Source organism: Bacteroides galacturonicus (assembly GCF_003096855.1).
Classification (GTDB): domain Bacteria; phylum Bacillota; class Clostridia; order Lachnospirales; family Lachnospiraceae; genus Lachnospira; species Lachnospira rogosae.
Genome location: NZ_QEOA01000002.1, coordinates 461,372 through 519,042, shown reverse-complemented (window position 1 = coordinate 519,042; position 57,671 = coordinate 461,372). Strand labels below are relative to the sequence as shown.

The window sequence follows — 57,671 nt, the reverse complement described above, 5'->3', positions numbered from 1 at the left end:
GATGCAACCGGTTCTATTGTAAGCAATTTATGTATTCCAGATTTAAAAGAGATAATTATACCTGTTATTGAGAGTGGACAAGAAGATGTTGCACGATTACTTGAGATAATTAACAAAAAGCAGCTTATAAATAATGCGATAAACGATAATTTAGAGCAGCAAGCTAAGCTTATTTACGACTACTGGTTCACACAATTTGATTTTCCGGATGAAAATGGAAAGCCATACTGCTCATCTGGCGGTAAGATGGTTTGGAATGAACAACTAAAGCGTAATATCCCGGAAAACTGGAAAGTGGCACAGCTTAAAGATATATTTAACGTGTCTGGAAAGCCTATCAGCCGAGATGATTGTCAAACAGACGCATACTATACACCTATTGATGTTATCCCAAAACGAACGATGACATTCGCAGGCGGTTTATCCGCAGCAGAAGCCAATTCAAGTCTCCAAGTATATGAAGAAAACAATATTTTATTAGGAGCAATGCGTGTTTATTTCCATCGTGTTTGTATTTCGGCACAATCGGGAATTACAAGAACTACTACATTAGTTTTAAAACCAAAGGTGGATGAGTATCTCGGATATGCATATCAAGTCTTAAACGATGACAATGCGATTCTGTACGCCACACAGCACTCAAGTGGAACACAACAACCATACATAAAATGGAATGATGTTCTTGAAAACTATCGCTTCGCTATGCCGAGCAATCCCAAATTGCTTTATGAATATTCTAAAATTTCAGAACCGTTAATTACTAAGGCAAAAAATTGTGCTCGTGAAACAGAACAATTAAGAAAACTTCGTGACTGGCTTTTGCCTATGTTAATGAACGGTCAAGCCACTATCAGCGACTGATATGGTAAATTATCGTTTAACAACATCCCATAACTCTTGTGGGTGGCGAGAGTTAAATCAGGGGACTACCCACTCCGTAGTCGTTCTCTAAGTTAGATAAAAGGAGAATTGACTAATGAAACAAAATTTAATTACAAATGTTGTTCAGGCTATGTTACCTTTCTTGAATAACGCACAGACAGAACGCTTGCAAGAGGTATTGCAACATACACTTTTTGATTATGAGGTAACAAAAATTGAAAATGAAAAAGAAATCTCGGAGCAGAACTATATGGAACTGTTCCTATCAGCAAAGCGAATCGAGGGCTGTTCCGAGAAATCTCTTAAATACTACAAAGCAACTATCGAAATGATGATTGCGACCATCGGCAAAAGTGTTAAGCACATTGACACCAACGACATAAGGCGATACCTGACCGAGTATCAGGAAAAGAAGAAATCAAGCAAGGTTACGATTGATAATATCCGCCGCATTCTTTCAAGCTTTTTTTCGTGGCTTGAGGATGAGGACTATATACTGAAAAGTCCTGTTAGGCGAATACACAAGGTCAAAACCGGCACAAACATTAAAGACACATACTCCGATGAAGCGTTGGAGCTTATGAGGGACAACTGCACCGAGCCGAGAGATTTGGCAATGATTGATATGCTGGCTTCAACGGGTATGCGTGTCGGCGAAATGGTGTTGCTTAACAGAAATGATATTGATTTTAACGAGCGAGAATGTATCGTGTTCGGTAAAGGAAACAAGGAACGAGTGGTCTATTTTGACGCAAGGACAAAGATACATTTGCAAAATTACTTAAACAGCAGAACCGACGACAACTTGGCACTTTTTGTATCGCTGAAAGCACCGCACGAAAGGCTGAAAATTGGCGGTATAGAAACAAGACTCAGAGAATTTGGAAAGCAATTAGGGCTGCACAAGGTACATCCGCACAAGTTTAGGCGTACTCTTGCAACTATGGCAATAGACAAAGGAATGCCCATTGAGCAACTACAACAGCTCTTGGGGCATAGAAAGATAGATACGACCTTGCAGTATGCAATGGTAAAACAAAGCAATGTTAAAATTGCACATAGGAAATATATCGGATAAGGAGAAAAGGATGGAGACTAAGAAACTGATAGATTGTTGTGAATTTATTTCTGATGGCGACCATTTACCACCACCTAAAAGTGATAGTGGCGTTCCTTTTATTACAATATCTAATATTACGGGACAAAACAAACTTTCTTTTGAAGACACAATGTTTGTGCCTGAAAGTTACTATAACGGATTGAATGAAAATAAGAAGGCACAAAAGGGCGATATTTTGTATTCGGTTGTTGGCTCTTTTGGTAAACCGGTATATGTAGATTTTGATAAACAAATGGTTTTTCAACGACATATTGCTATCTTGCGACCAAAAAGAAATGTTAATGCAAGATTTATTTACTATACAATGCTAAACCCGCAATTTTATAAGTTGGTTGATAAACTTGCTATTGGCTGTTCTCAAAGAACGGTAACATTAGATACTTTGCGAAATATAGAAGTAAATTTACCAGATAAAGATATTCAAGACAAAATGGTCGGGATTTTATCATTGATTGATGAGAAAATAGACATCAATAATAATGTAAACGATAATTTACCGTATCAGTCATTGATGGTAGCCTGACCGTTCATTAGCATAGGCAAAAGCCAATCACGCAATGACTGTAAATGCTGATTTTCTACATGATTTTTAGTAATAGTTGAAAAAATAGGGCTTACTATTTCCGTATAGTTCTCAATTTTCTTATAATCCAAATCGGTTATAGGTAAACTAGATATATGACTTGGATATATATGAGGTTGAGCAGAGCCAGTTTGAATATTATAAATATTGTTTTGATGCCTTTTTAAATATGCATACCAGAAATAAACATATCGACTCATTTCTGAATCTATATATGACGAATCAGATGACCATACTGGTACACCCCAAATATTTACAAACCCGGCATTTGCCCCAGAACTTGAAATTGTTACAACGGGAGCAATGGTATTTGCTACATTGTGGTAAATTGAAGGCTCCAAACCTCCAGCAATGACCGGAACATTTCCATGGACGGCATTTTTAGATAAAAGTGATTTTCCACGTTTAGGAATAATAAAGTCTCCCATGTGTTTATTCCCGGCACAAACATCAGGAAATAGATAATCAAATATCAACTGTATTTGCTGCTCTAAATTATCGTTTACAGTAGAAGGAGAACCTATATGATGAGTGTTTCAGATTGGATAAGTATTATTTGTGCGGGAGTTGCTTTAATAGTCACGGTTATTATTGCAGTCCTGCAAATAAGACAAAGCAACCGTATGGAGAGGTTTGAAAAAAGGCAGGACAAGCGTGATGAGCAACGTCATCAAGAAAGTGTAAAAGCACAAGCAGTATCATTCATTTCTAAATATTATAAGGACAGAGGGCTTATTCCGTTATGTGCAATAGCCACGATGTATAATGATTTGTTTTATTACAATAGAGAGATGTATAGAGAATTTTGCTGTTGTACTAAAGAGGTTCAAAATAGAATTTTGGAATATTGTGATTTGGATTTACGAGTCAGTGAGTACAATATTTATGAAAAGTGTTTGGTTGCAATAGAAAGTGTGCTAAATAAACGCTTCCCTGATGATAAAAGTGTTTTTTACGATGGAGGGAAGTATTTTACTCGTAGCTTAGAATACTATGCTGATAAACCAATTCCACATCAAGAGTTTGAATATCAAAATCATATTACAGATGTTTTGGCTAATGCGTTTAACAGCAATGACAAAAAGGAAACACCAATTCAGCAGTTGTCGGTGGAATATAGTTTTGGAAGTTGCAAAGAAATAGAGGCGTGCCAGTTGGTTACTGTTATAGCAGAGTTTGCAGCAATCTATGGGAATAAAAATAAAAACATTGATAAATCATACGGTTCTCCGGGAGGATACGATGGAGAAGTTATAGAAACAATGGAAGATTTATTCCTTTTAGCCTTATTTGAAATATATACAAATTGTGTTTTATAAATTGAATTATAAGGTAAGTAAAAATGATTTTTCGGAGAGGATAAACGAATGGCATTTGATTTTAAGAAAGAATACAAAGAGTTCTATATGCCAAAGAACAAGCCACAGATTGTGACAATTCCAAAGGCAAATTATATAGCCGTAAGAGGTAAAGGCAATCCGAATGAAGAAGGCGTGGAATATAAAGCTGCCATTGGCGTTTTGTATGCGGTTGCCTATACTCTCAAAATGAGCTATAAGACAGATTACAAAATAGAAGGCTTTTTTGAATATGTTGTACCGCCACTTGAGGGCTTTTGGTGGCAGGATAATGTTGAGGGTGTAGATTATACCGATAAATCAGCTTTCAACTGGATTTCTGTTATTCGTTTGCCTGATTTTATTACAAAGAAGGATTTTGACTGGGCGGTGGAAACTGCTTCAAAAAAGAAAAAGATTGACTGCTCTGTTGCTGAGTTCTTAAGCATTGACGAAGGCTTGTGCGTACAGATAATGCATATAGGTGCTTTTGATGATGAGCCAGAAACAGTGGCAGTAATGGATAAATATCTTGAAGAAAATGGCTATGTAAATGATTTTACTGATGAACGGCTTCATCACGAAATTTATTTATCAGACCCAAGAAAAACTGCAACAGAAAAATGTAAAACGGTAATAAGACACCCGATAAAGAAAGCATAAGCTGCTTGGAAATGAGTTATAATAATGAATGTGAAATTTGGATTTTTGTATATAGGTTTAATATTTTTATTGATGTTAATGCTGCCCAGTATTGTATGGAATACACTTAAATCATAAAAAAGAAATAGAAGACAAATACTATTGATGAGTGATGTATAAAAATTATGGAAAAAACTACGAAGCGAGGTAGTGGATATGGAAAAAGACCCATTTAAAGAATATTTGAGAGAGTCTGAACCAGATAAAGTGCATAAGGGCTATGTCTGGAGTACGGCAATCGGACTACAGGCAGTGGATGGACTTAAACCATCTAAATATCTGGTTGATACTGCTATTCAGAATATTGAAGGCAAAATTACAATGAAAGAGGCTCAAAGTCTTATTGACAGCTACTATAAAGAAAGACCAGTTCATTTATCAGATGATGAGCGTACTGAAGAAGCGGATAAGGTTTCTTCACGTATTGCGGAAATTCTTTCTGAAACAGCTTTTACATTTTCTCCGAATGAATATATCGCTATACATCGTAAACTCTTTCAGGGAATTTACAAATATGCTGGAAAGATTAGAGATTACAATATTACAAAGAATGAATGGGTACTTGACGGGGCAACGGTTATGTATGGTAGTGCCTCTGAACTGAGAGCAACGCTTGAGTATGACTTCTCGCAGGAGAAAGATTTTAGTTATAAGGGTCTTTCGATGGATGAGATTATTCATCATCTTGCGGTATTTATTTCAAGGTTATGGCAAATTCATATTTTTGGTGAAGGCAATACAAGAACAACGGCAGTATTTTTTATTAAGTATTTGAGGACACTTGGTTTTTCTGCAACGAATGATATTTTTGCGGAAAATGCGTGGTATTTCAGAAATGCTCTTGTCCGTGCTAATTATACAAATCTTCAAAAAGGTATTCACGAAACAACAGAATATCTTGAAGCGTTCTTAAGGAATCTGCTTTTGAATGAGAAAAATGAACTCCATAATAGAAATCTTCATATAAGTGGACTTTTGAATAATGAAAAAGTGGATATTGAAAGTGAAAAAGTGGACATTGAGAATAAAAAAGTGGACATTGAAAGTCTGCTCTCAGGAAAAATAGGTAAATTTTCTGTAAAAACGACAGTCCATATTTACAGACTTTTTGAGAAGTATGGCTTTGATGAAGTGTTTGGCAGAAGTGCAGTTATGGAACTTCTTGAGCTGAAAGGTTCAGGTGCTTCTAAGCTTCTTTCAAATCTGGTTCAGGCAGATATTATTGAACCAGTATCTGGTTATGGAAAAGGAAAATATAAATTTAAAAGGTAATAAAAGAAAATTCTAAAGAACTGACTTAGCGATATGGAAAAGGATATGACAGAAGTAATCTATATTATTGTCGGAGGTTTTATAAAACTTTTCCTAAGATTGTCGACACAGCGTGTCAACAATCAGATATTTTGCTGTCGTGGTCACATTATAGAACTTTATTACAAGTCAAAGACCAAGAACCCCGTGCGTTTTAATTATAGGACGATATACAACAATAATAAAATAGTTATCCATAAGGGACAGTCGAGGAAGTCGGCTGTCCTTTCTTGTTAGTCAGAATTTTCGAGTTAGATTACAATTTTTCCTGAATTGTGACAAGGCTTGCTATTTTTCCTGCACAGTAGTGTGAAATGCCTACCTGTTTCCGCTTGCATAATAATGCGTGGCGGTATAATATTAGATTAAGTTAATTGTATGGCGTATTTACGGTGATATCGTGTATTATTTGGATAATAAGGTGTTTAGTTGTAAAAGTTTGCAGGACAGCACATTGTATTAAGAATTGTATGTAAAATATGGTATTTGTGTTAGTTTGTTAAAGAAATAACCTTTGTTGTCAATTATTAATGGTAATGTTACACTATAGTAGTTTAGATATTGAAGAAAGCTGCAATGATGATATCAGATTATATATTGGTGTCGGATTGCAGATTGAAAGTAGTAATATTATATAGAAAGTGAGGTCTATTTATTAGTGAGTAGATTAACGATATTAACTAAAGATAAGGCTCAGGTTACAATGGAGTCTTTGTATCAGGATCTTGAAAGACGAATTGTAGCCAGTCCTCCTGGGCTTTGTCCGGTTGACCTTACAAGGTCATTTATAAAAATGTGTCTTGCACAGTCGTGTGGTAAATGTGTTCCCTGCCGTGTAGGATTAAGACAGCTTGCAAGACTTTTTGATAATGTTCTTGATGGTGAGGCAAATGAGGAGACAGTAGAGAATATTAAGCTTACAGCAGAAGGTATATATTATTCAGCAGACTGTGCAATTGGATATGAAGCTGCAAAGCTTGCATTAAAGTCAGTTGATGGCTGTATAGATGATTTTGAATCACATATACATAATGGTTTCTGTTCATGCAACAGTAACCAGCCGGTTGCTTGTGTTAAGTCATGTCCTGCAGGTGTTGATATTCCAGGTTACATAGCACTTGTACAGCAGGGAAGATATGCTGATGCGGTAAGACTTATAAGAAGGGATAACCCAATGCCAACAACCTGTGCTTATATATGTGAGCACCCTTGTGAGAACAGATGTAAAAGAACAATTATAGATGCACCTGTTAATATCCGTGGACTTAAGAAAATGGCTGTTGATAATTCAGGTATTGTTCCTGTTCCAGAATGTGAAGCACCGACAGGTAAGAAGGTTGCTATTATCGGTGGTGGACCGGGTGGTCTTAGTGCGGCTTATTATCTTGCACTTATGGGACATAAGGTTACTATATTTGAGCAGAGAAAGCAGCTTGGCGGAATGTTAAGATATGGTATTCCTAATTATAGATTTCCAAGAAAGAAGCTTGACGAGGAAATTGACTCAATACTTTCAACAGGAATAGAAGTTAAGAAGAATATAAGCGTAGGAAAGGATATATCATTTGATGATATAACCAAAGAATACGATGCTACATACATATCAATTGGAGCACACGCTGATAAAAAGATTGGTATAGAAGGCGAGGATGCCAAGAGCGGCATTACATCTGCTGTAGAGATGCTTCGTGCTATCGGTGATGGAGATATGCCAGATTATACAGGCAAGAAGGTTATCGTTATCGGTGGTGGTAACGTGGCAATGGACGTTGCACGTTCTTCAATAAGACTTGGTGCGAGCAAGGTAAGCATTGTATACAGAAGACGTAAAGCAGATATGACTGCCCTTGAAGAAGAAGTTGAGGGTGCAGAGGCGGAAGGCTGTGATGTTCTTGAACTTATGTCACCAGTGCGTATTAAGCAGGACGAAGAAGGTAATGCTATAGGACTTATTGTAAAGCCACAGATGATATCAAGGGTTTCACACGGACGACCAGCTCCTAAGGCAGCGGCTAAAGATGAGGTTTTATTAGAAAGTGACCTTATAGTTGTTGCTATCGGACAAGGTATAGAGACTAAGAGCTTCGAGGAACATGGTATTAAGGTTCAGAGAGGTGTTATATCAGCACTTAATACAGGTAATATTACACCACAGGACGGAGAAATGTCTGAGGGTGTCTTTGCAGGTGGTGACTGTGTAACTGGACCAGCGACAGTTATTAAGGCTATTGCGGCAGGTAAAGTTGCGGCGGCTAATATAGATGAATATTTAGGATTTAACCACGAGATTACATGTGATGTTGAAATTCCGTATGCAAGCAATGAAGATAAGGTTGCCTGTGGAAGAGTTGAGGTTGCGTTAAGAGATGCGGCAGAAAGAAAGAATGATTTTGAGCCAATCGAATATGGATTTTCTTGTGAGGAAGCGTGTCAGGAGGCTGGACGCTGTCTAAGATGTGACCATTTTGGATTTGGAGCATTCAGAGGAGGCAGAGAAGAACAATGGTAAATGCAACAATTAATGGTATAGCTATATCAGTAGAAGATGGTACAACTATCCTTGAAGCTGCAAGAAAAGTAGGCGTTGAGATACCTACACTCTGCTATCTTAAGGAAGTTAATGAAATAGGTGCGTGTCGTGTGTGCGTTGTTGAGGTTGAGGGACAGGACAGATGTGTTACGGCGTGCAATAATGTTGTTCAGGAAGGTATGGTTATCCGTACTAACACAAGAAAGGTACGTACAACAAGAAAGACTAATGTTAAGTTTATACTTTCACAGCACGATTATGAATGTGCTTCCTGTGTAAGAAGCGGTAACTGTACATTACAGTCACTTGCCAATGAACTTAATATATCTGAGATGCCTTATGACTCTATTCTTGAAAAGAATAAATGGGATAAGACATTTCCACTTATAAGAGAGAATAACAAATGTATTAAATGTATGCGTTGTGTGCAGATATGTGATAATGTTCAGGGTATGCACGTATGGGACGTAGTTAATACAGGTTCAAGAACAACTGTGAATGTGGCTAAGAACAGACTTATTCAGGAGACTAACTGTACTCTTTGTGGACAGTGCGTTGTGAACTGTCCAGTAGGTGCATTAAGGGAAAGAGATGATGTAGGCCGTGTTCTTGATGCAGTTGAAGATGAGAATATTATAACAGTCGTTCAGATAGCCCCAGCTGTAAGAACAGCGTGGGGTGAAGGCTTTGGACTTTCTAAAGATTTCGCAACAGCCAAAAGACTTGTTGCAGGACTTAGAAGGATTGGCTTTGATTACATATTTGATACAACATTTTCAGCAGATCTTACTATTATGGAGGAGGGAAGCGAACTTCTTGAAAGACTTCCAGAGATTAAGGAGTCAGGACTTCCAATGTTTACATCGTGCTGTCCGGGCTGGGTCAACTTTATAAAGAAGGAATATCCTCAGTATGTGGACAGGCTTTCAACAGCAAAGTCACCACAGCAGATGTTTGGAGCGGTGACTAAGTCATATTATGCAGAAAAGCTGGGCGTAGAGCCTGAAAGAATATTCTGTGTATCACTTATGCCTTGTCTTGCCAAGAAAGATGAATGTACATGGGATAATGGTAAAGATGTTGATGCGGTTCTTACTACAAGAGAAGTGGAACGTATGTTAAAGTCTTTCTTTATAAAAGTTCAGGAACTTGAGGAAGAAGAATTTGACGACCCATTAGGTGTAGGAAGCGGAGCAGGTGTTATATTTGGTGCTACAGGCGGAGTTATGGAAGCCGCACTTAGAAGTGCTTATTACCTTGTTAATAAGACTAATCCAGAACCTGATGCTTTCCAGTGTGTAAGAGGTCTTGACGGCTGGAAGGAAGCTAAGTTTACAATTAATGGCAATATACTTAAGGTTGCGGTTGCAAGCAGTCTTTCTAATGCAAGAAAGCTTATGGAAGCTATTGCAACAGGCAAGGCACATTATGATTTTGTTGAAGTTATGGCTTGTCCTGGTGGATGTATTAATGGTGGTGGACAGCCTATTAAAGATGATGATAACAAAGTTGCCAATAGAAGCAAGGTGCTTTATGGACTTGATAAAGTGAATAATCTCAGATTTTCACACGAAAATCCATCAGTAATGCAGTGCTACAAAGATTATTTTGGTGAGCCATTATCACACAAGGCACACGAATTATTACATATCAGCCATTAGGTAAAGTGACACTACCTGTGTATTTGTATAATATGTTATACGAATTATTGATATACAATGTTAGTATGAATAAGATAATTAAGTATAAAATAAGATAAAGCCCTGCTATGCAGGGCAGATTGGAGGCAATATGGCAGTTATTAAAGCATTTGAGTGTATAAGACCTGATGAAAAGGTTGCAGACAGAGTGGCGGCACTTCCTTATGATGTATACAACAGAGAGGAAGCGTTAAAGGAAGTAGAACGTGAGCCATTGTCATTTCTTGCGATAGACAGGGCTGAGACACAGTTTGACAGCAGTGTAGATACATATGCAGACTGTGTGTATGACAAGGCAAGGGAGCTTTTGGATAGCAGAATTGCAGATGGTACATTTATTACTGATACAGATAAGGCATATTATGTGTATGAGCTTACAATGAATGGCAGAACACAGACAGGAATAGCTGCCTGTGCTTCCATAGATGATTATAATAACAATATTATTAAAAAGCACGAGAATACAAGGGCTGATAAGGAACAGGACAGAATTAACCACGTTGACAGATGTTCTGCACAGACAGGACCTATATTCCTTGCTTACAGGGCTGATGAGGTTATAAGAAACGAAGTAGCCAAAGCCAAGGAAACAAAGCCGCTCTACAGTTTTACCTCACCAGACGGCATAAGACATCAGGTGTATAAGATTTCAAATGCACAGTCAGTAGAAAATATTGAGAAAGCATTTGCAGGAATAGATGATATTTACATAGCAGATGGACATCACAGGGCGGCATCAGCAGTTAAGGTCGGTTTAAAGAGAAGGAAAGAACACCCTGATTATACAGGTGAGGAGGAATTTAATTATTTCCTTTCAGTTCTTTTCCCAGATGAAGAACTTATGATAATGCCTTATAACAGAGTTGTAAAAGACCTTAATGGTTACAGTAAAGAAGAATTTATTAAGAAGATAGAAGAAAAGTTTGAAATAGAAGAAAGTGCTGCAGCAGTAGAACCGGCTTATAAGGCGGAATTTGGAATGTATCTTGATGAGAAGTGGTATAAGCTTAAGGCTAAGAAGGATATATTATCAGATGATCCTGTAGATGGGCTTGATGTTGCAATACTTCAGAATAACCTGTTAGAGCCTGTACTTGGTATACATGACCCTAAGACGGACAAGAGAATTGATTTTGTTGGCGGAATAAGAGGACTTTTGGAGCTTGAGAAAAGATGTCATACTGATTGCGTGCTGGCATTTTCAATGTATCCAACTTCCATAGCAGAGCTTTTTGCAGTAGCCGATGCTGGCAGGCTTATGCCACCAAAGTCTACATGGTTTGAGCCTAAGTTAAGAAGTGGATTGTTTATACATAAGATTGAAGAATAAGTATATGGTTCAAAATAGATGTAAAGAATATAGAATGGAAAAGAGGATTATTATGTTACATAAAGTATACGATATTGAACTTCCATATGAGGAACTTGGGTTAAAGACACCGGATAAAAAAGCAACAATAACAACATATATTAAAGAAATGTACCCGGATTATCAGGACCCATTTAACAGACCACTTGTTATAATATGTCCAGGTGGTGGATATGACCATCATTCACCAAGAGAAGGCGAGTCTATGGCTATTAAAATGCTGGATCTTGGGTATAATGCGGTAGTATTAAGATACAGCCTTGCACCATATGTATATCCGACACAGGTATATGAAGCGGCTTATACAGTTAAGTGGGTAAGGGATCACGCTAAGGAATGGGATGTTAATCCTGACAGAATTATACTTGCAGGCTTCTCAGCCGGAGGACATCTTGCGGCATGTCTTGGTACTATGTGGAGTGGTGATATGGTTGCATCATTTGCAAAAAAATACCTGGGATGTGATAAGGAATATGTAAGACCGGATGGACTTCTTTTAGGTTATCCTGTAATAACAGCTGGGGAAAATTCACATAGGGGTTCGTTTGTAAAGCTGCTTGGTGAAAACTATGATAAATATATAGATGATATATCATTAGAGAATAAGGTGTCTAAAGATACACCGGAAAGCTTTGTATGGCATACATTTGATGATAATTCTGTTCCATTAGAGAATTCACTTTTGTTTGTAGAAGCATTAAGAAAGAATAATGTTAAGTTTGAATATCACGTATTTCCAGATGGCTGTCATGGATTGGGACTTGGAACTAAAGAAACTGCTACAAAGGGTGGCAAACATTATCAGCCGGAAGTATATGAATGGACTAAGTTGTTTGAACAGTGGATGAACCGTATGGCATAAGAAACAGCCATAGAAATGGAGAAGGGTATGGATAATAAGTTATATAAGCTTATGGATTGGCCTGCGATTGAAGAAATTGTGTATTCGGAAAGCAGTCAGCCTTGCAGTATATTAGGCGGCCACCTTGTAAAAGAGGGGTATCTTATACAGGTGTTCAGACCGGATGCTGTATCTGTAAGTGTATCAGTAAGTGAAAGAAAAAGAGCCATACAACTTGAAAAAGTTGATGATGCTGGATTTTTTGCGGCATTAATACCGATTAAGAAAAATGTTAAATATGTTCTTAATATTGAAGATAAGAATGGGCATATTACAAGATTACGTGACCCATATTCATTTGGCAGATTTGATAAGTCAGAAGTTATATTTAACAAGTTCGCAGCAGGAACTGAATACAATGCATATAACCTTCTTGGTAATAAGGTGTGCGAAAAAGACGGCATTTCAGGTGTGCTTTTTAGAACATGGGCACCTAATGCGTTACGAGTAAGTGTTGTAGGCGAATTTAATAGCTGGGATGGAAGGATATACCAGATGGAGCGTATTACCGACAATGGTATATATGAAATATTCATTCCACAACTTGAAGCTGGACAGGAATATATGTATGAGATAAAGTTCAAAGGTGCTAATACTGTATTAAAGCTTGATCCGTATGCCAGACAGATTACACAGTACGCAGATGCACACTCTGTAACAGGTGAGCCACAGGCTGTACAAGATAATGTTAAATGGGTAAAGCAAAGAAAACAGATAAAGGGTGTTAATAAGCCTTTGTCTATACTTGAGATTGCATATGATAATATTCCTGTGAATAAGGCTAAGGTTAATTATATGGATATAGCCAGATATATTACAGAGTATGTTAAAGATACAGGATATACTTATGTTCTTATAAAGGGCAGTGACAGTATTTTTGAAAAGACAGGTTATTGTTATGGTGCATCAGGTTATTATGCACCATCATCACAGTATGGAACAGCTACAGATTTCAAGCATATGATTAAGGAACTTCATAATAACGGAATAGGTGTAATTATTGATTTTAATGTAGCTTATTTTGGCATTGATATAAGAAGTATAGTTAATTATGATGGTGGTGACTGTTATGGTTATCTTAAGCCAAGGATAATTGAAAAGCCTCAGATGAATATAACAACATTTGCCTATGAGAAGGGCGAGGTAAGAAGCTTCCTTATATCAGCTATAGCTATGTGGCTTGATGAATATAATATAGACGGAATTAAGATTACAGACACAGCAACGATGTTATATCTTGATTATGGCAAGAATCCTGGCGAATGGACGCCTAATATGTATGGCGGCAATGAAAATCTTGATGCCATAGAATTCATAAAGCAGATGAATGAATATGTCCATAAGAGAAATGACGGCGTGATAACTATAGCAGATGAAAAGAGCTTGTGGTCAGACGTTACACGAAATAATGATAATGAGGACAGTCTTGGTTTTGATTATAAGTTAAATGATGGCTTTAATGAGGAATTCTTTGAGTTTGTAAAGCAGGATCCATTGTTTAGAAAGGGAATGTATAACAGGGTTACTTATGAAATGTTATATCATTATAAGGAACATTTTATTACCAACCTTACTTACGAGGCATTAAAAGATGATACTTTATATGCAATGGTATCTGGCAATGACGATAAGCAGAGACTTTCTGATATAAGGGCAGTATTAGGATATATATATACTTACCCAGGACCAGTATGTGTGTCTTATGGCAATGATACAGGTGCATTAGTGTCTGTAGATGATGATAAAATGCAGATTTTAAGCAGACTTGAAGAACCGGCGTATAAGCAGATGAAAGCATATATAAAGGCACTCAACACATTGTATACAACAGATAATTCAATGTATGAGGCAGACAGCTCATCAGATGGTTTTGAGTGGGTTGATAATTATAATGCAGAATTAACAGTTTATTCATATGCAAGATATTCGTCAGATAATGATATGGACATAGTGGCAGTTAATTTCACTCCGGTTGAAAGAAAGGCTTATGAGTTAAATGTACCTAAGGCTGGAAAGTACAAGCTTGTATTTAACAGTGACAATGAGGAATATGGCGGTGATGGCAAGGTGGAAGCTGTTGTTGTGAAGTCAGCGGTTGAAGCTGACAGCAATGATAGGTATAAGATGTTTGTTGATATACCAGCATCAGCAATGGTTGTATATAAGTATGAATCATATACTGATATTGAGATTAAAGAAATCCAGATTAAAAATGAAGCTAAGGCGGCTAAGGTTGAAGCAGAAAAAAGAGTTGATTTAGCAAGAGAACTTGCTGATAAGGCGGAAGAAGAGGCTGTGAGGGCGGCAAATGCTGAGAAGGAAGCCAAGGAAAGCTTAAGGCTTGCACAGAATGCAAGAAAGGAAGCTGAGAAGAAAGCTTTAGAAGCAGTTAAGGAAAGCGAAAGAATAGACGAGGAAATGAAGCTTAGGTTAAGTCAGCTTAAAAAATAAACTGGAACATATGGGGACATGACAGACATATAATCCTGACATTGGAAATTAAAAAAATGGATAGTATGAGAACCAGCAATATTATAAAGGAAGGAGAAAGTATATTAGTAAATATGAAAGATAAGGTGTTTACGATATACGCATATGTGTTATGGAGCAGATAACAAGTATAGTTGAACAGATTACACACTGGGGACTTACTGGAATATGGAAGATTTTATTCGCTATTATCATATGGTTTGTTGGTAAGAAAGTAATAGCACTTTGTATGAAATTCTTAAAGAAAGTATTTGATAAAGGAAGCTTAGACCCAGGTGTTGTTAATTTTACAATGTCAATAATAAGATTTGCACTTTATTCAGTGCTTATACTTATGGTTATTGATGAACTTGGAATACAGACAACTTCACTTGTAACTGTATTTGGTTCAGCGGCTCTTGCAATAGGTATGTCATTACAGGGTTCGCTTTCTAACTTTGCAGGCGGAGTGCTTATACTTATATTTAAGCCATTTAAGGTTGGTGACTATATAGTAGTTGGTAATCTTGAGGGAACTGTTAGAACTATAGAGCTTCTTTACACTAAGCTCACAACAGTTGATAACAAGGTGGTAATGCTTCCTAATGGTGCATTATCTAATTCTAATATTGTAAATGTGGGGGCTGAAGATAACAGACGTCTTGATATCGAGATGTCTATAGGTTACTCATCTGATTTAAAGCTTGCCAAGAATATATTAAGTGATATTCTTGCGGCTGATAATTCAATCCTTAAGGATAAGGAAGTGAAGGTTATAGTAAAGAGCCTTGATGAAAGCTGTGTGACACTTGAGACAAGAGCGTGGGTAAAGACAGAAGATTACTGGGATACAAGATTTGCACTTCTTGAAGAATACAAGTCGGAATTTGATAAGAACGGCATAGAAATTCCATTTAACCAGATGGACGTACATATTGTATAAATATTGTTGTATAAATATTGTGTGATAATATATTGTTATATGAATATATGTGTGCTATAATGTTGCCGGATGGGATGAAAGGTTCATATAGACTAACTTGAATTTCCTGTTCATATAAAGTAACTTATTGTATGTGGGATATTAATATGATATGAAGCTTAATGGCTGAGTATCAGAATGGAGAATGAATTGAAGTTATCAGAAGAAAGACAGCAGCTTTTTAATTTTGTGCTTTCTGAATTAGAGCAGGAAGGCAATCTTGCACACGAGAAGAATGCTATACAGCACGGTTTAACAACAGTATATGAGCATAGTGTAGGTGTGGCAGGAGCAAGTCTTAAGCTTGCAGAATTCTTTCATTTAAAGGTGAATGAGAAAGCACTTATAAGAGGAGCACTTCTACACGATTATTTCTTATATGACTGGCACATAAAGAGAAAGGGACATCATTTCCACGGCTTTACACATCCTGCAACAGCACTAAGGAATGCAGAGAAGGAATATAATCTTGGCGATATAGAAAGAAATATAATCTCAAGACATATGTTTCCTCTTACGATAGTTCCACCTATGTGCAGGGAAGCCTGGCTTGTATGCCTTGCTGACAAGTATTGTGCAGTTAAGGAAACCTTCGCACCAGCGGTAGGTTACTAGAATGTATATATTAATTGGCAGAATAGACCAGTTAGTGAGCAGTTGAATTAAGATTAATACTTATAAATACTCCGGCAGTATGTTGCGTTTAAGCAGTGTACTGCCGGATTTTTTTGTTTCTTTATATAGTTGTATGGATATATTTAGAAGACAGAGTGATTTCATATAGTCATAAAGAATTAAGACATTGGGATATTAAGATTGCGAATGCCAGAATACACAGCAATATCACATTTTTTACTTACTTTTTACATCATTTGGTCACAATTTCCAAGTAATATACAATTGTTCACAGGAAAACGCGTTGTGAAGTAACTTGCAGAGGATATTAAGATGTGCAGGAAAGATTGGAGGCCAGTGTATGGCGATTGAAGTATTCAACAGATATGAGAAAAAATATATGCTTGATGAACACACTTTCAGAAGGCTGCTTGAACGAATAAATGATTATATGGAGCCGGATAAATATAATCTTAATGGACAATTTTATAGTATATGTAACATTTATTATGATACTGATGACAACAGGCTTATAAGAAGTTCAATTGAGAAGCCTGTATACAAGGAGAAACTCAGAATGAGAAGCTATGGCACTCCTTGTGGAGAAGACAAGGTGTTTCTTGAGATTAAGAAGAAATATAATGGCATTGTTAATAAACGCAGAACATCAATTGTACTAAAAGACGCATATAAGTATATGGAAAGTGATGTGTATCCTGAGAGTGACATACAATGTATTAACACACAGGTGCTTAAAGAGATTGATTATTTTAAGAAAATGTATACATTAAAGCCAAAGGTATATCTTTCATATGACAGGTATGCTTATTTTGAAAAAAATGATGGTGATTTCAGAGTCACATTTGATACTAATATAACAACAAGGAGAGGCGATGTAAGGCTTGAGAGCGGAAGCTATGGCAACAAGCTTATTCCTGACAGATTGTATCTTATGGAGATTAAAATAAGCGGTGCAGTACCGATGTGGTTTACAAGATGTCTTTCGGATCTGCATATATATCCTGTTTCATTCTCTAAATATGGAACAGAATATAAAAGATATGTGCTTGAAGGTTATGATAAAGATACAGAGGAATTGAGTAACCAGATAGCACCTAATGAATATGCAAAGGAATACGGTAATGTATATGGCTGTCAGTGTGGACAGTATGGAAAAAGTGCAATATGTATCTAATAATAAAAGTATAAATTAAAAGGAGCAATATTATGTTTGAATCAATATTTACATCAACAGCGGATAATTCAATAAATATCAGCCAGGCGGCAATATCTTTAGGTGCATCAATCGTAATCGGAGTTATTATTGCAATTGTATATATGTACATCAGCAAAAAAGAAGGTTACCAGAAGAATTTTATAATTGGTCTTTTAATGCTTCCAGCGGTTGTATCAGTCGTTATTCTTCTTGTGGGAAGCAATGTTGCAAGAGCATTTTCGATGGCAGGAGCATTTGCACTTGTAAGATTCAGAAGTGCACCGGGAAGTGCTAAGGATATTTCAATTGTGTTCTTTACAATGGCAGCAGGTCTTGCTTGTGGTCTTGGATATGTAACATTTGCAGCAGCATTTACAGCAGTTATGCTTTTGCTTTTAATACTTATATCAGCATTAGGTTTTGTAGATAGGAATGAAGGACGTAAGCAGCTTAAAATTGTTATTCCAGAAAGCCTTAACTATAATTCGGTATTTGATGATCTGTTTGATAAATACACGTCTGAGAACAGATTAAATAAAGTTAAGACAACTAATATGGGCACAATGTATGAGCTTACATATGAAATCAGATTAAAAAATGATGATGCAGAAAAAGATTTCATTGACGAATTAAGGGTAAGAAATGGAAATCTTAATATATCAGTAGGAATTATGCCAGAAAACAGCGTATCGGCATTGAATTAAATGTTGACATATTAAGTGGAAGATTATATAGTATAACAAATTAAACACCATTTGATGAATGATAGTATTATGTTATTCATCAGATGGTGGTTTTTGATTTTTCTCTTGTTTTATTTGGTGATATGTTATATTATAATAAGGTATACGAAAGGGACGTGGTAGATATGATAGATAATAATACACAATTTTTTAGAACACAGCCAGAAAAGACAATATCAGTAGAAGGAATACTTGAACAAGTATATCTTGCATTAAAAGAAAAAGGATATAACCCTGTTAACCAGATAGTAGGTTATATTATGTCAGGAGATCCAACATATATTACAAGTCATAACAATGCAAGAAGCCTTATTATGAAGGTAGAAAGAGATGAACTTGTAGAAGAGGTTATCAAGTACTTCATAGAGGGTAAGGGTTTATAATTAAGTTATGAGAATAATTGGATTGGATTATGGAACAAAGACAGTGGGCGTGGCGTTAAGCGATGCACTTGGCATTACAGCACAGCCTGTTGAGACAATCACAAGAAAAGAAGAGAATAAGCTTAGAAAGACATACGCCAGAATAGAAGCTATTATTGAGGAGAATGACGTTGAGAAGATAGTTGTCGGACTCCCTAAGAATATGAATAATACTGTAGGTGAGAGAGCTATAGCCTGTGAAGAGTTTGCTAAGAATCTTGAGAGAAGAACAGGGCTTGAAGTCATTATGTGGGACGAAAGACTTACAACAGTTTCAGCAGAGAAGGCACTTATGGAAAGCGGCGTAAGAAGAGAGAACAGAAAGGCAGTTATTGACCAGATTGCTGCTGTATTTATATTACAAGGTTATCTTGACTGTCAGGCTAATGCAGGCAGGTAAATGAATTAATAAAGGTGGTTATAATTAATATGGAAAAGCTCACATTTGTTACAGATGATAACGAGAATGTTGAATTATATATTATTGAAGAGACAAGAGCGAATGGAGTTAATTATTTATTAGTAACAGATTCTTCTGATGAAGAAGATACAGATGCGGAATGTTACATTTTAAAAGACACATCAAGTGAAGCAGATGCAGATGCAGTATATGAATTTGTTGAGGACGATACAGAATTTGATGCAATCAGCAGAATATTTGCGGAACTTATGGATGATGATATTGAACTTATATAATTGAATAAAGAATGAGGTGCTTAATGAAAAAAGAAAATGTCGGTTCTGTTAAGGTGATTCCACTTGGAGGCCTTGAACAGATTGGAATGAACATAACTGCCATCGAATACGATGACAGTATTGTTGTTGTGGATTGCGGTTTAAGCTTTCCAGAAGAAGAAATGCTTGGTATTGACCTTATTATTCCAGATGTTACTTATCTTAAGGAGAATATTGATAAGGTTAAAGCATTTGTTATTACACATGGCCACGAGGATCACATCGGAGCAATTCCTTATGTATTAAAGGAAGTTAATGTTCCTATATATGCTACACGTCTTACAATGGGACTTATAGAGTCTAAGCTAAAAGAACATAATATGCTTCGTGAAGTTAAAAGAAAAGTTGTACGATATGGACAGTCAGTTACTCTTGGTGATTTCAGGGTGGAATTTATAAGAACTAACCACAGTATTGCAGATGCAGCTGCACTTGCAATATTCTCTCCAGCAGGTATTCTTGTCCATACAGGTGACTTTAAGGTTGATTATACACCAGTTAATGGTGAACCAATAGATTTACAGAGATTTGCAGAGCTTGGAAAGAAGGGCGTGCTTGCACTTATGTGCGATAGTACTAATGCTTTAAGACCGGGCTTTACAATGTCAGAGAGAACTGTAGGAAGTACATTTGACAAGATATTTAATGATAATAAGAACAGCAGAATTATAATTGCAACATTTGCTTCTAATGTAGACAGAGTACAGCAGATTATTAATGCGGCAGTTGCATATGGAAGAAAAGTATGCGTAGAAGGCCGTAGTATGGTCAATATTATAGATGTTGCTGAAGACCTTGGATATCTTCATATTCCAGATGGTACTCTTATAGAGACAGAGGCTATGAAGAATTACACACCTGAGCAGATTGTGCTTATTACAACAGGTAGTCAGGGAGAGTCAATGGCAGCCCTTTCAAGAATGGCAGCTAACCTTCATAGAAAGGTATCTATCCAGCCGGGCGACTGTGTTGTATTTTCATCAACACCTATTCCTGGTAATGAGAAGTCTGTAGCAAGAGTTATCAATGAACTTGGAATGAAGGGCGCTAAGGTTATATTCCAGGATACACATGTATCTGGACATGCCTGTCAGGAAGAGATAAAGCTTGTATATTCACTTCTTAAGCCAAAGTATGCTATACCAGTACACGGTGAATACAGACACCTTATAGCACAGAAGGAAGTTGCAATGTCACTTGGATATGATAAGGAAGATGTTATTATAGCCAAATCTGGTGATGTTATTGAACTTAGTGATGAGAAGGCTGCAATCGTTGGAAAGGTTCACACAGGAGCTATTCTTGTCGATGGACTTGGAGTTGGTGATGTAGGTAATATTGTATTAAGAGACAGACAGAATCTTGCAGAGAATGGTATTATAATTGTTGTTCTCACACTTGAGAAGTATACAGGACAGCTTGTTGCAGGACCAGATATTGTAACTCGAGGCTTTGTATATGTAAGAGAGGCAGAAGAACTGCTTGATGAGGCAAGAGCTATAGTTACAGATTCTGTTCTTAGATGTCTTGATAAGAATATCACTGACTGGAGTAAGATTAAGAACATTATCAAAGATGATCTCAGCGAATATTTGTGGAAGAAGATGAAGAGAAATCCAGTTATTCTTCCAATTATTATGGAAGCTCAGATGTAATCAGTTATAATGGGAGATATTAATGCAGAGAATTGAGCAGTTAAAGCTTGAACTAAGCAAAGCTATAAAAGAAAGCCCTGAATATATTGAATATAAAAGACTAGAGGCTATTATAGATAAAGACCCTAATTTAAAGAGAAGTATTGATGAGTTCAGAAGACAGAATTTTGATATACAGAATAGTGGTAAGGTTGATGATATATTTGCCGCACAGGAGGATCTTAATAACAGATATGCAGATATGAGAAGACAGGATATGGTCAACAGATATCTGCTGTCTGAGGTCTGTCTGTGCCGTATGGTTCAGGATATATGCAGAACTGTAGTTGAGACAATTGAATTCGATGTTGATTTCTTGAATAATTAATCATCATAACTATATTTAGTCGGACGGGAATGGATATTTGATTATGAATAATAAATCTATAAGAATGGTTGTTTCATTGTCACTTAATGCATTGTTTATTGCAATTGCTGTAGTAGTGGTTGTTATGTTTGGAACAAAAGCCTATACATTTGGTAACAATATATTTAATGAGAAGTCGGTGGACACAGTTGATAATGCCAAAGTGGTTGAAGTGACAATAGCTGATGGTGTAACAGCTAAGAGGTTAGCCAGCCAGTTATATGAAAAAGGTCTTATTAGTGATGAGAAAATATTTTATTTTCAGGTAAAGTTATCTGATTATAAAGATAAGTTTAAGGCGGGAACATACAGTCTTAATACAGGTATGAAGCCAACAGATATGATGAAGATATTAGCTGGCATCAGCACAACTGATACTGGTGATAGTGAATAAATATTAATGAGAGGTTTACTAAGGTGATTGTCAACGAAAGAATAGTAGCTTATATTAATTCTCTTGATAGAGGTAATTCACCAATCTGTAATACAATCGAAAAGGAAGCAATTGAGGACGATGTCCCGATTATTAGAAAAGAGATGGGCAATCTGCTAAAGGTGCTGCTTGAATTAAAGCAGCCACAGTCGATTCTTGAAGTAGGAACGGCAGTAGGTTACTCATCTATTCTTATGAGTGAGAATATGCCTGAGGGTTGTATAATTGATACAATAGAGAATTATGATAAAAGAATACCTATAGCCCGCAATAATTTCAAGAGGGCAGGAAAAGAGGATTGTATAAGGCTTATAGAGGGCGATGCTATGGAAGTCTTAAAAGAGCTGGAAGGTCCATATGATTTTATATTTATGGATGCCGCCAAGGGACAGTATATTAATTATCTGCCTGAAATATTAAGGCTTATGCCTAAGGGCGGACTTCTTATAACAGATAATATACTTCAGGAGGGTGAGCTTGTAGAGTCCAGATATGTTGTCACAAGAAGGGACAGGACAATACATACAAGAATTAGAGAGTATGTATATGAGCTTACACATAATGATAATCTTATAACTTCAATTGTACCAATTGGAGACGGAATTACATTGAGCGTTAAAAAATAAATGGAGGAAAATAATATGGCAGGACATTATTATAATGGCAGGGAACTTGAACTTTTAATACCAGCAAGCAGTCTTGAAGTATTAAAGATTGCAGTTATATTTGGTGCTGATGCAGTATATATAGGTGGAGAGGCTTTTGGCTTAAGAGCTAAGGCTAAGAATTTCTCAAAAGAGGATATGGTAGAAGGAATTAAATTTGCCCACGAAAGAGATGTTAAGGTGTATGTTACAGCTAATATACTTGCACATAACTATGACCTTGACGGAGCAAGGGAATATTTTAAGGAGCTTGATGTTATAAAGCCAGATGCAGTTATTATATCTGATCCGGGAATGTTCACAATTGCCAAGGAAGAACTTCACGATATAGATATTCATATAAGCACACAGGCTAATAATACTAACTATATGACATATCAGTTCTGGTGGAAACAGGGTGCTAAGAGAGTTGTAACAGCAAGAGAGCTTTCATTGAATGAGATTAGGAATATAAGAAAGAATATTCCTGATGAGATGGAGATAGAAACATTCATACACGGTGCTATGTGTATATCATACTCAGGAAGATGTCTTCTTAGCAGTTTTATGGCAGGAAGGGACGCTAACAGAGGTGCCTGCACACATCCTTGCAGATGGAAGTACGCTGTTGTTGAGGAGAACAGACCAGGCGAATATATGCCTGTATATGAGAATGAAAGAGGAACTTATATCTTTAACTCTAAAGATTTATGTATGATTGAGCATATTCCAGAGCTTATAGAGGCAGGAATTGACAGCTTTAAGATAGAGGGAAGAATGAAGACAGCCCTTTATGTAGCTACAGTTGCAAGAACATACAGACTTGCAATTGATGATTTCTTAAAAGACCCAGAACTTTATAAGTCAAGAATTCCATTTTACAAGTCAGAGATAAGCAAATGTACTTACAGACAGTATACAACAGGTTTCTTCTTTGGAAAGCCAGATGAAAATACACAGATATATGAAAGCAACACATACATTAAGGAATACACTTATCTTGGAATTGTAGGAGATAAGAACGAAGAAGGTCTTTACAATATAGAACAGCGTAATAAGTTCTCGGTTGGTGAGGAGATTGAAGTTATGAAGCCGGACGGAACTAATCTTTTAGTTACAGTTAAGCGGATAACTGACGAAAAGGGCGTTGATATGGAAAGCTGTCCACATCCTAAACAGCAGCTTTATATTGACCTTGGTGTAGAACTTGAAAGATATGACATTTTAAGAAGAAAAGAAGAATAATATATTAAGATTTATGTGCGTCAGTATGAATGAATAGTCCATACTGGCGTATTTTTATGTAATAGGAATTCCCAGTTGCATAAAAGGCACTATGTGCCGATGATGCACACTTGAGCAATATGCAATAAATTATATGGATATGCAATAAAGGTGTGTCCTACGCATAAAATATAGAAATATGTGTAGGGGTGCTTTTTCTTGAAGGTGTTTGAGAAACCATTGTCAGAGCAGGAAGAAAAAGAGATGTTAATAAGAAGCCGTAATGGGGATATAGAGGCTAGGAATATACTTGTAGAGAAGAATATGCGCCTTGTAGCACATATGATTAAGAAATATGCTTGTGCTGAGAAAGATACACAGGATTTAATATCAGTAGGAACAATAGGACTGATAAAGGCAGTTAATACCTTTAACCCTGATAAGAAAATCCGTCTTGCGACATATGCGGCAAAATGTATAGATAACGAAATATTGATGATGTTAAGAAATGATAAGAAGAAAATGCAGGAGCTGTCCTTATATGAGCCGATTGGCACTGATAAAGAGGGCAATGATATAACATTTATAGATGTTGTCGGTGATGAAACAAGAGATGATGTAGGCGAGATGCTTACAGCAGAGCAGTTAAAGTGCATATATGACAATATGGATAATATATTGACAGAGCGGGAAAAGACGATAATAATAGGAAGATTTGGGCTGTTTGGAAGTAAGGAAATGACCCAGAATGAACTTGCGGCAAAGTTAAACATAAGTCGCAGTTATGTAAGCCGTATAGAAAGGCACGCTCTTAACAAGTTATATGCCCTTTTGGAGAATAAAAAGTTAATAGGATAGCAAAACTTAACATAAAAACTACAAAATCGACAGCAGGGTATGGTATACTTATGCTTAAGCAGTAAGTCGTGCTGTGGCGGAGAAATATATCGCTAAGATGTCCGCCGCAGTCGGATAATACTGCCGTAATAGATAAAAGGAGTATTTAAAATGGATAATATCTCTGATGATAAAATAATTAACGATAATGCTACGAATAATGGCAGTAATAATAATACAGTTATAAGCAGACGTCTTGAGGCAGTACGTGGCATAATGAAAGAAAAAGGCGTGGATATCTATGTTGTAGTAACGGGCGATTACCACATTTCTGAATATGCAGGTGATTACTTTAAGGAAAGAGAATTCATTTCTGGCTTTTCAGGCTCAGCAGGAACAGCAGTTATAACAAGTGACACTGCAGTGCTTTTCACAGATGGCAGATATTTTGTGCAGGCTGAGAAACAGCTTAGCGGTACAGAGTATAAGCTTATGAGAATGGGAAGTGCAGGGGTACCTGCACTCAATGAATATTGCAGGGAACTTTTAAAAGAGGGAATGACAATAGGATTTGACGGAAGATGTGTACAGGCAGGACAGGGAATAGAATTTAAGAAAATAGCTGAATTTAACAAGGCACATTGTAACTATTCATTTGATGCCATAGAACAAATATATAATGACAGGGCAGAATTCCCACACAGCAAGGCGTTTTATCTTGATACTATGTATTCAGGAAAGACTATTAAAGATAAGCTTATTGATGTGCGTTGTGCAATGAAAGACAATATGTCAGATGTACATATTATTGCCTCGCTTGATGATATATGCTGGCTTTTTAATATAAGAGGCAGGGATGTACATTGTAATCCTGTTATTATGGCATATGCGGCAGTATATATGGACAAGACTGTTCTGTATACAGATATAGACAGGCTTGATGACTGTATAGATAAACTTATAGAGGCTGGCGTTGAGGTTAAGCCTTATAATGATATATATGAGGATATAAGAAGCATAGCAGGACATAAAGTGCTTATTGATAAAAAGAGGGTTAATACAAGATTATATCTTTATGCTAAGGACAATGATAAGATAGAACTTGTCGAAAAGGAAAATCCAGAGGTTCTCCTTAAGGCAGTGAAGAATGACATAGAAATAACCAACCTTAAGAATGTACATATTGATGATGGTCTTGCCGTGACAAGATTTATATTCTGGCTTAAGAAGGCAGTTAAATCAGGACAGACAATAACAGAAGCATCAGCGGCAGAATATCTTGATAATCTTAGAAGTGGTATAAAGGATTACATTGAATTAAGCTTTGATACAATAAGTGCATACGCTGATAATGCGGCAATGATGCACTATCAGGCTTCAAAGGATAACTGCAGTACGCTAAAGCAGGAGGGGATGCTTTTAGTTGATTCAGGTGGACAATATATGCGTGGAACAACAGATATTACAAGAACTATTGCGTTAGGTGAAGTTACAGATGAGATGAAGAAGTGCTATACGCTTACACTTAAGGGAATGTTGAATCTTGCCAATACAAGGTTTCTTCACGGCTGTACCGGATATAATCTTGATATAATGGCAAGAGCTCCGTTGTGGAATGAGAATATTGATTACAGATGTGGAACTGGTCACGGAGTTGGTTATCTTTTAAATGTCCACGAAGCACCTAATGGATTTAGGTGGAAGCATATACAGGGGGTAAATGACCTTGCTGTATTAACACCGGGTATGGTAACATCAGATGAACCCGGAGTGTATGCTGATGGCAGATTCGGAATAAGAATTGAGAATGAAATAATAGTTACAGAGGATAAGGAAAATGAATATGGCAGGTGGCTTAAGTTTGAAATGCTTACTATGGTTCCTGTGGATTTAGACCTTGTTGATGTACAATATCTTAGCTATAAAGATATAGAACAGCTTAATAATTATAATAAACAGGTGTATAATGTGTTAAGCCCATATATGAAAGGTGAGGAATTAGAACAGCTTGTATATAGCACAAGAGAATTGTAAGGAGGCTTTTGGTGTATGCAGATTAAAGAGTTTAAAGAAAAAGAAGTAGATGTGAAGGATAAGTCTTTGAGCAATAAAGTATATTTTGCTGTTGGTGGAATAGTCCTTGCAGTGATATTGATAGTTGCAGTATTTATAAATGTTAATGAATTTGACATAAGAGATTATATAAAGCCTGTGTATACAGGTGCTGACGGATATGCTTCGGTGACATTTGTTGTAGATGAAGATGCACTGTCTAATAAGCTTTTAGGAAAGAAAGCTGATGACGATAAGAAATATTATGTTAGAAAGTTCATTGAATCAATAAATGTATACACAACAGATACCGATATTAAAAATGGTGATAAAGTCCACTGCGAGATAGAATTTAATGATACTTATGCAGATAATGCAGGTGTTGATATTAATAAGAAGCAGTATACTTATAAGGCTAAAGGCATTAATGCAGGTGCAAAGATAGACATATACAGCGGGGTTGATGTAACATTTTCAGGAATAAGCCCTGATGCCAGAATTATAATAGACAATGACTGGGATGATGATTATCTTAAGACACTTACATTTACTGCGGACAAGGCATCTTCAATTAAGCTTAATGACAGTATTAAGGTAAGCTGTGATGTATCTTATGAAGATATGGCAAGGCACGGCATACTTGCCAAAGCCTGTGAGATGACTTATACAGCAGATAAACTTGCTGCTTACTGCGATGATTATACTAAAGTTAATAAAGATGTTATGGCTGACATATATAAAGAGATTAAGGAAACTATCACTAAAGAAACAGAAGATGCAACCTACAGAATGTTGTATGTGGCAACAGGCAACACAGATTACCTGTATCATCTTAATGAAGAAAATGTATCTGATGTCAATATTGATGCGGCGTATTTCCTTAAGGCTTTGGCAGCAGGACAGGAAGCGGATAATTATATTATCGTTCAGGCATCGGCTGTTGTAAGTGATAATGAGAGCAGTGAGCCTGTCAGCTATGTATTCAGATATGCTAATGCGTATATCACAGTTGATGGTGATTTTAATGTAGGACACGATAACCAGAATAAGCGTTTTATATGCGGAACAGACAGAGGGGTACTGTATGAGGAGTATATAGGCGCCCTTTCAGATAATTACAGCATAGACAGAATAGACAATAATTAATAGCTGGCGTTACAGCATACAGAGAAATTAATAGAAACAGTCGAAGAATAGATAATAATTAATATTTGCTGTTATAGTGTGCAGAAGAATTAATAAAAGTAATCTAAGAACAGATAGTAATTATGGATACAGTGGGAGGAAGTTGAATTGATAACAGTAGAACAACTTTTGATGACAGCGAGGGAAGAAGGCGCGTCAGATGTGCATATTACAGTTGGTGTGCCTCCAAGAATGAGAGTGAACGGACGAATTGCTAATCTTGATTATCCAAGCTTGTCAGAGACAGATTGTAGTAAGATAATATACAGTATAATGGATGACAGGCAGATGGAACTGTTCAGGGATAATAAGCAGATTGAATTTGCATTGTCAGTGCCTAAGGCAGGAAGATACAGAGTCAGTGCATTTATGCAAAAAGGGCTTCCTGCCTGTGCAATACGACTTGTAACAGACAGTGTATCAGCACCAGGGGATATAGGTGTTCCTAAAGAGTTGATTGACATATGTGATAGCGAAAGCGGACTTGTTATTCTTGGCGGAGTGGCAGGAAGCGGTAAATCTACGACAATTGCCTCGATTATTGATTATATTAATGAGAATAAATGTGTTCATATACTGACATTGGAAGACCCTATTGAGTATGTACACACCCATAAAAATGCTATTGTGAACCAGCGTGAGGTAGGCATAGATGTGGCTTCTTATGATGAGGGGCTTAAGCTTGCAATAAGAGAAGATGTAGATGTGATTCAGGTTGGAAGAATGAGTGAGCCAGATACGGTTAAAGCAGTAATAAAAGCGGCTAAAGCAGGAAGTTTTGTTATTGCTGCTGTTGATGTCGCTGGTACTAAAGATATAATTCAGAGCATTATTGATGAATTTCCTCCTTCAGAGAAAGAGAAGATAAATACACAGCTTAAGGAAGTCTTAAAAATGGTTGTGTCACAGAAGTTAATACAACAGGATAAATATGGCATAAAGGCTTCTTTTGAGATATTAAAGATTAATTAAGAAAATGAGGGTTAAGATGACAAAGCTTGAAGAAATAATATCTTGTATTAAAGGAAACAGTGTGTATGTACAGATGCACAATTTTCCAGATCCTGATGCTATAGCAAGTGCATATGGTATGAAGTATCTTTTAAGAGCAGAAGGGATAGATGCACAGATTGTATATAAGGGCAGTATTGAAAATACAGTTACCGCAAAGATGGTAAAGCTTCTTAATATTGATATTCTTGAAGTAAAAAGTGCCTGGGAACTGGATTGTAACAGAGAAGTTATTATTGTTGATGCACAGAATGGCAATGCCAACATAATAGATATGCACTCAGACAAGACAATCTGTATAGACCATCACCCAGTATATAATGACAGCAAATATGTATTTAAGGACATAAGACCAGATGTCGGGGCATGTGCTTCAATCATAGCTTCGTATTATATAGAAAATGATGTTGTTATTGATATTCATATGGCAACGGCACTGCTCTATGGAATAAAGGTTGATACAGCAGATATGAAGCGTGGTGTTACAAAGCTGGATCTTGATATGTTCTATTATCTTTACAACCGTGCAGACCATAAAGTTCTTAATAATCTTGACACAAGCGTAAGACAGTATGACGATTTAAAAGCTTATGCCTATGCAATTGCCAATGTTGATATACAGAATGACATCTGTTTTGCCAGTGCAGGGGACAACTGCAAGGAGTCATTGATTGCCTCTATATGCGATTTTATAATGTCTTTGGATGGTGTTAATCTTGCAATAGTATATTCGGCTAAAGAAGAGGGTATAAAGCTGTCAATAAGAAGTAATGGAAGCTACGATTCGGGAAGAATATCTAATAAAGCATTATGTGATATAGGTAATGGTGGCGGACACGAGCATATGGCTGGTGGTTTTATAAGCTATGATAAGTTAGAAAGAAAAGATGCCGCAGGCATAAGAGAAATCATAAAAAACAGATTTATGTCAGAAGTTAATAAAGTAAATAAATAATAAAAAAGACTTGCATAATATGTATACATATGATATATATAATATATTGAAATACATATTATGCCAGTCGATAATAATAATATTTCAATATTAGTAATCTTAGGCAGTATGTCTTAAGATTAGTGAGTTATCGTTAATGAATAATTAGTTAATATTAACAATTAACAGGCTGATATTGATGATTAGTGAGTTGTTGTTAATAATTGCTGAGCAGTTATTAATGAGTATTCTTTGGTAATATTATGCTCTATAATATTACATTCCCAATTATTTAAAATGTTACAACTAAATAGTATTGCAGGGACTTATGATTATTGTAGTTATTATAATCGTTTTAGTTATGGCTATAGCTTTAGTTATAGTTGTAGTGATAAGTTTGAGAAAGGAAAAGGGTGAGATGTGTTTAGCAGAGTGATAAGTGCGGCTGTATACGGAATTGATGCATATATTGTTAATGTAGAAACAGACGTTGGTTTTGGACTTCCGACATTTGATATGAGTGGAGCACTTGGGTCTAAGGTAAGAGAGGCGAAAGACAGGGTCAGGGTGGCGATTAAGAATTCGGGTATTGAACTTACACCGCAGAAGATAGTTATTAATATATCGCCAGCCAATATAAGAAAGGAGGGCACAATATACGACCTTCCAATTGCAATAGGGATACTGGCGGCAAATGGCTGTTTTGATTTAAAGATATTGGAAAATGTATTGATTATAGGCGAGGTAAGTCTTGACGGAAGCATTAATCCGGTTAAAGGAGTGCTTCCTATGGTATGTGCGGCTAAAGAGGCAGGAATTGACAACTGCATAATTCCGAAGGCTAATATAGCAGAGGGCAGAATTATGAATAATATTAATATATATGGAGTTGAAACGCTAAGCCAGACTATAGAGATATTAAAGAATATAGCCGTAATAGATGGAAGTAGAAAGAATATAAAGCAGGCTGATGTGAAATCTGGTGAATGTAATAAGTCAGATGGCAACATTAATAATGATACTTATAATGTATTGGAACGCTCGCGGGTTAAGTTTACATATGGTTCAGAAGTGAAAAATAATAATCACTCGTGCAGTTATAATATTGATTATAGTGATATATCAGGGCAGGAAGCTGCAAAGCGTGCAACGATGATAGCTGTATCAGGTATGCATAATATAATGTATATAGGTCCACCAGGGAGCGGCAAGACAATGCTTGCCCAGAGAATACCGACAATAATGCCGGATATGGATTATGAGGAGCAGTTAAGGCTTACGAAGATATATAGTGTCGCAGGACTGCTGGATAGTGAGGGTGGAATTATGGTAAAAAGACCATTTAGAAATCCACACCATACAATAACACAGGCGGCGTTGCTTGGAGGAGGAGCTGTGCCAAGACCGGGAGAAATAACGTTATCGGAGGGTGGTGTGTTATTTTTGGATGAGATGACGGAATTTAATCAGGTTATTATGGAAGCGTTAAGACAGCCTTTGGAGGATAAGGTTATAACGCTTGTAAGGGTTAATGCAGCGTATACATATCCAGCACATTTTATGCTTGCAGCAGCTATCAATCCGTGTAAATGCGGCTATTATCCTGACAGGAACAGGTGCCATTGTTCGGAATATGACATAAGAAGATATATAGGAAGAATAAGCAATCCTATGTGGGACAGATTTGATATGTGTGTTAAGGTTGATGAGGTATCCTATGAAGTTATGAGGAATAAGGGAAATGTGGATACTATATATAATTCTACCGATATGAAAAATAAAGTTGAAGCCGCAAGACAAATGCAAAAGGACAGATTCAAAAAGCTTGATATTAATTATAATTCGCAGATGGGAGTGAGGGAAATACATAAATACTGTACATTGAATGTGGAGTGCAATGAGCTTATGGAGAGAATGTATAAGCAGCACAATATGAGTGCCAGGGCATATAATAAAGTTCTAAAGACAGCAAGGACAATCGCTGATCTGAAGGGAAGTGTTAATATAGAAAAAGAGCACCTTACGGAAGCATTATTCTATAAGAACTGTGAGGTGAAAAGTTGATAAAATATGATGAATTTCTTGAAGAATATTACTGGTATTGGCTTAATAATATTAGAAACATAGGAAGAAGAAAGATTAGTAAGCTGTTGAAAAGATTCGATTCCCCTAAGGAAATATATAACGCTGGCTCAGAATATTTAAAATGCTGCGGATTGTCTTGCAAAGATGCAGAAAATATAATCAGCTCAGTTAAAGATGAACAGATATATAGGGATTATAATGCCTTAGTGAAAAGCAGTATTAAATTCACACATCCGGGGAAAGCGGACTATCCTGCACAGCTTATGGAAATATATGATTATCCATATGGACTATATTATAATGGAAAGCTTCCTGACAGTGATAAGCCTTCAGTGGCAATTGTAGGTTCGAGGCAGGCAAGTCAATATGGAATGATGGTAGCGGCCAGGCTGGCATATGAGATGTCTTCATATGGAATACAGATTATAAGTGGCATGGCTGTTGGGATAGATACTGCCGCACATAAAGGAACACTTGATAATTCAGGATATACTTGTGCAGTATTAGGAAGTGGAGTTGACATTTGTTATCCAGCTTGTAATATAGGGCTGTTTACTGATATAAAAAAGACTGGTGGTGTAATGTCAGAATATCCGGCAGGAGTAAAACCGGTCTGTGGACAGTTTCCGGAAAGAAACAGATTAATAAGCGGTCTGTCTGATGCAGTTGTAGTTGTTGAGGCAAGGGCAAAGAGTGGTTCGTTAATAACTGTAGACCAGGCGTTAGAGCAGAATAAGGATGTATATGTTATACCGGGGAGAGTTGGAGATTCATTAAGTGAGGGCTGTAATGAACTTATAAAATCAGGAGCTTATATAATGACTAAAGCTGAGGATATATTAGAGTGTGACAGGATAAAAAATAAGCTGTCAGGCATTAACGGTATACCGGAATATCTGCAAAAGTTGGAATCTGTATCACAATTTGAACTTGCAACACCTAAAAATATGGTGTATAGTTGTGTGGATTTGTATCCAGTGGGTATTAATGAACTAATTAATAAGACAGGATTATCATTACAGACAGTAAGCGGTGCCTTAGTTGAATTGGAATTAGAGGGTAAAATCAAAGAGACTGCACATAATTGTTATGCAAGAGTGTAGCTTTTGGTTAATACTAAAAGACAGTAGAATATATTGTTTTGTTAGAGATTAGGCATTGTGGTAGCATATATTAAAGGAGTTAATATTAATGGCAAAGTATCTTGTAATAGTGGAATCACCAGCAAAGGTGAAGACAATTAAAAAGTTTTTGGGTTCTAATTATGAAGTTATGGCATCTCAAGGGCATGTAAGAGATCTTCCGAAAAGCCAGATGGGAATAGATGTAGAGAATGATTTTGAGCCTAAATATATTACAATCCGTGGTAAAGGCGAGATACTTGCCGCACTTCGTAAGGAAGCCAAGAAGGCTGATAAAGTATATCTTGCAACCGATCCCGATAGAGAGGGGGAAGCTATATCGTGGCATTTGTCTAAGGCGTTAAAGTTGGAAGATAAGGATATATACAGAATAACATTTAACGAAATTACTAAGACAGCAGTTAAAGCAGCTATAAAAGATGCAAGAAAGATAGATATGAATCTTGTTGATGCACAGCAGGCAAGAAGGGCTCTTGACAGAGTTGTTGGCTACAGTATAAGCCCTGTACTCTGGGCTAAAATAAAGAGAGGTCTTAGTGCAGGACGAGTACAGTCTGTGGCATTGAGAATAATATGTGACAGGGAGAATGAAATAGATGCTTTTATTCCAGAAGAATACTGGACAATGGATGCAGTCTTAGACGTAGAGGGAGAGAAAAAGCCAGTAACTGCCAAGTTCTATGGTGATGTCAATGGAAAGATTGATATCAAGAATAAAGAACAGATGGAAGATATCAAGAAAAAGCTTGAAGGCTGTGAGTACAGCGTTGACAGCATAAAGAGAGGGGAGAAGATTAAGAAGTCCCCACTTCCATTTACAACAAGTACATTACAGCAGGAGGCTTCAAAGACACTTAACTTTGCTACAGCCAAGACTATGCGTATTGCACAGCAGTTATATGAAGGCGTTGATATTGCCGGCAAGGGAACTATTGGTGTCATAACATATTTAAGAACTGATTCTACAAGAGTTGCAGAGGAAGCACAGGCAGCTTCAAAGGAATATATTGAAGCTAATTATGGTGCAGAGTATCTTATGAAAGATGACCTTAAGAAAAAAGAAGATAAAAAGATACAGGATGCCCATGAAGCGATAAGACCAACTGATATTACACTTACTCCAGTTGTTATTAAAGAGTCGTTATCAAGGGATCAGTTCAGATTATATCAGCTTATATGGAAAAGATTTGTTGCAAGCCAGATGGCACAGGCTGTATATGAGACAACTTCTGTTAAGATAGCTGCTGGTGATTACCGCTTTAATATATCAGCTTCAAAGCTCTCATTTGATGGTTTTATGTCTGTATACAAGAGTGATGATGACAAGGAAGAGGCTAATGCTTTAGTAAAAGGTATTGATGAGAATTCAAAGCTTTCTTTGGAAGAACTTAAGGAAGTACAGCATTTTACACAGCCACCAGCACATTTTACGGAAGCTTCATTAGTAAAGGCTCTTGAGGAGCTTGGAATAGGAAGACCAAGTACTTATGCTCCTACAATATCAACTATAATTGCAAGACATTACATCGCTAAGGAACAGAAAAATCTTTATGTAACAGAGCTTGGAAAGGCTGTTAATGACTCAATGATGAAAGCATTTCCGCAGATAGTTGATGTCAACTTTACAGCTAATATGGAGTCGCTTCTTGATGGAGTTGCTGACGGAGATGTTAAGTGGAAAGAGCTTATAAAGAATTTCTATCCAGATTTAAAGGAGTCTGTTGATAAGGCAGAAAAGGATCTTGAAAATGTAAAGATAGAAGATGAAGTTACAGATGTAATATGTGACCAATGTGGACGTAATATGGTTATAAAATATGGTCCACATGGCAAGTTCTTAGGGTGTCCTGGATTTCCAGAGTGCCACAATACCAAGCCATATCTTGAAAAGATTGGTGTTGCCTGCCCAAAGTGTGGTAAGGATATAATTCTTAAGAAGACTAAGAAAGGAAGGATGTTCTATGGTTGTGAGGGATATCCGGAATGTGATTTTATGAGCTGGCAGAGACCATCGGATAAGAAGTGTCCTAAGTGCGGTGGCATAATGCTAATAAAAGGCAACAAGCTTGTATGTGCCAATGAAGAGTGCGGTTATATATTAGATACTGCTAAAAAATGATAATTGATATGTAACATATATCAAATTAAAAAGTGATAATGAACAATTTGGGTATGTTTTACAGAGAATTGTCAGATAAAATGTGGTAAATTAGTTGAAAATTCAAAAGTTGTGTGATAGTATTTGATTATACAGATGTTTATCGGTGTAATTTAATATATGGAGGAATAAAAGATGAGTGTACAACTTTTGGATAAGACAAGAAAAATTAATAAGCTTCTGCATAACAATCATTCTGCAAGAGTTGAATTCAATGATATGTGTGCAGTGTTAAGCGGTATACTTGAGTCTAATATTCTTGTTATAAGCAGAAAAGGTAAAGTCCTTGGCACTGGATACTATGAGGGTGTTGAAGTAATCAGTGAGCTTGTATATGATAAGGTAGGCGGCTTTGTTGATGAGATGCTTAACGAAAGATTGTTAAGTGTATTGTCAACCAAGGAGAATGTTAATCTTTCAACATTAGGATTTACAATTGAGAATGTAAAGAAGTTTCAGGCGTTAATTGCTCCTGTGGAGATAGCTGGAGAGAGGCTTGGAACATTATTTATGTATAAGAGTGACAGCTCATATGAAATAGACGATATTATTTTAAGCGAGTATGGCACGACAGTAGTTGGACTTGAGATGATGCGTTCAGTTAATGAAGAGACTGCAGAGGAAAGCAGAAAGAAGAAGATAGTAAGATCAGCTATTGATACACTGTCAACATCTGAACTTGATGCTATTAAGAGTATATTTAAAGAACTTGATGGTAATGAAGGAACGCTTGTCGCAAGTAAGATTGCTGATAATGTCGGCATAACAAGATCAGTAATTGTCAATGCTTTAAGAAAATTTGAGAGTGCGGGTGTTATTGACTGCAAGTCATCAGGAATGAAAGGAACATATATAAAAGTCGTTAATGAATATGTGTTTGAAGAGCTTTCTAAACTTGATGATTAATTATGTATGATATATGTGGATGGGTAATTGCATATATAAAGCAATTATTAATGAATTGTTTGTATGGTTATAGAGGGAGAGAGCTGTTGTCAGCTCTTCCTTTTTTATTTTAGTAATAAAATATTAAGTGTTTTTGTAAAAATACAGCAAAATATTCAAAAAGATTAAAAAAAACTTGTTTTTTTGTCGTAAATTATTATAATGGTAGTTAGTGTAATTATGTTTAATGTCCATAATTGGAAAGGGGTATATATGAGCTCGGGAATGTTTGGTTATGTAGATGTATTAAAGACCGCAGCTGATGCAAGCTGGGCGAGAGAGGAAGTATTGACTAATAATATAGCTAATGTTGATACACCTAATTACAAAAGACAGGATGTGGAATTTACTACTTATTTAAAGTCTGCATTGAGCCGTTCAGGAGGAGATTCAACATCTCTTACTAACAGAGTTAACAATATTAATTATAATGATGTTACTATGAGAACTTATACTGATAATTCTACTTTATCATACAGATTAGATGGTAATAATGTGGATTTATCAACAGAGAATGTTGAACTTGCATCAGAACAGCTTAATTATAATGGCTTGATTGACAGTATGAATAATGAATTTACACGTTTTAAAGCGGTACTTAAGTAATAAGACTGGTTAGTTTACTAAAGAAGTTAATATTTATTTAAAGCGGGATTGGAGGATTATTGATATGTCAATGTTTGCGGCATTTAATATAAGTGCATCAGGAATGACAGCACAGCAGTTAAGAACAGATGTTATTTCACAGAATATAGCTAATGCTAATACTACAAGAACAAGTGACGGAACAGCATATGTTAAGAAGTCGGTTGTATTTACAGAAAAGACTGTTACATCAGGTATGGCTGGAAGGTCAGTTTATTCATCATCAGGAACAACATTTGCAGATGCGTTAAGAGCAGCTAATGGTGGAGTAGTGGGCAGCGGTGTTAAAGTTACATCTATATATGATGATACTTCTACAGATATGAATATGGTATATGACCCATCTCATCCGGATGCAGATGAGAATGGATATGTTACATATCCTAATGTTAATGTTGTTCAGGAGATGACAGACCTTATAGATGCATCAAGGTCATATGAAGCTAATATTTCAGCATTTAACTCAAGTAAAGATATGGCATCAAAGGGACTTACTATCGGACAGTCATAATTCAGGGATTGAATTATATCATCAGATAAAAGATTAATTAATATAGATTGGATGGAGGAATTGTGATATGGATTTAACAACAGCAGTTAATTCGCTTGGGAGTGATTATGTTAATAAGGTGTCTGACCTTTTAACTAATAAGACTAATACAGCTTCAGGCACAACAGATGACTCATCATTTGATTCAGTATTTAATGCTGTTTCGGGACTATTGGATAGTACCAATTCATATATTCAGCAGGCACAGCAGGCGGAAGTTGATTATGCACTTGGTAATATGACTAATACACACGAGTTAGGAGTGTATCAGCAGAAAGCTAATATTGCCCTGCAATATACAGTTGCAATAAGAGATAAAGCACTTGAGGCATATAAAGAAATAATGAATATGCAGATATAATTACTTAGGAGTTAATAATGGCAGATAAATTGAAACAGATCCCTCAGAAGTTATTAGACATCTGGAAGAGTTGGTCAGTAAAACAAAGAGTATTAATAATAGGTTCAATCGTTGCTTTTATAGCGGTTGTGAGCATAGTGGCAATTGTGCTTACAAGACCTAAGTATGAGGTACTTGTAACGTGTGAAGATTATACAGAGATGAATTCGGTAACTACACTGCTTACGGACAATAATCACAAATATAAAATTAATAATATGGTAGTAAGTGTTAATTCCAAAGAGCTTACAGCCTGTAAAATGCTTCTTGCAAGCCAGAATATACAGTCAGATGGCTATACATTTGAAGATGCTATGAAGAGAAGCTTTACAACAACAGATTCGGACAGTACCAAGCAGTATGCCCATTATCTTGAGACTAAGCTAGAGGGCGATCTTAAGGATATGGACGGAGTTAAGGATGCTTCCGTTACAATTAATATGCCTGAGAAGACTAATTCATTTTATCAGGCAGCATCAGATGCTACAGTAGCAGTTAAACTCGTTACAACAAAGGATATTAATGAAGATGCAGCTGAGAGTATGGCTTCGCTTCTTGCTATGGCGGTTGGCAATGATTCAACTAAGAGCATTACTATTATAGATAACAAAGGTAATACATTATTTAATGGAGCTGCTGGTAATAATTCAACATCAGGTGTGGGAATGAACAGCAAGTTAAAGTACAAATCACAGATTGAAGCTACAACAAGCAGTTCGCTTCTTAGAAATATTGTTTCAACAGGATTATATGATGATGCTGTTATAACACTTAATTATGAACTTGACTGGAATACAGTTAATACAATTGCAAAAGAATATACAGCACAGGAAGGAAGAGAAGAAGGGTTATACAGTCATTCTTATGAACAGGAGTCTGTAGGTACTAATGGTGCAAGTGGTACACCTGGTACAACAAGTAACAGTGGAACAACATATGATATTACAGATGGTACAACATCAACATCTACATATACTGTTAAGGAATATGATTATCTTCCTAACGAGCTTGTAACAACAACTAATACAGACCCAGGTGCTATAGTGAAAAATGGTTCATCTATAGCTGTAACACTTATTAAGAATGTTACATATGAAGAGACACAGGCTAAGAAGCTTGGTTATCTTGATGGAAAAGACTGGGATACATTTAAGAGTGAGAATTCTGAACCAGTAACACTTAATGTTGATAATTCGTGGGTGGATATTATATCAAAGGGTACAGGTATTGACCCGGCTAATATATCAGTAGTGGCTTACCAGAAGAATTCATTCCAGGATAAGGCTTCAAGCAATATATTAAGCAAGGCATCGTTCTGGGTACAGATTGTACTTGCAGCTGCAATACTTGGAATCCTTGTGCTTGTGATTATTAGAAGTGCAAGACCTCTTACAGTGGAAGAAAAAGAACCAGAGCTTTCTGTTGAGGAAATGCTTGCTTCTACGAGAGAGAACCAGCCATCAGTTGACGATATTGACTTACAGGAGAAGTCAGAGACGAGAAAGGCAATCGAGAAGTTCGTGGACGAGAATCCAGAAGCTGTTGCATTGCTATTGCGTAACTGGCTTAATGAAGATTGGAATTAATGATTTGATTTGGGAGTGAGGATAAATGGCACGACAGAACGCTAACGGCGAAAAAAATATGGATGGAGTTGAAAAGGCTGCGATACTTCTTATAGCACTTGGACCTGAGAAATCAGCACAGATTTTCAAGCATCTTAAAGAAGACGAAATAGAACAGCTTACACTTGAAATTGCTAATACTAGCAGTGTATCTCCACAGACAAAAGAGCAGGTGCTCAATGATTTCTATGAAGTGTGTCTTGCACAGCAGTATATTGCAGAAGGTGGTATCGGATACGCTAAAGAGCTTCTTGAGAAGTCTTTAGGAGAAGAAAAGGCAAAGGCTGTTATAGGAAAACTTACAGCAAGCCTTCAGGTACGTCCATTCGAATTTATCAGAAGAACAGATTCTTCACAGCTGCTCAACTTTATACAGGATGAGCATCCACAGACTATTGCTCTTATATTATCATACCTTCCACCTTCACAGGCATCGGCAGTTATATCATCTTTGCCACCTGAAAAGCAGGCAGATGTTGCAAGGAGAATAGCCCAGATGGATAGAACATCACCAGATGTTATCAAGCAGGTTGAAAAGGTACTTGAGAAGAAGCTTGCTTCTTTAGTAAATCAGGATTACACAATTGTTGGTGGTGTAGATGCCATTGTTGAAATCCTCAATTCTGTTGACAGAGGAACAGAAAGACATATTATGGAAACTCTCGAAGTCGAAGAGCCAGAGCTTGCTGATGAAATCCGTAAGAAAATGTTCGTATTTGAAGATATTCTTTCGCTTGATGACAGAGCAATCCAGAGAGTTCTTAGAGATGTTGATAATGGAGATCTTGCTCTTGCCCTTAAGGGAGCTGCAGAAGAAGTTCAGAATGTTATTCTTAATAATCTTTCAAAGCGTCTTGCTGTTATGATAAAGGAAGATATGGAATATATGGGACCTGTTCGTATGAAGGATGTTGAAGAGGCACAGCAGAAGATTGTTAATATTATAAGAAAGCTTGAAGATTCAGCAGAGATTGTTATTGCAAGAGGCGGAGGTGACGAGATAATTGTCTAATCTGTTAAAAAGAGGCACTACAGTAAGTAGTGATGAGAGAGTTATAGATTATAACGACCTTGTTAAAAGTAAGTTAAAGCATATTATAGAAATTCAGAATAACAAAGATAATGTTGATGCAGACGGTTTTGTTAATGGACTTAAGGCAGATGTTGTAGAACAGCTGCTCACAGGTTCAGAAGACGATATGAATGAAGAAGCGGCAACTGATGCCAGTTATGAAGCACAAGCTGCTTCAATAATAGAGAATGCCAGCAACGAAGCACAGAGTATCAAGGATGAGGCTAATGAAATTCTTGCACAGGCACATATGGAGGCGGACAGGCTTTTACAAGAAGCTAAGAAGCAAGGATACCAACAAGGTGCAGAAGGTGCAAGACAGGAATACGAAGATAAGGCGGCTCAGCTTGCAAGAGATTATGAAGCAAAGGCTGAACAGTTAACAAATGAATATGAACAGCTTAAAGCAGCTATTGAGCCAGAGCTTGTTAATACAATAACTGATGTATTCAGAAAAGTTACAAGAGTTGTATCTGATGATAATCAGGATATAATACTTGGCCTTATCGGTAATGTCCTTAAGAATGCAGAGACAAGCAATGATTTTGTTATTAAGGTTTCACCAGAAGATTATAAGTTCTTAACAAATAATCAGGGCAAGATATATTGTGCGGTATCTAAAGAGATTAATCTTGATATTGTTGCAGATACAACAATGAAGAAGAATGAATGTATAATAGAGACAGATGCAGGTGTATTTGACTGTAGCCTTGATATAGAACTTAACAATCTTATTAAGGATATTAAGTTGTTAAGCTGTATGTAAGTTATAAAGCTATATAAAATGATAATTATATGGCAGGTACTCTGGCATATTGTTATACAGATACAGGGAGGAAGAAGATTTGTCACTACTAAATATAGATAAATATTATTCTTTGACAGAGAAATCTTTCTATAAGAAGCTTGGAAAGGTTACTAAGATTGTAGGTCTTACAATAGAGTCAATAGGACCGGATGCCAAGCTTAATGATTTATGTAAAATTTACTCAGCTGACAGAAGTCAGGTGTTATTTGCAGAGGTGGTAGGATTTAAGGATTCTAGAGTTCTTCTTATGCCATTTGATGTTGTTGATGGAATTGGACCTGGAAGTATTGTTGAGAATACTGAAAAACCATTAGAGGTTAAGGTTGGAGATGATATTTTAGGACATACTTTAGATGGACTTGGCAATCCTACAGACGGTGCAGAGCTTAACCTTGAGAGTGCTTATTCGGTAGAAGCTGCACCACCAGATCCTATGGAAAGAGAGATTATCAGTGAAATTCTTCCACTTGGAGTTAAGGCAGTTGATGGCCTGCTTACAGTAGGTAAAGGACAGAGAATTGGCATATTTGCAGGTAGTGGTGTAGGTAAGAGTACATTGCTAGGTATGTTTGCAAGAAATACAAAGGCAGATATTAATGTTATTGCACTTATAGGCGAGCGAGGCAGGGAAGTAAGAGAATTTGTTGAGAGGGATTTAGGTCCTGAAGGTATGAAACGAAGTGTTCTTGTAGTTGCTACATCAGATAAGCCGGCACTTATAAGAAATAAGGCTGCTAAGACAGCGACAGCTATTGCAGAATATTTCAGGGATCAGGGAAAAGATGTTCTTCTTATGATGGATTCATTGACACGTTTCTCTATGGCACAAAGAGAGATTGGACTTGCATCTGGTGAACCACCTGTTACAAGAGGTTATCCACCGAGTGTATATAGTGAGATGCCTAAGCTGCTTGAGAGAGCAGGTATGTCAGATAAAGGCTCAATTACAGGTCTGTATACAGTTCTTGTTGATGGTGATGATTTTAATGAACCTATTACAGATACGGCAAGAAGTATCCTTGATGGTCATATAATGCTTTCAAGAAAGTTAGGACATAAGAATCATTATCCTGCTATTGATGTGCTTCAAAGTATATCAAGATGTATGAGCCAGATAGTATCCAAGGAACATAAGAAAGCAGCAGGCAGGTTAAAGACAGTGCTTGCTACATATAATGAAGCGGAAGACCTTATTAATATTGGGGCTTATAAGAGCGGCTCGAACAGGAATATTGATTATGCGATATCCAAGATAGATGCTGTTAACAGATTTCTTATGCAGCAGACAGATGAGAAGTTTTCGCTGGATGAAGAATTGAATGCTTTATATGATTTGTTCAGTGATTATGAGGATTTTGAGAATGGAAGCCTGAAGCTTGGCGAACAGCCAAAAGCACCACAGAGAGCACAGGCAAGACGATAAATGTTGAAATCTTAATATATCTAATGTAAATATATACCAATTATCGATAAGTTGTGATAAAATATAACAGGTATGAGGGCTGATATAATATGGCAAAATTCATATATAGTATGCAGAATGTACTTAACATAAAAGAAAGAATGGAGACACAGGCTAAGACAGAATATGCCCAGATGCTTGGAGCACTTCATGATGAGGAAGTGAAGATGCACAATATTATGTCAACACTTAATTCGTATAAGGTACAGGCTTCGCAGCTATCTATAGGAAAGCTTGATATAGCTAAGATCAGAAGATGTAATGAAGCTATTAAGATTACAGAAGATATGGCAAAGAACCAGGCTGTAATGGTTAAGCTGGCGGAAAGAAATGTTGAGGCTTCAATGAAGCGTCTTGCAGATGCAGTTAAGGAAAGAAAGGTTCAGGAAAAGCTGAAAGAAAAGGCTTTTGAGCAGTTCCTACAGGAGCTTAATGCACAGGAGATGAAAGAGATTGATGAAGTTGTAAGCTTTAATTATAATGATAGAGAAGAAGACGAATAAACGGAGAGCAGATTACTATGGCAAAGAAGAAATCCAAGGAAGAATTAGATATTGATGACAGCTTAGATCTGAATGATGAAGAAGAAAGTTCAGGCGGCAATAAGCTTCTTAACGCATTTATTGTAGTGGTTGTAATTGCTATATGGCTTGTCATATTTGGCTTGTTGATAAAGATGAATGTCGGTGGAATAGGAAGTATGCTAAGACCATTCCTTAAGAATGTTCCAGTTATCAACAGAATTCTTCCAGAGGCAACAGATGAAGAGATAGCTGAAGAGACAGGAAGCAAGTATAAGAATCTTGCTGAGGCAATAGACAGAATTAATGAACTCGAAGCAGAACTTGCACAGTATAAGGATGCAGGAACAGCTGATTCATCAACAATTGCTGATTTACAGGCAGAGATTGCCAGATTAAAAGTATTTGAAGATAACGCACAGTATTATCAGGATTTAAAGGATAAGTTCGACAGGGAAGTTGTCTATACAGATAATGCACCAGATATATCCAATTACAAATCGTGGTATGAGTCTATAGATGCAGATAATGCGGCAGAATTATATAAGCAGGTTATAAAAGATCTTGAGTATTCTCAGAAGATTAAGGACTGGGCAGAGGCATATGCTAAGATGGATGCAGCCAGTGCCGCTGCAATTCTTGAAGAGATGACAGGTGATACGAACCTTGTATCACAGATATTACAGTGTATGACATCTAAGCAGAGAGCAGCTGTACTTGCAGAGATGGATCCGGTATATGCAGCTAAGATTACAAAGATTACTCATCCATAATATTTTGGTAATCAGACATAATGTCTTATTACATATAATCATTACAAGAAAGGAGGAATACATATGGTTAGTCCAGCAGTAGTTGGAACAGGTAGCACCAATAAGGTGTCTGGAACTGCACAGACTAAGGCATCAGCTAAGAAATCGGGCGATTTCAAGTCAGTGATGGCAGATTCTCTTGCAAATGGGGCAACTAATGGTAATATTGGCAAGACTAATATCAAAGATAACCTTATTAATGTTCAGAATACTAACACTAATAAGATATCTGCAAAGAATAATACATCAGAAGATAAGAGCAGTGTTACAGGTTCGGCTAAGAATGCTGATACATCTAGTATATCAGATGTTAATTCCAAGGCAGATAATAAAGATGTCACAGATACAGTAAAAGAAGTGTGCGAAGATATTAAAGATGCTATTAAAGAAGAATTCGATGTATCAGATGAAGACATCAAAGTGGCTATGGAGTTACTTGGGCTTACAGCACTGGATCTTCTTTCAACTGCCAAAGTAGCAGAGCTTATTGAACAGCTTACAGGAACAGATGCACTTACACTAATAACTAATGAGGATATGATGCAGAGCTTTAATAACATTATCAATGTTGTGGATGAAGCTAATGCTGATATAGCAGGTATGCTTGGAGTTAAGACAGAAGAAGTTGGAATTGTTCTTGGACAGAACGATATAGCACCTGTAGTTAATTCAGAAGATACAGCTAAGCAGGATAATGTTAAAGAATCAGATGCTAAGAATGCAGATGATAATATTAACCAGACAGTAGATAATCAGGAAAGCTTAAGTGAAGTTCTTGCTAAGAAGATTACAACAGAAAGCGATGGCAAGGCAAAGAATAATATGTCGGAGTCTAACGAAGCCAACAACAAAGTTACATATGCTGATGTTGCGGATAATATGATATCTAATATTACAGATACATTTGCTGACATTATAACAGAAGATATTTCAACGGTTAAAGAAGCCGACATCGTCAATCAGGTTATAGACAGTGTAAAGCTTATGGCATCAAGAGAACTTACAAGTATGGAAGTTATGCTTAATCCAGAACATCTTGGAAGCGTGCACATTACAGTTACAGCCCGCAACGGAATTGTCTCTGCACAGATTGCAGCTCAGAATGAGCAGGTAAAGACAGCACTTGAGAACCAGATGGTTACATTAAGGGAGCAGTTTGAAAGTCAGGGACTTAAAGTTGATGCTGTGGAGATTACAGTTATGGCACATAGCTTTGAAGCAGGCCAGAATTTCGGACAGAGTGAATCTGAAAGAAAGCAGGGCGAAAGCAAGGTGCATAGAAAGCTTGATCTTTCTTCATTTGATGATGAATTAGAAGAAGATTTAGAGAGTACAGCTCCAGCACCTAAGGCAGAGGGAAGCAGTGTTGAATATCTTGCATAGAACAAAGACATGTATTAAATTACTATTTTAATTGAATAAAGAAAGGAGAACACATATGGCAGTAGATTCATCTAATGCAGTATCGCAAAGCCAGATTATCAGTTCTACATCTAAGACAACGAATACTAAGAAGTCTAACACACTTAATATGGAGAACTTCTTGAGCCTTTTAGTAGCAGAAATGCAGAATCAGGATCCGCTTGAACCAACAAGTAATTCAGATTATATGGCTCAGATGGCAACATTCTCACAGGTAGAAGCTACAACAGAGATGAATGAAAAAGTGCTTAGCCAGACAGCATCTAATCTTATTGGTAAAGCTGTTATTGTAAAGACAGATATGAATACATCTGGCTATGCTGGTGGTGTGGTTAATGGCTGGCAGGAGATTGATGGTATAATATATCTTGGTATTAACGGCGGTCTTTATGATATTAATGATGTTGATCAGGTGATTGACAAAGATTACTATGAAAAATGGAATGCATCTAATGGTTCTAATAGTTCATCTGGAAGTACAGACAGCACAACAGGCAGTACTGATTCAACAGATGATAAAAAGGACAGCACAGATTCTACTGATAAGTCAGAAGCAGCTGGGTCAGAAGAATAGAATTCGTACAGGAAAGGGATTGAATGTACATAATGCTTTAATTTAATTGATGTAAGATGGGAGATGTCTATGAATAATATACTCAATGGCAGCGTTACTTCAATTGAAAGAATGGCAGAGGTTATCAGTAAGAGAAAGAAACAGGATGTTAATGCCACATATGATGGCCCTTCATTTACTGAAATATTAAGTCGTCAGCAGTCAATTGATGAGCTTGTCGCAGACAGAACTTCAGGTGTAGCATATGGGCTTAAATTCACTAAACATGCAGATGCAAGACTTGAACAGAGAGATATAAGACTAACTGACGAACAGATGATAAGGCTTGAAGAGGGAACGAAGAAGGCATATAGCAAAGGAATCAAAGAGTCTTTGGTTCTTGTTGATAATCTTGCGTTCATAGTCAATACTGATAAGAAGACAGTAATAACAGCTATTGACCAGAATTCAAGTGATGACAACATTTATACCAATATTGATGGCGCAGTAGTTATGTAACAGGACCGGTAAGGATGTTATTCATCTCTGACTGACAGATGAGATGATACGCCTCAATGTTTAATAAGAATATTAAATAACGCGGTTACGCAGTATGGAGGAATAATATTATGATGAGAGCATTGTTCTCTGGTGTGTCAGGCTTAAAATCACATCAGACAAGAATGGATGTTATAGGTAATAACATTGCAAATGTTAATACAGTAGCTTACAAATCACAGTCGATGACATTTAGTGAAGTGTTTTACCAGACAACACAGACAGCTACAGGACCTAATGCCGATACAGGTAAAGGTGGTACTAATGCTATGCAGATTGGTCTTGGCTCTTCAGTGGGTTCTATATCAACAGCAATGACAACAGAAGGTGCAACAGAGAGAACAGATAATGCAACTGATCTCGCTATTACAGGCTGTAACGCATTCTTTATTGTAAGCAGCGGTGGTAATACATATTTTACAAGAGCTGGTAACTTTACAAAGGATGAGTCAGGTGCATTGGTTACACAGTCTGGTGCAAGCGTACTTGGATGGCAGGTTGACAGCGAGACTGGTGAGATATTAAAGGATAAGGTATCACCTCTTTATCTTGAAAGTGATGCTGTTAAATATACATTACCAGAAAGAACAACAGGACTTACACTTGCTGGTAATATTAATTCAACAGAGTCTGATGATGTAACAACAACGCTTAACTTCTATGACAGCCTTGGTAGTTTATATCAGGCAACAGTAGTTCTTCATAAGGAAGGACAGACAGGTAATGATGTTACATACTCAATAACAGCATCTTCAATAACAAAGGATGGCGAAAAGACAGACCTTACACTTACAACAAGTAACACACTTGTGTTTAATTCAGTTACAGGTCTTTCTAATGAAGCTAATGCTAATATTGAATTTACAGTTGAGAGTCCAACAGCTAATGATCCACAGCTTGATAATATTGGTGCTGAAGGAACTCATATATTAACTGTTGATATGTCAGGAATTAAGATGATAGCAGATAAGTCATCAATCAAACAGACATATGGTATCAAGGATGCAACAACTGGCAATTATATTGGTGGTGGTAAGGCTGTTGGTACAATGACATCTTACGGTATTGATACAATGGGTAGAATTAATGCAAGCTATAGCAATGGTGATGTTAAGACTATTGGACAGATAGCTGTAACAGAATTCACTAACCCTGGTGGTCTTGAGAAGGTTGGAGAGAACTTATACGCTGCAACACTTAACTCAGGTGAGTTCGATGGAATAGGAAAAGATATATCAGCTACAAAGGGTAAGATCCAGTCGGGAGTATTAGAGATGTCTAATGTGGATCTTGCACAGGAATTCACTACAATGATAACAACTCAGAGAGGCTATCAGGCTAACTCAAGGATTATTACAGTATCAGATACTTTGCTTGAGGAGCTTATTAATCTTAAGAGATAATTAAGGTTATCATAACAAAGCGATTCATATTTATGGAACGCTACAGAAGAGTATTCTGCCGCGTTCCATTATTTTATTGAAAGGATAGAATGTTTCAGAATTTTATTCTATAAGTTATGCAGACAAAAGATATAAAGAAATATTTCGTTATTATTTGTCAGATTAATTAAGAAAATATGTAGAAAAATGTCAGTATTATATTGCAATAATTTGTCATTGGTGTTTTACTATATATAGTTTAATTATGGGGGTGTTGTATATATATAATATAAGTGTGCCCCAATATGAAAGAATGGATGGTGTCTTTGATGGATTTAGCTTCAATTATAGGTATTGTCTTAGGTGCGGTAATGGTTGTATTCGGTATTCTGTGGGGCAATGGTGTATCAGCTTTGCAGAATTTCGTCGATGTTCCTTCAATTATTATTACACTTGGAGGTTCTTTAGCAGGTCTTATTGCGTCGAATACTCTTAAAGATTTCCTTAATAATTTTAAAGGTGTGGGTCTTGCGTTTAAAGATCCGAAGTATGACAATGGTTCAACAATAGCCAAGATTATAGAATTGTCAAATGTAGCAAGAAAGGAAGGTCTTCTTGCACTTGAAGAGGTGGCACAGAATCTTGATGATGAATTTATGAAGAAAGGTATTCTGCTTATTGTTGATGGTACAGAACCAGAGCTTGTAAGAGGAATACTTGAAACAGAACTTATGAATATGGATGAACGACACAGAAGTGTGGCTGGGTTCTTTGAGACATGGGCAGCACTTGGTCCTGCCTGGGGTATGATTGGTACTCTTATAGGTCTTGTTAATATGTTAAAGGATTTGCAGGATTCATCAGCAATTGGACCATCGATGGCAACAGCCCTTCTTACAACACTTTATGGTTCGTTGATAGCTAACTGGTTCTGTACACCAATTGCTAATAAATTAAAAGAGCAGAATTCTATAGAATATCAGCTCAAAGAAATAGTTATTGAGGGTCTGCTTTCTATTCAGGCAGGTGAGAACCCACGAGTAATTGAAGAAAAGCTTAAGTCATTCCTTGCACCAGCATCAAGAAATGCATTGTCTACCGAAGAAGGAGGAGGTGAAGCTTAATGGCTAAGAGGAAACCTCAGGACCAGCCAGCCGGATCTCCAGCGTGGATGTCGACTTTCAGTGATTTGATGAATTTGTTATTATGTTTCTTCGTTTTACTGTTTTCGATGTCATCAGTAGATGCAGAAAAGTTTGAAAAGGTTGCGGCTTCCCTGTCAGCGAGCTTTAGTATATTTCCATCAGGAGGTTCAGCATTATCTGATGAGGGTATTCTTGTGGGAAGTGGAGCAACACAGCTTAATGATCTTAGTTCATATTATAATAATATGGGTCTTAATACAGACGGTGAATTTACCGAAGAGGTAAAGACAGCTAAGGAACAGATGGATAAAGAAGGACTTAAAGAGTCTGAAAGTATGGCAGATGAAATAGAATCGGCTCTTAAAGCTGCTAATGTTGATAATCAGGTTGAGATAACAGCTACTAATAAATATGTAATGCTTAATATGAATGGTGGTATATTGTTTAATTCAGGTGAAGCTGATCTGACACCTGAAGCGGTGAGTCTGTTAGATTCAGTGGCTGGAGCAATATACCAGTATAATGACAATTATATAACAATAGAGGGACATACAGATAGTAATCCGATTAATACTGCCAAGTTCCCAGATAATATGATGCTTTCTGTGCATAGAGCACATAGCGTATATAATTATCTTGTTAATAATAAAGGCTTTGATGCCAAGACTATGACATCTTCAGGTCGTGGAGAGAATGTTCCGATAGCTGATAATACAACGGCAGAGGGACGTGCCCAGAACCGTAGGGTTGAGATAAAGATATATAATAATCTTAACAGTGATATACAGTAGATTTTCATTAAAGTATTTTGCTATAGACATAATCAGCATATATTAGATACATATCAGGAGGAAAGTTTATGAAGAAAAGTATGTTAAATGTTATAACACTTGCACTAGTTCTTGTGAATCTTGTGCTTACTGTTATACTTACATTTTCACTTGTATCAACTAACAACAAGACTAATAAGCTTGTGACTAAGGTTTCGGAGATTATTGACCTGGATGTTGCAGGTGTTGATAACAGCAGTAAGTCAACATCAGCTGGCACAAGCATAGAAGATGTAGCTTATGTAGATGTAAGCAATAATGGTTCTAATGATATTATGATATCTTACACAGATGGTGGTAAGACACATTATGCAATTGTTAATGTAACTCTTGGACTTAACACTAAGGCTAAGGATTATGCATCTAAGAGCACAACTATTAACAATGGTATGAAAGTAATTGTAAACGCAGTCCAGACAGAGGCTATGAAATATACATATAGTACAATAGCAGCAAGCAAGACAACAGTGGAATCTAATCTTTTAGCAACACTTCAAGATACATTCCAGACTGAGTGTATAACATCTGTTATTGTATCAGTAGTAGTCCAGTAATATAGGGGAATGTGTTTAATGTTAAAGATTAATTATGAATACAAGGAGGTGAGGAAGACATGGGAGAGGTCTTATCGCAAAGCGAGATAGATGATCTTCTAAAGGCGTTAAGCAGTGGTGAACTTGATGTTGATGAGATGAAGAATGGCGAAGAGAAACAGGTGAAGAACTATGACTTTGCAAGACCATCTAAGTTCTCAAAGGAACATTTAAGAACATTGGAGATTATATTCGAGCATTTTGGAAGACTTCTGGCAACCAATCTTCCAGCCTATTTAAGAAAAGCAGTCAGTGTTGACGTAGTCAATTCGGAAGTAGTAATCTATTCAGAATTCTCAAATGCCTTGTCAAATCCAGTTCTGCTTGGAGTAGTAAGTATGGCTCCGCTATCAGGTAATATGGTTATGGAGATTGCTTCTAATCTGGGATTTGCATTTGTAGACAGATTGTTAGGTGGAGCAGGAGCAGCTCTTGATAAAGAAAGAGAATTCTCGGAGATTGAGCTTTCGATAATAGAAAGAATATTCTCAATATGCGTTAATCTTTTAAGAGAGCCTTGGGAAAATGTTATTAAAGTAACTCCGCGATTGGAAAGAATAGAGACAAATTCTCAGTTTGCACAGATAATATCACCAACTGAAACAATAGCAATTATAACTATTAATCTCAAGATAGGTGATGTTGAAGGTCTTGTTAATGTATGTCTTCCATTTACATTATTAGAGCCAGTTATGGACAAGCTTAATACGAAGTTCTGGTTTGCTAATATGCAGGAAAAAGATCCTAAGCTTTATGGAGATGTTATTGAATCGACAATCAGCAGGACTAAAGTACCTGTTAAGACATTGCTTGGTGAATCCAAGATTAATGTATCTGATTTCATTAACCTTCAGGTGGGGGACATTATTAAAATTGATAAAAAAGTTGATCAGGAACTCGATGTTTATGTTGGCAACATCAAGAAGTTTAAAGCATTACCTGGTTACTTTGAAGATAAATACGCAGTTAGAATAACGGACGTAATTAGAGAGGAGAGTGAGTAAAAGATGGATGGTATGTTATCACAGGATGAAATCAATGCATTATTGAATGGAATGTCTGCTGATGATAGTGCTGACAATGAAACATCGGAGACACCACAGGAAAGTAATGAGTCTGCAAGTGATAATACTCCGAACACCGATAAACCAGAGGCCCTTTCTGATACTGAGAAAGATGCAGTTGGCGAGATATCTAATATAAGTATGGGTACAGCAGCGACAACACTTAGTTCACTGCTTAACCAGAAGGTTAATATAACGACTCCTAGGGTTGAGGTAGCAGATTGGGATAAGCTTTCTAGAAAGTATGACAGACCTTGTGTAATGCTTCAGATTAGATATAAGGAAGGTATAGATGGCAATAATGTACTTATTCTTAAGGAGAGAGATGTTAAGATAATTACTGACCTTATGATGGGAGGCACAGGAAATGTAGATGATGGAGAAGAACTTACAGATCTGCATCTTAGTGCAATAGGTGAGGCTATGAACCAGATGATGGGTTCAGCAGCTACCTCTCTTTCATCAATGTTTAACAGGAAGATAGATATAAGTCCTCCAATTGCTAATATTGTTGAAACATATAATGAGATGGATGAAACACTTCCACAGTTTTTAAATGACAATTTTGTAATTGTTGCATTTAAGATGCAGATAGGGGATTTAATTGATAGTGAGATTATGCAGTTATATCCTATTGATTTTGCTAAGGAACTTTTAACAATGTTCTCAATTGATTAGGAAGCACAGTCAGATAACAGTTCAGCAAGCACAGAACCAACACCAGCTGAACAGACGGCAGCACCGCAGCCACAGGCAGCACCGCAGCCACAGGCAGCTACAGCACCACAGGCAGCTACAGCACCACAGCAGCCAATGCCAGATATGTCACAGCAGGGTATGATGCAGCAGGGTATGATGCAGCAGGGAATGCCAATGCAGGGTATGCCTTACGGATATGGAATGCCAATGCAAGGTATGCCTTATGGATACGGAATGCCAATGCAGCAGGCACCTGTGAAGGATGTTAATGTTTCACCGGCATCATTTCAGCCATTTCAGGCTGATGTTAATCCACTTGTTCAGCAGGAGAACATCGATTTGATTATGGATGTGCCTCTTGAAGTAACAGTTGAACTTGGAAGAGTATCAAAGTCAATTAAAGACATTCTTGATTTCGCACCGGGAACAATCGTTGAACTTAACAAGATTGCAGGAGAAGCAGTTGATGTATTAGTTAATGGCAAATATGTTGCCAAAGGTGAAGTTGTTGTAATCGAAGAGAACTTCGGTGTAAGAATTACAGAAATTATCAAGTAATAATTTATTGTTTTTTAATAAAAAGATATATCAAAATTGGACTTGATGATGTATAATACTTACGGATTTTTATTTAGTGAATAATTTATATTTTAGTTAAGATAGGAGATTCATATGGCTAAGAATATTTTAATTTGTGATGATGCAGCATTTATGAGAATGATGATTAAGGATATACTCACAAAGAATGGTTACAATATCGCAGGAGAGGCTGAGAATGGTGCTAAGGCTGTTGAGAAATATGCAGAATTAAAGCCAGACCTCGTACTTATGGATATTACAATGCCTGAGATGGACGGAATTGAAGCACTTAAGAAGATTAAAGAAACAGATCCTAACGCAGCTGTAATTATGTGTTCAGCTATGGGTCAGCAGGCAATGGTAATTGAATCAATTCAGTCAGGAGCTAAGGATTTTATCGTAAAGCCATTCCAGGCAGATAGAGTATTAGAGGCTGTTCAGAAAGTTGTTGGATAATGACAGTTGCACTTATGAGCAGCAGGCTTGAAGCATTTGCACAGCTTTTTACTCTTCTTATTGTATTTATATTTGTATTGGCAGCTACATATTTTGCAACCCGTTTTGTTGGTAATTACCAGAAGAATAAGCTTTCCGGAAGTAATATACAGATATTAGAGACTATGCGTATATCTAATACAAAGTATATTCAGGTTATTAAGGTTGGCGGGAAGTGTTTTGCAATAGCTGTTACTAAAGATAATGTGAGTTTTCTTTGTGAATTGAATGAAGATGAGCTTATATATAATTCTTCTAGTGATACAGGTACAATTAATAAGGAGAGTTTTAAGGCTGTTTTGGAGAAATTTAAAAAGGACAAGCCAGAAGGTTAGGCGGGTTTATTGTATGTTACATTGGTTGAGAAAGCATAAAAAGTCATGCATAAGAGGATTTGCAGCAGTCAGTGCAGTATTTGGTGTGATGTGTGGCGTTACAGCTAAGGTTCTTGCTGCGGAAGGTGATGACAATCTTATAAGCATAGGCATATCGTCAGGTGATGGCAGTGATATGGCAAGCGTTTTACAGATGTTGATTGTATTGACAGTAATATCGTTAGCACCATCAATACTTATTATGCTTACTTCGTTTACCAGAATTGTTATAGTGTTGCATTTTACAAGAGCAGCTATAGGTACACAGACTGTTCCACCTAATCAGATAATTATAGGATTATCATTGTTTTTGACGGTGTTTGTTATGGCACCAACATTTACAGAGATATATGATAATGCCATAACGCCGCTATCTAATAATGAGATGACGGCAGAGGAGGCATTTGATGAAGGTATTAAGCCGCTAAGAACATTTATGTTAAAGCAGACTTCTACCAAGGATCTGGATACATTCCTTAAAATTGCAGGATATGAAGAAGGTTCAGTCAAATCAGAAGATGATATAACATTAAGGGTTTTAATTCCATCATTTATAATAAGTGAATTGAGAATTGCATTTATTATTGGTTTCCTTATATATCTTCCATTTATTGTTATTGATATGGTAGTATCTTCAACGCTTATGTCAATGGGTATGATGATGCTCCCACCAACAACAATATCTACACCGTTTAAGATACTTCTGTTTGTTATGGCAGATGGATGGAACTTGATTATTGGTAATTTAATGATGACATTCAAATAATAAAGGTGGGACTGATATATGGATACTGGTACAGTTATTAATATTGCAAGGCAGACAGTATGGATTATAGTAAAAACAGCTGTTCCTGTACTTCTTGTTTCAATGATTGTTGGTTTGGTTATAAGTCTTTTTCAGACACTTACATCTATTCAGGAGCAGACTTTGACATTTGTGCCGAAGCTTATTGCAATTCTTTTAACATTAATGCTTTTGGGGGCATGGATGTTAAATCAGATTACAGGATTTATGGGGAATTTGTGGAATTTCTCACAGTATATTTAATTAAAGGATTAAGATATAATGATTAATTATGAGGTTGCGCTTGGACAATTTGAGCTATTTGTTTTAATATTAATTCGATTAGCTTCATTTGTTTATGCCGCACCTTTTTTTAATACTGCCAATGTTCCACGAAAGTTTAAAGTTGGTTTTGCAATTGCACTTAGTGTGATTGTTTATGCTATTCATCCAGATATGTCGGTAGAATATGATAATATGATTGATTATTGTATAATTGCACTGCAAGAAGTAATAGTAGGAGTAATACTTGGTGCGGCGAGTTTTTTTTGTGTTCAGATTATACAGTTCTCAGGTAAGATAATTGATATGGATATAGGTATATCTATGGCACAGTTATATGATCCTACAACAAGAATGCAGGTGGGTATTATGGGCAACTTCTATTACTATATGTTAATGCTTTTGCTTATAATATCAGGTATGCACAGATTTCTTATAGAAGCTATCGTTGAGACATATAATGTTATACCTATAGGTGGAGTCAAATTCAGCGGTGCGATATATTCGACTGTTATACAGTTTATGACAGATTATTTTGTTATAGGTTTCAGAATAGCACTGCCGGTGTTTGCCACAACACTTCTTCTTAACTGTATTCTTGCCATACTTGCAAGGATAGCACCACAGATGAATATGTTCGTTGTTGGTATGCAGCTTAAGATATTTGTTGGAATATTTGTAATTCTTTTTACAATAGGTATGCTTCCAGCTGTTTCTAATTTCATACTGGAAGAAATTCAAAGCATATTTACAGCATTGGTAAGGGGTATGAGCTGATATGGAGAATGAACTTATATTAAGGCTGAACCTTCAGTTTTTTGCTAAAGATGGTCCCGGAGGGGAAAAGACAGAGCCGGCTACAAGTAAGAAGCTTAATGATGTAAGAAAAGAAGGACAGGTAGCTAAAAGTAAAGAGATAATAACAGCCATTTCTTTGATGTCATTATTTATTATCCTAAAGATTTATGTGGGAAGACTTGGCACTGGATTTATAGATGTATTTAAGAATATATATGGGGCAATAGCAGTAATAGGCAATGACAGCGGTGACGGCTTATCCACCGGCTGGGCAGTAGCAACATTAAGACAGCTTGCAACGGAGGTTATTACGCTTGCAATTCCAATACTTCTTGTAGCTGTGATAATAGCGATACTTGGTAATGTGTTACAGCAGAAGTGGATGATAACAGCAAAGCCTATGCAGCCCAAATTAAGCAAGATTAGTCCGTTGAGTGGCTTTAAGAGAATGTTCTCTGTAAGACAGTTATTAGAGCTGCTAAAATCAATAGTGATGATTACAATTATAATTGCTGTTGTATATTCAACGATAAAAGATAAAATGAATGTTCTTCTTACATTCTATGATATTAGTCTTAATACAGCACTTTCAACAGTAGGAGATATAATTATAGGTCTTGGCATTAAGATAAGTGCGATATTTCTGATAGTCGGATTTGCTGACCTTGTGTATCAGAGACACAAGTTTAAGAATGATAATATGATGACTAAGCAGGAAGTTAAAGATGAATATAAGAATTCCGAGGGTGATCCTCAGGTTAAGGGACAGATCAGAAAGCGTATGCAGGAAGTATCAAGAAGAAGAATGATGCAGCAGCTTCCAGAGGCGGATGTAGTTATTACTAACCCAACACATTTTGCAGTCGCCCTTAAATACGAACCTAATGAGGGCAGGGCACCAGTAGTAATTGCCAAGGGTGCTGATTATCTTGCATTTCAGATAAAGGATAAAGCTAAGGAATATAATATTGCTATTGTGGAGAATAAACCACTAGCGAGAATTCTATATCATAATATAGATGTTGGTATGGAGATACCACCAGAATTATATCAGGCAGTTGCAGAAATTCTTGCCGCAGTTATGAAAACAAATAATAGATTATAATATAAATATGTGTTATTATTAATATTACAATATTGTGATATTAAGATATGAAAAGATATGGGAAGGAGAAATAAAGTGAAGCTAAAGAGAAATGACTTATTCATTGGAATATATATTCTTTCAGCAGTATTATTCTTTATTATTTCAATTCCTTCATGGTTACTTGATATTTTGCTTGCATTTAATATAATGGTGGCTTTAGTTATATTATTTAACTCATTGTTTGCTAAAGAAGTATTGGATATGGCATCATTCCCAACAATGCTCTTATTTACAACAATTTTTAGAATTTCTCTTAACGTATCATCAACTAAGATGATATTAAGAGATGGTTATGCAGGTCACGTGGTTTCTGTGTTTGGACAATTCGTAGGTGGTGGTAATCTTGTAATTGGTACCATCATATTCATAGTATTGATTATTGTACAGTTTATAGTTATCAATAAAGGTTCTGAGAGAGTATCAGAAGTAACAGCAAGATTTACTCTTGATGCTATGGCTGGTAAGCAGATGGCTATCGATTCAGATCTTAATACAGGTGCTATTACTGATAAGGAAGCAGCAGAAAGAAGAAAGAAGTTACAGCAGGAGAACAGCTTCTTTGGTTCTATGGATGGTGCTACCAAGTACGTTAAGGGAGATGCAACAGCAGGTCTTATTATCACAGCAATCAACCTTGTTGGTGGTATTGCAATGGGGATGCTCTATAATGGAATGTCCATTAATGATGCACTTTCTACATATTCAATCCTTACAATTGGTGATGGTCTTTGTTCACAGATACC

At 36.6% G+C, this 57,671-nt stretch carries 59 protein-coding genes and 1 pseudogene (2 of these 60 running past the window's edge); 59 read left to right on the top strand and 1 reads right to left on the bottom strand.

Annotated features, from left to right (window positions below):
• The 3 genes from C7390_RS02470 to C7390_RS02460 form a co-directional block, all read left to right on the top strand.
• Window positions 1-861, top strand: partial view of a restriction endonuclease subunit S gene (locus C7390_RS02470; RefSeq protein ID WP_116443532.1) — the 3' portion only. Its footprint begins 375 nt before the window's first position; the window shows 861 of its 1,236 coding nt (coding positions 376-1,236); its start codon lies off the left edge, out of view; its stop codon occupies window positions 859-861.
• 115 nt (window positions 862-976) lie between these two features.
• On the top strand, window positions 977-1,960 hold the full coding sequence (gene xerA / locus C7390_RS02465; RefSeq protein WP_116443531.1) for a site-specific tyrosine recombinase/integron integrase: 984 nt from the start codon (window positions 977-979) through the stop codon (window positions 1,958-1,960).
• Between the two features lie 10 nt (window positions 1,961-1,970).
• A complete protein-coding gene (locus C7390_RS02460; RefSeq protein WP_318295525.1) occupies window positions 1,971-2,525 on the top strand; it encodes a restriction endonuclease subunit S in 555 nt (184 codons plus the stop codon).
• Here the strand turns inward: C7390_RS02460 and C7390_RS02455 are convergent.
• Window positions 2,504-3,061, bottom strand: coding sequence for a hypothetical protein (locus C7390_RS02455; protein ID WP_318295523.1), 558 nt, complete (start codon window positions 3,059-3,061; stop codon window positions 2,504-2,506). The two genes, C7390_RS02460 and C7390_RS02455, sit on opposite strands and share 22 nt — an antisense overlap.
• Before the next feature lie 48 nt (window positions 3,062-3,109).
• Between C7390_RS02455 and C7390_RS02450 the strand changes: the two genes are divergently transcribed.
• The 56 genes and pseudogenes from C7390_RS02450 to flhA form a co-directional block, all read left to right on the top strand.
• Entirely contained in the window at window positions 3,110-3,904 is a 795-nt protein-coding gene (locus C7390_RS02450) for a hypothetical protein (protein ID WP_217780866.1), read from the top strand.
• Window positions 3,905-3,952: 48 nt separating this feature from the next.
• Entirely contained in the window at window positions 3,953-4,585 is a 633-nt protein-coding gene (locus C7390_RS02445) for a GyrI-like domain-containing protein (RefSeq protein ID WP_116443529.1), read from the top strand.
• Window positions 4,586-4,780: 195 nt separating this feature from the next.
• A complete protein-coding gene (locus C7390_RS02440) occupies window positions 4,781-5,896 on the top strand; it encodes a Fic family protein (RefSeq protein ID WP_116443528.1) in 1,116 nt (371 codons plus the stop codon).
• Between the two features lie 41 nt (window positions 5,897-5,937).
• Window positions 5,938-6,093, top strand: a pseudogene (locus C7390_RS13850) (DUF1016 N-terminal domain-containing protein); the annotation flags it as partial.
• A 500-nt stretch (window positions 6,094-6,593) separates the two neighbouring features.
• Window positions 6,594-8,444 carry an NAD(P)-binding protein gene (locus C7390_RS02430; protein ID WP_022502742.1) on the top strand — a complete coding sequence of 617 codons (1,851 nt, stop codon included), beginning with the start codon at window positions 6,594-6,596 and terminating at the stop codon, window positions 8,442-8,444.
• Window positions 8,438-10,126, top strand: a complete 1,689-nt coding sequence (locus tag C7390_RS02425; protein WP_055174371.1) for an NADH-dependent [FeFe] hydrogenase, group A6 — start codon at window positions 8,438-8,440, stop codon at window positions 10,124-10,126. The genes C7390_RS02430 and C7390_RS02425 overlap by 7 nt, the downstream gene beginning before the upstream one ends.
• 130 nt (window positions 10,127-10,256) lie before the next feature.
• Window positions 10,257-11,495 (top strand): DUF1015 domain-containing protein, encoded by a 1,239-nt coding sequence (locus C7390_RS02420; RefSeq protein ID WP_116443527.1) that lies wholly within the window; start codon window positions 10,257-10,259, stop codon window positions 11,493-11,495.
• A 52-nt stretch (window positions 11,496-11,547) separates the two neighbouring features.
• Entirely contained in the window at window positions 11,548-12,396 is an 849-nt protein-coding gene (locus tag C7390_RS02415; RefSeq protein WP_055307040.1) for an alpha/beta hydrolase, read from the top strand.
• A 27-nt stretch (window positions 12,397-12,423) separates the two neighbouring features.
• Window positions 12,424-14,886: a GlgB N-terminal domain-containing protein gene (locus tag C7390_RS02410; RefSeq protein WP_318295519.1), complete on the top strand. Its 2,463-nt coding sequence runs from the start codon at window positions 12,424-12,426 to the stop codon at window positions 14,884-14,886.
• 151 nt (window positions 14,887-15,037) lie between these two features.
• Complete coding sequence (locus C7390_RS02405; RefSeq protein ID WP_055174375.1) at window positions 15,038-15,847, top strand: mechanosensitive ion channel family protein; 810 nt, start codon at window positions 15,038-15,040, stop codon at window positions 15,845-15,847.
• A gap of 177 nt (window positions 15,848-16,024) precedes the next feature.
• Window positions 16,025-16,501 carry an HD domain-containing protein gene (locus tag C7390_RS02400; RefSeq protein ID WP_055174376.1) on the top strand — a complete coding sequence of 159 codons (477 nt, stop codon included), beginning with the start codon at window positions 16,025-16,027 and terminating at the stop codon, window positions 16,499-16,501.
• A 361-nt stretch (window positions 16,502-16,862) separates the two neighbouring features.
• Entirely contained in the window at window positions 16,863-17,696 is an 834-nt protein-coding gene (locus C7390_RS02395) for a polyphosphate polymerase domain-containing protein (RefSeq protein WP_116443525.1), read from the top strand.
• 32 nt (window positions 17,697-17,728) lie between these two features.
• Window positions 17,729-18,421: a DUF4956 domain-containing protein gene (locus C7390_RS02390; protein ID WP_055307038.1), complete on the top strand. Its 693-nt coding sequence runs from the start codon at window positions 17,729-17,731 to the stop codon at window positions 18,419-18,421.
• Window positions 18,422-18,585: 164 nt separating this feature from the next.
• Window positions 18,586-18,843 (top strand): IreB family regulatory phosphoprotein, encoded by a 258-nt coding sequence (locus C7390_RS02385; RefSeq protein WP_055175014.1) that lies wholly within the window; start codon window positions 18,586-18,588, stop codon window positions 18,841-18,843.
• A gap of 7 nt (window positions 18,844-18,850) precedes the next feature.
• Window positions 18,851-19,282, top strand: a complete 432-nt coding sequence (ruvX, locus tag C7390_RS02380; protein ID WP_022502732.1) for a Holliday junction resolvase RuvX — start codon at window positions 18,851-18,853, stop codon at window positions 19,280-19,282.
• A 29-nt stretch (window positions 19,283-19,311) separates the two neighbouring features.
• On the top strand, window positions 19,312-19,578 hold the full coding sequence (locus C7390_RS02375; protein WP_055307037.1) for a DUF1292 domain-containing protein: 267 nt from the start codon (window positions 19,312-19,314) through the stop codon (window positions 19,576-19,578).
• 23 nt (window positions 19,579-19,601) lie between these two features.
• On the top strand, window positions 19,602-21,272 hold the full coding sequence (locus tag C7390_RS02370; RefSeq protein ID WP_055174379.1) for a ribonuclease J: 1,671 nt from the start codon (window positions 19,602-19,604) through the stop codon (window positions 21,270-21,272).
• Between the two features lie 22 nt (window positions 21,273-21,294).
• A complete protein-coding gene (locus C7390_RS02365; RefSeq protein WP_022502729.1) occupies window positions 21,295-21,639 on the top strand; it encodes a YlbF family regulator in 345 nt (114 codons plus the stop codon).
• 43 nt (window positions 21,640-21,682) lie between these two features.
• On the top strand, window positions 21,683-22,072 hold the full coding sequence (locus tag C7390_RS02360) for an endolytic transglycosylase MltG (RefSeq protein ID WP_022502728.1): 390 nt from the start codon (window positions 21,683-21,685) through the stop codon (window positions 22,070-22,072).
• Between the two features lie 23 nt (window positions 22,073-22,095).
• Window positions 22,096-22,737, top strand: a complete 642-nt coding sequence (locus tag C7390_RS02355) for an O-methyltransferase (RefSeq protein WP_055174380.1) — start codon at window positions 22,096-22,098, stop codon at window positions 22,735-22,737.
• Between the two features lie 15 nt (window positions 22,738-22,752).
• Window positions 22,753-24,000, top strand: coding sequence for a peptidase U32 family protein (locus tag C7390_RS02350; RefSeq protein ID WP_022502726.1), 1,248 nt, complete (start codon window positions 22,753-22,755; stop codon window positions 23,998-24,000).
• Window positions 24,001-24,204: 204 nt separating this feature from the next.
• On the top strand, window positions 24,205-24,837 hold the full coding sequence (gene sigK / locus C7390_RS02345) for an RNA polymerase sporulation sigma factor SigK (RefSeq protein WP_318255785.1): 633 nt from the start codon (window positions 24,205-24,207) through the stop codon (window positions 24,835-24,837).
• Between the two features lie 150 nt (window positions 24,838-24,987).
• Complete coding sequence (locus tag C7390_RS02340; protein ID WP_116443524.1) at window positions 24,988-26,850, top strand: aminopeptidase P family protein; 1,863 nt, start codon at window positions 24,988-24,990, stop codon at window positions 26,848-26,850.
• A gap of 15 nt (window positions 26,851-26,865) precedes the next feature.
• Window positions 26,866-28,014, top strand: a complete 1,149-nt coding sequence (locus tag C7390_RS02335) for a hypothetical protein (protein ID WP_090139848.1) — start codon at window positions 26,866-26,868, stop codon at window positions 28,012-28,014.
• Window positions 28,015-28,161: 147 nt separating this feature from the next.
• On the top strand, window positions 28,162-29,025 hold the full coding sequence (locus C7390_RS02330; protein ID WP_147581261.1) for a type IV pilus twitching motility protein PilT: 864 nt from the start codon (window positions 28,162-28,164) through the stop codon (window positions 29,023-29,025).
• Between the two features lie 16 nt (window positions 29,026-29,041).
• Window positions 29,042-30,019, top strand: coding sequence for a DHH family phosphoesterase (locus tag C7390_RS02325; protein WP_022502721.1), 978 nt, complete (start codon window positions 29,042-29,044; stop codon window positions 30,017-30,019).
• 399 nt (window positions 30,020-30,418) lie between these two features.
• Window positions 30,419-32,062 carry a YifB family Mg chelatase-like AAA ATPase gene (locus C7390_RS02320; RefSeq protein ID WP_318255767.1) on the top strand — a complete coding sequence of 548 codons (1,644 nt, stop codon included), beginning with the start codon at window positions 30,419-30,421 and terminating at the stop codon, window positions 32,060-32,062.
• On the top strand, window positions 32,059-33,186 hold the full coding sequence (gene dprA / locus C7390_RS02315; protein WP_022502719.1) for a DNA-processing protein DprA: 1,128 nt from the start codon (window positions 32,059-32,061) through the stop codon (window positions 33,184-33,186). The genes C7390_RS02320 and dprA overlap by 4 nt, the downstream gene beginning before the upstream one ends.
• Before the next feature lie 88 nt (window positions 33,187-33,274).
• The gene (topA, locus tag C7390_RS02310) at window positions 33,275-35,344 is read left to right on the top strand and encodes a type I DNA topoisomerase (protein WP_116443523.1); all 2,070 of its coding nucleotides are present in this window, start codon (window positions 33,275-33,277) and stop codon (window positions 35,342-35,344) included.
• A 174-nt stretch (window positions 35,345-35,518) separates the two neighbouring features.
• The gene (codY, locus tag C7390_RS02305) at window positions 35,519-36,289 is read left to right on the top strand and encodes a GTP-sensing pleiotropic transcriptional regulator CodY (protein WP_022502717.1); all 771 of its coding nucleotides are present in this window, start codon (window positions 35,519-35,521) and stop codon (window positions 36,287-36,289) included.
• 252 nt (window positions 36,290-36,541) lie between these two features.
• Window positions 36,542-36,934 carry a flagellar basal body rod protein FlgB gene (flgB, locus tag C7390_RS02300; protein ID WP_022502716.1) on the top strand — a complete coding sequence of 131 codons (393 nt, stop codon included), beginning with the start codon at window positions 36,542-36,544 and terminating at the stop codon, window positions 36,932-36,934.
• Window positions 36,935-36,998: 64 nt separating this feature from the next.
• The gene (gene flgC / locus C7390_RS02295) at window positions 36,999-37,484 is read left to right on the top strand and encodes a flagellar basal body rod protein FlgC (RefSeq protein WP_022502715.1); all 486 of its coding nucleotides are present in this window, start codon (window positions 36,999-37,001) and stop codon (window positions 37,482-37,484) included.
• Between the two features lie 67 nt (window positions 37,485-37,551).
• On the top strand, window positions 37,552-37,884 hold the full coding sequence (locus C7390_RS02290) for a flagellar hook-basal body complex protein FliE (RefSeq protein WP_022502714.1): 333 nt from the start codon (window positions 37,552-37,554) through the stop codon (window positions 37,882-37,884).
• A gap of 17 nt (window positions 37,885-37,901) precedes the next feature.
• Window positions 37,902-39,509 (top strand): flagellar basal-body MS-ring/collar protein FliF, encoded by a 1,608-nt coding sequence (gene fliF / locus C7390_RS02285; RefSeq protein ID WP_022502713.1) that lies wholly within the window; start codon window positions 37,902-37,904, stop codon window positions 39,507-39,509.
• A gap of 25 nt (window positions 39,510-39,534) precedes the next feature.
• Window positions 39,535-40,560: a flagellar motor switch protein FliG gene (fliG, locus tag C7390_RS02280; RefSeq protein WP_055174387.1), complete on the top strand. Its 1,026-nt coding sequence runs from the start codon at window positions 39,535-39,537 to the stop codon at window positions 40,558-40,560.
• Window positions 40,553-41,386, top strand: coding sequence for a FliH/SctL family protein (locus C7390_RS02275; protein WP_055307031.1), 834 nt, complete (start codon window positions 40,553-40,555; stop codon window positions 41,384-41,386). The genes fliG and C7390_RS02275 overlap by 8 nt, the downstream gene beginning before the upstream one ends.
• Window positions 41,387-41,465: 79 nt before the next feature.
• Entirely contained in the window at window positions 41,466-42,851 is a 1,386-nt protein-coding gene (gene fliI, locus C7390_RS02270) for a flagellar protein export ATPase FliI (protein ID WP_022502710.1), read from the top strand.
• 89 nt (window positions 42,852-42,940) lie between these two features.
• Complete coding sequence (gene fliJ / locus C7390_RS02265) at window positions 42,941-43,393, top strand: flagellar export protein FliJ (RefSeq protein ID WP_022502709.1); 453 nt, start codon at window positions 42,941-42,943, stop codon at window positions 43,391-43,393.
• A 17-nt stretch (window positions 43,394-43,410) separates the two neighbouring features.
• Window positions 43,411-44,184, top strand: a complete 774-nt coding sequence (locus tag C7390_RS02260; protein WP_055174390.1) for a MotE family protein — start codon at window positions 43,411-43,413, stop codon at window positions 44,182-44,184.
• Between the two features lie 63 nt (window positions 44,185-44,247).
• Complete coding sequence (locus tag C7390_RS02255) at window positions 44,248-45,606, top strand: flagellar hook-length control protein FliK (RefSeq protein WP_055174392.1); 1,359 nt, start codon at window positions 44,248-44,250, stop codon at window positions 45,604-45,606.
• Between the two features lie 55 nt (window positions 45,607-45,661).
• Window positions 45,662-46,219 (top strand): flagellar hook assembly protein FlgD, encoded by a 558-nt coding sequence (locus tag C7390_RS02250; protein WP_055174395.1) that lies wholly within the window; start codon window positions 45,662-45,664, stop codon window positions 46,217-46,219.
• 69 nt (window positions 46,220-46,288) lie between these two features.
• Window positions 46,289-46,717 carry a TIGR02530 family flagellar biosynthesis protein gene (locus C7390_RS02245; RefSeq protein ID WP_055174398.1) on the top strand — a complete coding sequence of 143 codons (429 nt, stop codon included), beginning with the start codon at window positions 46,289-46,291 and terminating at the stop codon, window positions 46,715-46,717.
• 110 nt (window positions 46,718-46,827) lie between these two features.
• A complete protein-coding gene (locus tag C7390_RS02240; RefSeq protein ID WP_022502704.1) occupies window positions 46,828-48,159 on the top strand; it encodes a flagellar hook protein FlgE in 1,332 nt (443 codons plus the stop codon).
• Between the two features lie 284 nt (window positions 48,160-48,443).
• Window positions 48,444-49,262, top strand: coding sequence for a MotA/TolQ/ExbB proton channel family protein (locus C7390_RS02235; RefSeq protein ID WP_318255764.1), 819 nt, complete (start codon window positions 48,444-48,446; stop codon window positions 49,260-49,262).
• Window positions 49,262-50,074, top strand: a complete 813-nt coding sequence (locus C7390_RS02230) for an OmpA/MotB family protein (RefSeq protein ID WP_055174402.1) — start codon at window positions 49,262-49,264, stop codon at window positions 50,072-50,074. Before C7390_RS02235 ends, C7390_RS02230 begins: the two co-directional genes overlap by 1 nt.
• 68 nt (window positions 50,075-50,142) lie before the next feature.
• Window positions 50,143-50,667, top strand: coding sequence for a hypothetical protein (locus C7390_RS02225; protein WP_022502701.1), 525 nt, complete (start codon window positions 50,143-50,145; stop codon window positions 50,665-50,667).
• 59 nt (window positions 50,668-50,726) lie between these two features.
• Window positions 50,727-51,710, top strand: coding sequence for a flagellar motor switch protein FliM (gene fliM, locus C7390_RS02220; protein ID WP_022502700.1), 984 nt, complete (start codon window positions 50,727-50,729; stop codon window positions 51,708-51,710).
• Between the two features lie 3 nt (window positions 51,711-51,713).
• The gene (gene fliY / locus C7390_RS13550) at window positions 51,714-52,448 is read left to right on the top strand and encodes a flagellar motor switch phosphatase FliY (RefSeq protein WP_318295512.1); all 735 of its coding nucleotides are present in this window, start codon (window positions 51,714-51,716) and stop codon (window positions 52,446-52,448) included.
• 135 nt (window positions 52,449-52,583) lie between these two features.
• On the top strand, window positions 52,584-53,027 hold the full coding sequence (gene fliN, locus C7390_RS13545; RefSeq protein WP_318295510.1) for a flagellar motor switch protein FliN: 444 nt from the start codon (window positions 52,584-52,586) through the stop codon (window positions 53,025-53,027).
• Between the two features lie 114 nt (window positions 53,028-53,141).
• Window positions 53,142-53,504, top strand: a complete 363-nt coding sequence (locus tag C7390_RS02210) for a response regulator (protein WP_022502697.1) — start codon at window positions 53,142-53,144, stop codon at window positions 53,502-53,504.
• On the top strand, window positions 53,504-53,878 hold the full coding sequence (locus C7390_RS02205; protein WP_022502696.1) for a flagellar biosynthetic protein FliO: 375 nt from the start codon (window positions 53,504-53,506) through the stop codon (window positions 53,876-53,878). Before C7390_RS02210 ends, C7390_RS02205 begins: the two co-directional genes overlap by 1 nt.
• A 13-nt stretch (window positions 53,879-53,891) precedes the next feature.
• Window positions 53,892-54,683, top strand: coding sequence for a flagellar type III secretion system pore protein FliP (gene fliP, locus C7390_RS02200; protein WP_116443522.1), 792 nt, complete (start codon window positions 53,892-53,894; stop codon window positions 54,681-54,683).
• 18 nt (window positions 54,684-54,701) lie between these two features.
• Window positions 54,702-54,965 carry a flagellar biosynthesis protein FliQ gene (gene fliQ, locus C7390_RS02195; protein WP_022502694.1) on the top strand — a complete coding sequence of 88 codons (264 nt, stop codon included), beginning with the start codon at window positions 54,702-54,704 and terminating at the stop codon, window positions 54,963-54,965.
• A gap of 18 nt (window positions 54,966-54,983) precedes the next feature.
• Window positions 54,984-55,760: a flagellar biosynthetic protein FliR gene (gene fliR, locus C7390_RS02190; RefSeq protein ID WP_055174406.1), complete on the top strand. Its 777-nt coding sequence runs from the start codon at window positions 54,984-54,986 to the stop codon at window positions 55,758-55,760.
• A gap of 1 nt (window position 55,761) precedes the next feature.
• Entirely contained in the window at window positions 55,762-56,886 is a 1,125-nt protein-coding gene (gene flhB, locus C7390_RS02185) for a flagellar biosynthesis protein FlhB (RefSeq protein ID WP_116443521.1), read from the top strand.
• 75 nt (window positions 56,887-56,961) lie between these two features.
• On the top strand, window positions 56,962-57,671 hold the 5' end (the start) of the coding sequence (gene flhA, locus C7390_RS02180) for a flagellar biosynthesis protein FlhA (RefSeq protein WP_022502691.1). It continues 1,330 nt past the right edge of the window; only the first 710 of its 2,040 coding nucleotides appear in the window; the start codon lies at window positions 56,962-56,964; its stop codon lies off the right edge, out of view.

Coding starts and splice junctions, on each gene's coding strand:
- C7390_RS02405 (WP_055174375.1), top strand. CDS start 15,038: ATGGAGCAGATAACAAGTATAGTTGAACAGATTACACACTGGGGACTT.
- fliM (WP_022502700.1), top strand. CDS start 50,727: ATGGGAGAGGTCTTATCGCAAAGCGAGATAGATGATCTTCTAAAGGCG.
- flhB (WP_116443521.1), top strand. CDS start 55,762: ATGGAGAATGAACTTATATTAAGGCTGAACCTTCAGTTTTTTGCTAAA.
- codY (WP_022502717.1), top strand. CDS start 35,519: ATGAGTGTACAACTTTTGGATAAGACAAGAAAAATTAATAAGCTTCTG.
- fliF (WP_022502713.1), top strand. CDS start 37,902: ATGGCAGATAAATTGAAACAGATCCCTCAGAAGTTATTAGACATCTGG.
- C7390_RS02365 (WP_022502729.1), top strand. CDS start 21,295: ATGCAGAGAATTGAGCAGTTAAAGCTTGAACTAAGCAAAGCTATAAAA.
- C7390_RS02375 (WP_055307037.1), top strand. CDS start 19,312: ATGGAAAAGCTCACATTTGTTACAGATGATAACGAGAATGTTGAATTA.
- fliP (WP_116443522.1), top strand. CDS start 53,892: ATGTTACATTGGTTGAGAAAGCATAAAAAGTCATGCATAAGAGGATTT.
- C7390_RS02410 (WP_318295519.1), top strand. CDS start 12,424: ATGGATAATAAGTTATATAAGCTTATGGATTGGCCTGCGATTGAAGAA.
- C7390_RS02390 (WP_055307038.1), top strand. CDS start 17,729: ATGTTTGAATCAATATTTACATCAACAGCGGATAATTCAATAAATATC.
- fliN (WP_318295510.1), top strand. CDS start 52,584: ATGCCAGATATGTCACAGCAGGGTATGATGCAGCAGGGTATGATGCAG.
- C7390_RS02420 (WP_116443527.1), top strand. CDS start 10,257: ATGGCAGTTATTAAAGCATTTGAGTGTATAAGACCTGATGAAAAGGTT.
- xerA (WP_116443531.1), top strand. CDS start 977: ATGAAACAAAATTTAATTACAAATGTTGTTCAGGCTATGTTACCTTTC.
- C7390_RS02445 (WP_116443529.1), top strand. CDS start 3,953: ATGGCATTTGATTTTAAGAAAGAATACAAAGAGTTCTATATGCCAAAG.
- C7390_RS02400 (WP_055174376.1), top strand. CDS start 16,025: ATGGAGAATGAATTGAAGTTATCAGAAGAAAGACAGCAGCTTTTTAAT.
- C7390_RS02360 (WP_022502728.1), top strand. CDS start 21,683: ATGAATAATAAATCTATAAGAATGGTTGTTTCATTGTCACTTAATGCA.
- C7390_RS02325 (WP_022502721.1), top strand. CDS start 29,042: ATGACAAAGCTTGAAGAAATAATATCTTGTATTAAAGGAAACAGTGTG.
- C7390_RS02425 (WP_055174371.1), top strand. CDS start 8,438: ATGGTAAATGCAACAATTAATGGTATAGCTATATCAGTAGAAGATGGT.
- fliG (WP_055174387.1), top strand. CDS start 39,535: ATGGCACGACAGAACGCTAACGGCGAAAAAAATATGGATGGAGTTGAA.
- C7390_RS02340 (WP_116443524.1), top strand. CDS start 24,988: ATGGATAATATCTCTGATGATAAAATAATTAACGATAATGCTACGAAT.
- C7390_RS02440 (WP_116443528.1), top strand. CDS start 4,781: ATGGAAAAAGACCCATTTAAAGAATATTTGAGAGAGTCTGAACCAGAT.
- flgC (WP_022502715.1), top strand. CDS start 36,999: ATGTCAATGTTTGCGGCATTTAATATAAGTGCATCAGGAATGACAGCA.
- fliQ (WP_022502694.1), top strand. CDS start 54,702: ATGGATACTGGTACAGTTATTAATATTGCAAGGCAGACAGTATGGATT.
- C7390_RS02370 (WP_055174379.1), top strand. CDS start 19,602: ATGAAAAAAGAAAATGTCGGTTCTGTTAAGGTGATTCCACTTGGAGGC.
- C7390_RS02205 (WP_022502696.1), top strand. CDS start 53,504: ATGACAGTTGCACTTATGAGCAGCAGGCTTGAAGCATTTGCACAGCTT.
- C7390_RS02260 (WP_055174390.1), top strand. CDS start 43,411: ATGGCAAAGAAGAAATCCAAGGAAGAATTAGATATTGATGACAGCTTA.
- C7390_RS02245 (WP_055174398.1), top strand. CDS start 46,289: ATGAATAATATACTCAATGGCAGCGTTACTTCAATTGAAAGAATGGCA.
- C7390_RS02250 (WP_055174395.1), top strand. CDS start 45,662: ATGGCAGTAGATTCATCTAATGCAGTATCGCAAAGCCAGATTATCAGT.
- C7390_RS02460 (WP_318295525.1), top strand. CDS start 1,971: ATGGAGACTAAGAAACTGATAGATTGTTGTGAATTTATTTCTGATGGC.
- C7390_RS02235 (WP_318255764.1), top strand. CDS start 48,444: ATGAAAGAATGGATGGTGTCTTTGATGGATTTAGCTTCAATTATAGGT.
- C7390_RS02240 (WP_022502704.1), top strand. CDS start 46,828: ATGATGAGAGCATTGTTCTCTGGTGTGTCAGGCTTAAAATCACATCAG.
- C7390_RS02350 (WP_022502726.1), top strand. CDS start 22,753: ATGGCAGGACATTATTATAATGGCAGGGAACTTGAACTTTTAATACCA.
- C7390_RS02290 (WP_022502714.1), top strand. CDS start 37,552: ATGGATTTAACAACAGCAGTTAATTCGCTTGGGAGTGATTATGTTAAT.
- C7390_RS02335 (WP_090139848.1), top strand. CDS start 26,866: ATGCAGATTAAAGAGTTTAAAGAAAAAGAAGTAGATGTGAAGGATAAG.
- C7390_RS02255 (WP_055174392.1), top strand. CDS start 44,248: ATGGTTAGTCCAGCAGTAGTTGGAACAGGTAGCACCAATAAGGTGTCT.
- C7390_RS02415 (WP_055307040.1), top strand. CDS start 11,548: ATGTTACATAAAGTATACGATATTGAACTTCCATATGAGGAACTTGGG.
- C7390_RS02210 (WP_022502697.1), top strand. CDS start 53,142: ATGGCTAAGAATATTTTAATTTGTGATGATGCAGCATTTATGAGAATG.
- ruvX (WP_022502732.1), top strand. CDS start 18,851: ATGAGAATAATTGGATTGGATTATGGAACAAAGACAGTGGGCGTGGCG.
- C7390_RS02395 (WP_116443525.1), top strand. CDS start 16,863: ATGGCGATTGAAGTATTCAACAGATATGAGAAAAAATATATGCTTGAT.
- flgB (WP_022502716.1), top strand. CDS start 36,542: ATGAGCTCGGGAATGTTTGGTTATGTAGATGTATTAAAGACCGCAGCT.
- C7390_RS02450 (WP_217780866.1), top strand. CDS start 3,110: ATGATGAGTGTTTCAGATTGGATAAGTATTATTTGTGCGGGAGTTGCT.
- C7390_RS02385 (WP_055175014.1), top strand. CDS start 18,586: ATGATAGATAATAATACACAATTTTTTAGAACACAGCCAGAAAAGACA.
- fliR (WP_055174406.1), top strand. CDS start 54,984: ATGATTAATTATGAGGTTGCGCTTGGACAATTTGAGCTATTTGTTTTA.
- fliJ (WP_022502709.1), top strand. CDS start 42,941: ATGGCAAAATTCATATATAGTATGCAGAATGTACTTAACATAAAAGAA.
- C7390_RS02225 (WP_022502701.1), top strand. CDS start 50,143: ATGAAGAAAAGTATGTTAAATGTTATAACACTTGCACTAGTTCTTGTG.
- fliY (WP_318295512.1), top strand. CDS start 51,714: ATGGATGGTATGTTATCACAGGATGAAATCAATGCATTATTGAATGGA.
- topA (WP_116443523.1), top strand. CDS start 33,275: ATGGCAAAGTATCTTGTAATAGTGGAATCACCAGCAAAGGTGAAGACA.
- C7390_RS02230 (WP_055174402.1), top strand. CDS start 49,262: ATGGCTAAGAGGAAACCTCAGGACCAGCCAGCCGGATCTCCAGCGTGG.